This is a genomic window from Acinetobacter sp. 1130196, assembly GCF_000588095.1.
In the GTDB taxonomy this organism is placed as follows: domain Bacteria; phylum Pseudomonadota; class Gammaproteobacteria; order Pseudomonadales; family Moraxellaceae; genus Acinetobacter; species Acinetobacter nosocomialis.
In genome coordinates, this window is record NZ_JFWX01000002.1 from 115344 (window position 1) to 168039 (window position 52696).

Consider the following 52696-nt stretch of genomic DNA (forward strand, 5'->3'; position numbering starts at 1 on the left):
TTTGATGACACTGGTATTTTGCAAGGCTTAAAGGTGCAACTGGCTTCAAACTGTGGTTTTTCGGCTGATCTTTCTGGGCCAGTGAATGAACGAGCCATTTGCCATATTGGTAACGCTTATTATTTAAATGCAGTTGAGCTACGTAACTTGCGTTGTAAAACCAATACTGTTTCCAATACCGCATACCGTGGTTTTGGTGGACCGCAAGGCATGTTTGTCATTGAAAATATTATTGATGACATTGCGCGTTATTTAGGTTGTGATCCAGTTGAAATTCGTCAGCGCAATTTCTTTGCCGAGCAGCCCGGCGCCGGACGTGACCGTATGCACTATGGGGCAGAAGTTCGTGATAATGTTGCGCCAAAATTAGTAGCCGAACTATTGCAAAGTAGCGATTACGCGAAGCGTAGACAGACTATTCATGCCTTTAATCAGAACAATGACATCATTAAGCGTGGTATTGCGTTAACCCCATTAATGTTTGGTATTTCGTTTAACGCCGTGCATTACAATCAGGCAGGTGCACTGGTCTATGTGTACATGGATGGCACTGTCTCTATTACTCATGGCGGTACAGAAATGGGACAGGGGCTATATACCAAAGTACGGCAGGTTGCTGCACATGAGTTGGGTTTACCAATCGATAGCGTTCGTTTAATTGCAACAGATACTTCTCGTGTGCCAAATACTTCGGCAACTGCTGCATCGAGTGGAGCAGATTTAAATGGTAAAGCTGTTCAAAACGCCTGTATTAAAATTCGTGAGCGTCTGGCTAAACTTGCAGCCGAAATAAGTCAAAGTGAAGCTGACCAAGTCCAGTTTGAAGATAGTATGGTTTCAACAGGGAATGGTCATTCATGGACATTTCCTGACTTGGTTCAACGGGCATATATGGCACGTGTACAACTATGGGACAGTGGTTTTTATAAAACTCCAGAAATTCACTATGATCAGGTCAACCATTTAGGGCGTCCATTTTTCTATTATGCCTATGGTGCAGCGGTTAGTGAGGTTGCAATAGATACCTTAACTGGGGAAATGAAAGTATTACGTGCTGACATTTTGCATGACGTTGGGCAGTCAATTAACCCTGCAATTGATATTGGACAAATTGAAGGTGGTTTTGTCCAAGGGATGGGGTGGCTCACGACAGAAGAGTTGTATTGGCAGCCGCAGGGCCCACACGCAGGCCGTTTATTTACCCATGCACCTTCAACTTATAAAATCCCGACCAGTGTGGATATTCCTCATATTTTTAACGTCAAACTGTTTAATAATCAAAATCAGGCAGACACCATCTATCGCTCTAAAGCGGTAGGTGAACCGCCATTTATGTTGGCATTGTCAGTTTTCTCTGCAATTCGTCAGGCAGTACAGGCGGCTATTCCAGAAAATGCACCGCTCGTACTCAATGCTCCGGCAACTGCCGAAGAAATTTTACGTGCAATTGCTATTGGACGGGGACAAGCTTTGGCTGCTCGCCCACAAGCTAGAATGTAGAAGATTATGCAACATTTACAATGGTGGACTGATTTTGTAGCTTGGCAAGCCGATGCGTTTCCTATGGTATTAGTCACAGTGGTCCGTGCTGATGGTTCTACACCACGAGAGGTTGGTGCAACGATGTTGTTGCGGTTTAATTTACAACAGCAATGGCAGCAGTCAGATACGATCGGTGGTGGGCATTTAGAGTTTCAGGCAATTGATATTGCTAAAGCAATGTTAAGTGAAACGGGAACTTGTGTAAGGCGTATTGAACGTTTTAACCTCAGTGCTCGGCTTGGGCAGTGTTGTGGCGGAGTAATGTGGTTATTGTTTGAAAAAATATTACCCGCTGAAATTGCGTCGGATTTGTCTGGAAGTTTCCAAGCATGGCGAGCTGGAAAGCATATATCGCGTAACGTCTCACATCAATATGCATCCACTTGGCAAACTATGGATTTGGAACAACAACCAAGTTTCGAGTTACATTCTGACAGTAGTGAGCAATGGCAATTTAGCCAGCAGATTCAACCTTATGCCATGCAAGTGTTGATTTGTGGTGCAGGTCATGTGGGTGAAGCAATTGTTCGTTGTTTATTGCCTATTGGGGTTCGGGTGAAATGGATTGATCCGCGTGATGATATTTTCCCATCCGATTTACTGAAACAGGTGCACTGTATAACAACTGATACCTTAGACGCCGAGATCGAGCATTTTGACCGTTCAGGTGCAGTTTTAATTTTAACGCACGATCATCAATTAGATTTGCAACTGTGTTTTACAGCTTTAAAACCTACGGCAAAACTATTTCCTTATGTTGGGATGATTGGCTCAAAAAGTAAAAGGGCTATTTTTGAAAAACGTATGCAGGTGCGAGGTTATACTTCGGAAACATTACAACGTTTGGTTTGCCCGATCGGGATAGAAGGGATTTCATCGAAACAACCTGCAACGATTGCCATTGCAGTAGTTGCTCAATTATTACAGGTATTTGATGTAAAAAAATGATCCCAAAGGATCATTTTTTTTGTTCGAACTTAGGATTTTTTTCTGCACGTTTAAGCAGTACGAGAACGGCACCTGTGCCACCTTGGTTTTCAGGGGCACTTACAAAAGCCAAAACATCACGATGCTGACGTAGCCATCCGTTGACATAGGTTTTTAAGACCGCTTCTGGGCCTTTACCATGCACAATTTTGATGACATTTTGATTTTCATCTTTTGCCATCTGGATGATTTGTAAAACTGCGTCACGTGCTTGTTCAATGGTACAGCCGTGTAAATCTACAGCTTCAAACCAACGCATCTTGCCTGCTTTTAAGTCTTCAAAAACCTTATGTTGAAGGGTCGCAATGCGATAGCTTAACGTTGCTTGGCTTGCGACCGGATTTAAAGCAGCTTGTGTATCTGATAGCTCGGCATGTTCGGTATCACGACCACCTTCGGCAGCTGCACGTTTTGCCAAAGTTTGTGCATCGACTTTTTTGGCACGAGGTGTTTTTACATCGGCAATATTACTATTATTGATGCGTTTTACACCTGCAACAGCCTGTTGAAACAGGTATGTATCTTCCAATTCTTCAGTCTCAGCCTGAGATTTTTTAGACTCAGGCTGATTTGCGATTTTGCTTGAATGAGGATTGGAGATTTGCTTTTTAAATTGCTTCAATAACTTTTGTTGCTCTTTAGAAAGCGATGAATCTTTATTACTCATATATCTTCATTAAACCGTTTGAGGTTGTCCAAAAAGAGCAGTAAAAGCTTGATCTGGACGTGGTTGTTTCATAAAACTTTCGCCAACCAAGAAACTGTGGATGTCATGCTCTTGCATCATACGCACATCATCTGGTGTCGCAATGCCACTTTCAGTGATCAGTAAACGTGAGGACGGAAGTAATTTTTTCAAGCGGATAGTAGTATTTAAATCTACATCAAAGGTTTTTAAATTACGGTTATTCACGCCTAGTAAACATTGCTCAGAAAGTTTTAAGGCACGCTCTAACTCTTCTTCGTCATGAACTTCAACCAATACATCAAGTTGATGTTCAAACGCTGTTTTAGACATTTCTTCGAGTTGCTGGTCAGACAAACAAGCAACAATTAATAAAATACAGTCAGCATGCAAAGCACGTGCTTCAACTACATTATATGGGTCGACCAAAAAGTCTTTACGTAAAGCAGGTAGGGCACAATGATTGCGGGCAATCGCAATATTTTCATCTGCACCCTGAAAGAAATCCACATCAGTCAGTACTGATAAACATGCTGCTCCAGCGTGTTCATATTGCTGAGCAATTTCAGCAGGATTAAAGTCTGCGCGAATGATTCCTTTTGATGGAGATGCTTTTTTAATTTCAGCAATCACACCCGGACGTTTATGTTGTAAAGCATTTGCAAAGCCACGCACCGGAGACGCTGCTTTTGCAAGCTCTTCTACATCTTGCAAATTACGTTGTTTTAAACGCGCAGCAAGTTCCTCATGTTTACGGTCAACAATTTTACCTAAAATGGTATTTTGAATATTAATCATGAGAAGTCCTTAATCTGCCTGAGATTGTTTTAATGTTTTAGTAAATTCAGCTAAAACACTCATTTTCTCTAATGCTTGCCCGCCGTAAATAATATCTTGCGCAAATGTAACAGCCTGAGCATAAGTTTTGGTAATGCCTGCTACATAAATACCTGCGCCTGCATTAAGCGCAATCATGTTTGCAGCTTTTTCACCAATATCAGATTTATTTTTGCTTAAAGCATCTTTAATGAGCTTTAGACTCGCCGATGCATCAGCAACCACTAAACCATTTAAAGTTTGAGACTCAATTCCGACATCTTCTGGATTAAGTGTCCACTCAGTAACTTCGCCATCTTTGAGTTCGGCAACAGTGGTAGGCGCTGCAAGACTAATTTCATCAAGACCATCTCTTGAATGAACAACCATAACGTGTTCAGCACCGAGTTGTTTCATCACTTCTGCAATTGGACGGCACAGTTCATCTGAAAATACACCAATCACAAAGCGCTTTACCCCAGCTGGGTTGGTCAATGGGCCAAGTAAATTGAAAATGCTTCGAATACCAAGTTCACGACGTGGGCCAGCAGCATATTTCATGGCTTTGTGGTGGTTTGGTGCAAACAAGAAACCTACACCCATTTCACGGATGCAGCGTTCAGTTTGTTGCATATCTAGATCAAGATGAATACCTGCTTGCTCAAGTAGGTCTGATGAACCTGATTTACTTGAAACGCCACGGTTACCATGTTTTGCAATGGTCGCACCTGCTGCTGCAATCACAAAGCTAGACGCTGTAGACACATTAAATAAATTTTGTCCATCACCGCCAGTTCCCACGATATCTACTAAATGTTTGATATCACTCACATCGATCTTGATCGCAAATTCACGCATGACACGTGCAGCAGCTGTCATTTCGTCAATGCTTTCACCTTTCATGCGTAGGCCCATCATTAAAGCACCAATTTGTGCCTCAGTTGCCTCACCTTGCATGATGCTGCGCATAATTTCTTCCATTTGAGGCTGAGTCAAATGAATGTTCTTGGTAATGTGGTTAAGCGCCTGTTGGATATTCATAGTCATGATTTACAGCATTAATGATTAAAATTTTTAGGTGAAGTTGATCGAGTGTGGGAGGTTCGGCCTATTGCGTTCCATGATTCACTAGCTAGGGGAGCTATGTTAGCAGAAAATAATCAAAGATTTTTGCTGTTCGATAAGAGAATTAAAAATTTTGATTAGAGAAGGTTTTGAATCTATTCATAAACAAAATTTATTTATTGAAAAAGGTTTTAGTTTGTTGTGAGTTTTTATGATAAATAATTAACCATTTGGTATATCTTAAACATCAATATATCTAGAAAAAATGTGTATAAATCAACCAAATAAAAGTGGATATAGTAGGGCGATCTTTATTTTGTCTACTAATAAATATGTATTTAAATAACTTGAAATATGTAGGGGCTTTAAAAAATAAGCGCTCATTTATTTTCGTATTTGTTGCACTGTTTCATCCGTTAGAAAGTTATGCACAAGAAGCTGTAGAGCAACCACAAAACCAAGCTAAAGCAGATAAAGTAGTTCGTGTTGCGGTGACAGGTTCTCGGATTTCAAAAGCACAAAAAGATGGCCCGACCAGTGTGACCGTCATTACCGCAGCCGATATTGAAAAACAAGGTTTTAGTAATGCATTTGACGCACTCAATAACCTGACGCAGAACACAGGTTTCGTACAAGGTGCCGATTATGGAAATACTTTTACACCTGCGGCTAATGCTATTAGCTTACGAGGCTTAGGACCTAATCATACTTTGACTTTAATTAATGGACATCGGGTTGCAGACTATCCTGTGCCTTATGATGGCTCTGTCAATTTCGTAAACTTAGCCAATATTCCAACTGCCATTATTGATCGGATTGAAATATTAAACGGTGGTGCTTCTGCAATTTATGGTTCAGATGCAATTGCAGGTGTGGTGAATATTATTCTGAAAAAGAAAACAGACGGCACACAATTTAATATCAAGGCAGGTGGAACCAAAGAAGGCGGTGAAAATTTACGTTTACAACTGAGTGGTAGTAAAACTTTAGACAAGCTTAGTCTCGTTTATGGAGTTGAACTCAGTGGTCGTGAACCGATATGGGCAGCCGATCGAGATTTTATGTCAAGTCGAACTCGTTTGGGGGAGAAACCTGACACGATTGTGGGTCGGAAAAATGCCGATACTGGTAAATACCTTTCAATTGGCGGGTGTCAGGCGTTTAATGGTTTATTTAACGGATCAGTCAATAATATAGGGCAAGCAGGGGCGGACAATTGTGCCAGTGGTTTGGCACGACCAACCTATTGGACTGTTCAAACTCAAAATCGCAGTCAAAATGGTTATCTCGGTTTAGACTATGAGTTAAATGATAAAACCCAACTATTTGCCGATTTTTTAATTGGGGCAAATCAAATTGAAAACAATACCCGTATTCCGATATGGACCTCTTTAGGTGCATCGAGTGGTTATTTTCTAAATCAAGATTCGGGAAATTATGAAATTTGGAATCGTCGTTTTGCGCCTGAAGAATTAGGCGGGGTAGAACGCATAAATAAAAAGTGGAAAGAGCTTTCTTCGAACTTAAACTTCGGAATTCGAGGCGATATTGGAGAAACGAGCTGGAGTTATGAAGCAGCCTATAATGGTTCCATCTATACTAGTCAGCTAAACCGCCAAGGTTTATTACGTTCGAATGTTGATGAATATTTCTTAGGTCAGCAACTTGGTACAGATGCAGATGGTATTCCTATTTATTCACCTCGCTTAGATCGTTTAAGTCGACCACTCACAGCAAGTGAATTTGAAAGTATTTCGGGCACCACAAAAGAAAAAGATAAGTCGTGGGCACAAAGTTTAACCTTAAGCGCGAATGGTGACGTATTTAAGCTACCTGCAGGAACTGCCAAACTTGCGGCTGTGGCTGAAATTGGGCGTCAAGGCTTTTCGATTAAGCCAGATGATGCGATCGAAAATGGTGAATATTATAATTTAAGCTCTAGTGGCGAATATGGAGGTACACGTACCCGCCAAGCACTTGGCGCAGAATTATTCTTACCTTTAGCAAAACCATTAAATTTAACCTTGTCTGGACGTTATGACCGTTATGCTTTATCAGATAACAGCATTGATAAGCTAACTTTCGGTTCGGGTCTCGAGTTTAGACCACATCCAACTTTATTAGTGCGCGGTAACTATGCGACCAGCTTTCGTGCACCAGATATGAACTATCTGTTTTTAAATAAACAAAAAGGTTATTTCCCAAGTACAACGGATTATTTACGTTGTAGCCAAACGGGACAACCTTTAGATAAATGTAGCTTTAAAGATTACGCACCTGGGGCGAACTACACTTTAACCGGAAACAAAGAGCTGAAACCTGAAGAGGGTAAATCTTATGGTGCAGGTTTTGTTTGGTCACCCACCAATAAATTTGATATCAGCGTCGATTACTGGGATATCAAAATTGATAATCTTGTGACGAATTTAAGTGCGGACAAAATTCTACGTTTGGAAGCAGATTGTCGTTTAGGCAACCAAGATATTAACTCTGCGGCCTGTATCGATGCTTTGGCACGTGTAGAGCGTAACCCTGCAAATGCAGTTGTCGATCCAAATGTCATTAAGAATATTAATATCGTTCCGATTAATGCAGCATCAGACCATACCCGCGGGATTGATTTCACTAGTAGATGGCGCTGGAAAACAGACAGCTTTGGTAACTTTCTCTGGACGGTAAATTATAGCCGTGTACTAGAACATGAATATCAACAATCAAAAGATGGCGAGAAAGATGATTACTTAAAAGATTTAAGTATTCCTGATTGGCGTGACCGTTTTAATACCAGTCTCAGCTGGAGCTATGGTGATTGGGCATCAACAGTATTAGTTAATCGTTATGGCAAAATTCCAAATGGTAACCAAACTGCCTATTTAAGCCCAACGTATTTGGTGAACTGGAGCGGTACTTATCAAATCTCTCCAAAAGCGTCTGCTTCCATCATTATTAATAACTTGTTTGACAAAGTGAAACGAGATGACACAGGCGGTTGGCCGTATTATCCGGTAGGATCATATTCACCATTCGGCCGTCAAGGTTGGTTGGAGTTTAACTATAAATTTTAAGAATGATGTATGGATGCAGCGAAGTGGTACAGCAATTGCTGCATCTTTTTATTTAAAACTACAGAGGATAAAACCCCTTATGCTGGTCAAGCCTTCATTTAAAAAAAGATTGCTACTTACAACATTATTATCTTTATCTGCGACACAGATTTTTGCATTTAATAACAGTGAACAAATCCCGATTGGTAAATTACCCGAGTGGGTTGTACCCGAATCTTATGATTTAGATTTTAAGATTGATCCCGCACAAAAAGGATATACCGGTAAAACTACTATTCATTTAAAGCTGGCTCAAGCCACAGATCACATCTGGATTCATGGTAAATCTTTGACGGTGAAAGATGTGAATATCACATCGGCAGAGGGCGTCAAAACCAAAGCAAAATATGAGCAAGCCTCTGAGGTAGATGGGGTAAGTAAAATTAAATTTGCCAAGACCTTGCCCGCAGGCCAGTATCAACTCGTTTTAGATTTTAATGCGGCGTATGACCAGCAACTTGACGGTATTTATAAAATCGAGTTTGAGGGTAAACCTTATGTGATGACTCAAATGGAAGCAATTAGTGCACGCCAGTCATTCCCATCATTTGATGAACCACGTTTTAAAACGCCGTTTAATATCCGGTTGACGATTCCAAGCAAATATTCAGGTTTTGCCAATACCCAACAAACATCTGAGCAAGCAGAGAAGTCAGGTTGGAAAACGCTCAGTTTTGCACAGACAAAACCACTGCCAACCTATTTACTTGCATTGGCTGTCGGACCGTGGCAATTACAAAAAGGGCCTGATATTGGAGCAACTTCATGGCGTAAGCAGCCGATCCAGTTACGTGGTATTGCACCCGATGCTAAAGCTGAAAAAATGCAGCATGCTTTATCTGAAACACCAGCTATTTTAAAAACTTTAGAAGATTATTTTGCCTTTGGTTATCCATTTGACAAGCTCGACTTGCTTGCAGCCCCAGACTTTGCTGCCGGAGCAATGGAAAACCCAGGGCTAATTACTTTTAGAGATTATCTAATGTTGTTAGATAAGGACTCACCAGTTTCTTTTGTACAGAATTCATTTAACGTCAATGCACATGAGCTGGCACATCAATGGTTCGGTGATGTTGTCACGATGCCATGGTGGGATGATTTGTGGCTAAATGAATCTTTTGCTACATGGATGCAAAGTAAAATTACTCAAAAATTACATCCCGAATTTAATGCTGACCTAGAACGTATTGCGGATACTGCCGATGCGATGAAAAGTGACAGCTTGGTGAGTGTACGTCGTATACGTCAGCCTATTTTAAGCAATGCCGATATTCAAACTGCTTTTGATGGTATTACTTACCAAAAAGGTGCGGCTGTTTTAAATATGTTTGAAAGCTATTTAGGTGAAGAAAAATTCAAACAAGGTGTGCGCAATTATATTAATAAGCACCAATATGGTAATGCGACAGCCAATGATTTAATTAGCGCTTTAGCAGAGCAATCTGGACAAGGTGAGCGCTTTACTAGAGCGATGAAAAGTTTTCTTGATCAACCAGGTGTGCCTTTAATTAACACCGCATTACAGCAAGAAGGCAATAAAGTCTTTTTAAATGTGAAGCAAAGCCGTTACTTACCTGTGGGTTCAAAAGGTGATGCAAGAAGCCTGTGGGGCGTACCATTATGTGTACGTTATGAAGTTCCAAATGCAGGTAGTAAAGTGCAATGTGAATTGGTAGACCAAGCAGAAGCCAAGATTGAACTCAAAGGTGCCAGCCTTGACAGTTGGTATATACCAAATGCAGATGCGGCAGGATACTACCAATTTAGTTTGCCACAAAAAGAGTTTACTCGTCTGACTGCCGCTACAGAAAAGCTTTCTAACACTGAACAGTTGGCCTATGCCTATGCAATTTCAGCGGCATTTAACCATGGTGATATTAATTTATTGGCTGTCGTAGATGCTGCGAAGAAATTTGCCAATTCAAATAGCCGACAAATTAGTACAGCGCTATTTTCCCAGTTAAGTACCATTCATCGTCATGTATTGAAAACAGAAGCTGAACGTGAACATTTTAGAAAAGTTTTGGCAAATTTATATTTACCTAAATTAAATCAGTTGGGTTATGTCAGTAAAACAGGTGAATCAGCTGAAGACAGTTTATGGCGTAGTGAGTTAGTTAGATTTCTTGCTTTAGATATTCAAGTTCCTGAAGTTCGTACACAACTGTTAAAACAGTCAGATGCTCTATTTGCTCAAAAGCAGCTTAATTTTGCGCAAGTAACACCTGAATTATTGCCAACCATTTTAGCTGTACGTGTACAAGAAAAAGGTCAACCAGCTTTTGACCGATTGTCTGGAGAGTTACAACGCGTGACTCAACCAACACAACGTCTAGCAATTCTTACAGCCTTAGGCTCGGCAAATCAAGAAGCAACACGTCAACAAGCCCGTCAGTTGATTTTGAACCCGCGTGTTAAAGTTGGTGAAGTTCGTACCGTAGTTAACTCCATTAATAATTATGGAGATGAGCAAGGTGGCTTATGGTCTTGGTTTAAGGTAAATCATGAGGCAGTGTTTGACCGTTTAGGTAAGTCTTCGGCTGGGCGTTTCCCTGCAATGTTTAGTGGGGCAGCATGTACCCAACAACAGGCAGCACAATTAAATGATTTTTTTGCACCACGAACTAAAGAGTTGGTTGGGGTGGAAAGAGGATTGAAACAGACTAAAGAGCGTATTCAACTCTGCGAATCTTTGGTAGCAAAACAAGATGGATCAATTGTGCAACAGTTACAGTTATAATTGATTCAGCTATAAAAAAGCCAACTGATCGTAGTTGGCTTTTTATTAGGATTGCTTATCCAATCACTCTTAGAACAGTCGATTCGAGACTGAATTATGCATAGATATCTAAAAAGTTTTTAAAGATTTGATGGCCATGCTGACTCAAAATAGATTCTGGATGGAATTGCACGCCTTCAACAGGAAGTGTCTTATGTTTAACGCCCATAATTTCTTCCATTGAGCCATCTGCTTCATTGGTCCAGCATGTTACTTCAAGGCAGTCAGGTAGCGTTTCCTGATCAATGACCAACGAGTGATAACGAGTTGCCGAGAATGGGCTAGGAAGATTACTGAAAATACCCTTATTGCTGTGGTACATATCAGATAAACGTCCGTGCATCACCGTTTTGGCTCTTACAATTTTCCCGCCAAAAGCTTGCCCAATACTTTGATGGCCTAAACACACGCCAAGCAAAGGAATTTTTCCGGCAAAATGATTAATTGCAGGAATTGAAATACCTGCTTCACTTGGAGAGCAAGGGCCAGGGCCAATTACGAGGTATTTAGGTTGCCATCGTTCAATATCCTCTAATGTGACTTGATCATTGCGAACTACTTTTACTTCCTGATTCAACTCGCCAAAATACTGGACGATGTTGTAGGTAAAAGAGTCGTAATTGTCGATCATTAGAAGCATGATGAACTTAACCTCATGATAATTAAAATATATTTAATAAGTGACTAAAATAGTTACCCATATTGATACCCGTTTTCAGAAAAGACTTTTTAAATTTGAAAAATAAGAAGCCGTTTTCTAATGGGCTAATATAGCAAAAAAAGAAGTAACCAGTTTAACTATTTCATTCGTTAGAAATTTGCAGAAAAACGGCTTTAAGAAGTGAGGCTTTTTGAAATTATAGATAAGTACAAATAAGGCAGAATAAGCTTGTATTGTAAATAAAAAACTATTCTGCCTTGGTCATACAAGAAGATTAAATCTTACGTGTGTTATAAATCAACCAATCTAAAACATCGCCAGATAAATGTTCAGCCAGTCTTTCTTGAACAGTTTGATGATAACTATTTAACCAGTCTTTCTCTTCATCCGTTAGCATGTCAACGACAATACAATCTAAATGAATTGGGCAAAGGGTCAGCGTTTCAAACTCTAAGAAATCGCCGTAGGTTTTCTCAAACCCTGAGTGAAGTCTGTTTGCAACCAGATTTTCAATACGAATACCGTATTGTCCCTCATGGTATAAGCCCGGCTCGTTGGAAAGAATCATACCTTCACGCAACTTACTATAGGCATGAATAGGTGCGTAATAAGAAAGCACTTGCGGCCCTTCATGTACGTTAAGCGCAAAGCCTACGCCGTGACCTGTGCCGTGGCGATAATCTAAACCATGTTGCCATAAAGTATGGCGACAAATTGAATCGAGTAGAGGAGCGGCTAAACCTTCCGGATAAATCGTTTTTGCTAAAGCAATATGACATTTTAGAACTAAGGTATAGTCACGTTTTTGTTGCTCTGTTGGTGTCCCTACAGGAACAACACGGGTAATATCCGTTGTTCCATCAACATATTGCCCACCTGAGTCAATCAGCAATAGACCATCGCCTTCGATAAATGAATAGTGCTCTTCAGTTGCACGGTAGTGGGGTAAAGCACCATTAGCATTAAAGCCAGCAATCGTTGAAAAACTTGGGCCTATAAATCCGTTTTGCTCAGCACGGAAAGCTGTAATCTTCTCATCAATAGTGAGTTCTGAAATATTTTCACCATGATGAAGGGCTTTCTCTAACCAGTGGAAAAAGTGGCAAAGCGCGACTCCATCTTTAACCATTGCGTGACGGATATGAGCAATTTCGCTTTCATGTTTACGCGATTTAAAAAGTGTACTTGGGTTGATGTCGTAGACAACCCGAATATCTTTTGCGATGACTTGTTCATGAAAAATTGAGACTTTGGCTGGATCTAAAAGTACTGAAGCATCAGAGATATTCGATAAAAACTTAGCTGAATCTTGATAGTCACGTATCTCAATGCCATCAGCTTTGAAAGCCTGTTGAATGGTTGAATCAACTTTGTGGCTATCAACAAATAAAACAGCCTGTTGAGTACTGATATATAAATGCGAAAGGAATACAGGGTTGTATTCTACATCTTGTCCACGTGCATTTAAGACCCATGCAATATCATCTAAAGATGAAATGAAATGTCCTTCAATCGCTTTAGTTTTTAATTTTTCGCGAATTGCTTGTATTTTCTCTTTACGAGATAAGGCATTTAACCCTTCAGGCATTAAATGAATCTGCTCTAAAGGAAGTTCTGGACGATTAGACCAGATCGAACCAATTAAATCTTGCTGTGTTTCAAGCTTAAAGCCATGTTGTTTTGCCGTATTTTCCAACGCTTTAAATTGCTGGATTGAAAGTGTTTGCCCATTTACCGAAATGACAGAACCAGTTGATAAATTTTTCTCAATCCATGCGAGATGTGTAGAAGATTCATCACTGGTGAGTTTTTGTAATTGAAAGCCAGTTCCAGCGAGTTGTTGTTCGGCTTGTACCCAATAGCGTCCATCGGCCCAGAGTCCTGCAAAGTTTTGAGTCATGACTAAGGTGCCAACAGAGCCACTAAAACCGCTTAACCATTGCCTTGCTTTCCAGTAGTCAGGTAAATACTCTGACATATGGGGATCTGCACTCATCACAACCAAAGCATCAACGTGTTGATTGGTCATGAGTTCACGAAGTTTTGCTAGTTTTTCTGGAACAGTTAAGTCGTTCATATGGTTTCCAAATCAGGTTGAACTTTGTTGGTGCTTTTGCCCATTAATTTATTCATTGGTTTCTTTAATAAAAATAACACGATTGCGCCAATAACCAAGGCCAATACACAGCGCATAAATAGGCTAGGTAAATGATTAATCCCATCTGCCGAGACTTGCCCACCAATTAAACCTGCCATGAGGTTGCCTAGGGCTGTACCAGTGAACCATAAACCCATAATTTGACTGCGTATAACATCAGGTGCAAGTTTGGTCATGGTTGATAAGCCAATCGGGCTTAAGCAAAGTTCACCTATGGTAAGAAGAAATAAAGTACCGACTAACCAAAATGGTGAAACTACTCCGCCATGAATAGCAAAATGACTGGCTAAAGTCATAAGCAAAAAGCCACCTGCTGCGAATAACAATGCAATAATAAATTTACTGATATAGCTTGGATCTTTATTTGCTTTACCTAGTTTAGCCCATAGCCAAGCTGCAACTGGAGCAAAGATAATAATAAAAAGAGCATTGATTGATTCAAACCATACAGTTGGTATCTCAAATCCGAAAACAATACGGTCCGTATAATCTTGTGCAAATAAAGTAAAAGTTGTGGGTTTTTGTTCGAAAGCTGACCAGAATAAAGCGGATGCTGCTAATAAAACGAAGCAAATAATGATTTTAAATTTTTCATGTTGCTCTAAATTCAGGAAAAGTAGTAAGTATGCAAAATAAGCAATAATTCCAATGCTAATTCCTACAGTTAAGTAGGTTGCAACAACGACTGGGTTGATGTGAATAATCCCAAAGAAAGTTAATCCAATAACCACCGCAACAGCGAATAAAAAGCTAAATACAATTTTAGGTGCATTTTTATTTTCTACGACAGGTTTGCTACAGCTATTGGCTTCTTGTCGCAATTCATTAAAAGTTTGGAGTTGCGGGACAGCCAAAAAGCGGAAAATTAATAAAGCAATGAGCATCCCAATGCCACCAATACCAAAGCCTAAGTGCCAGCCATAATCGCGAGCTAATAGACCTGTAATGAGCGGGGCAATAAGCGAGCCCGTATTAATTCCCATATAAAAAATGGAGAATCCAGCATCTCGTCTACTATCTTGAGCTTTGTATAAAGTTCCTACAATGACTGAAATACAAGTTTTAAATAAACCTGAGCCAAGAACAATCAGAACTAGACCGAAATAAAAAAAGAATTGATCAAAAATGGTGGTGAGGGCAATTGATAAGTGACCTAAAGCAATAATAATTGAACCGTACCAGACAGCGCGCGCCTGACCTAACCAGTTATCGGCAATCCATCCACCGAAGACGGTCATTAAATACATGGAGCCTGCAAATAATCCCACAATGGCGGCGGCAGTTGGTCGATCCAACCCTAAACCACCGTTATTGACCATTGCAACCATATAAAGAACAAGTAAGGGGCGAATTCCATAATAAGAAAATCTTTCCCAAAGTTCTGTAAAAAATAAAGTTTTTAGTGGTTTTGGATGACCGAAAAATGCTTTATCGGTCTGTTCAAGTTCCTGTTTCATTATTCAAATCCTTGAATTATTTTATGTTTTTTATAAACATAACTTTTAGTTTGTTTATTTATAACCAAAATTTATGTTTTTATTTTTTAGTTATTTTTAACAATAAAAGCAAATTTACCTTGTATAAAAACAGTGAATGAAAAAGAACATGAATAGTGGAGTTTGTAGATAGCAAATAACAAAAAGAAGCGTTCATTTGAAGAATCAAAGAACTGCCGAGTACTGAAATGCTCTATAAGAATTCATAAAAATGAAAACTATTTGGTAGATTGTAAATAAACAATAAAGAACTTACTTGGATGGCTTAACCAAGGCGCTTAAGTCATTTAAACAACGTAAAAATGAGTGAGAATGGATACTTTAAGAAGTATAAATATTTTTTGTGTAATCTAATAAGAATCTCAACATTATATATAAGAAAGTATTATGATCATGAACGACTGTTAGAAATTGATGCAGCGGATTATATCAGTGCAACAATTTTGCACTAAATTAGGGCAATAATAAGCTATTTAAATATGCCATAATTTGAAAATGTGTGAATATGGTGCATTTGCACAAGCAAACAGTATAATGGGTTCAAGACAAGGGGCCTAAATCATGAATACTTATAAGTAATTCAATGTTTTAGGTAAGTCTTATAAAGTTGGTATGAGAATTGCTTAATAAATACCAGCAACTAACACGCACTTAACAAGTGCAACAAAATTTCATTGGAGCAAAATGAGCATGGCGAACAAGGTCCTTCAACTCATACAAGAAAGTGGCGCAAAATGGGTCGATTTTCGCTTTACTGATACTAAGGGTAAAGAACAGCACGTAACTTACCCAGCTGATTCTATTGATGAAGATACTTTTGAAGACGGTAAAATGTTTGATGGTTCTTCAATCGCTGGTTGGAAAGGTATTGAAGCATCTGACATGATCTTACGTCCAGATGCTGAAACTGGTTTCATCGACCCGTTCTTTGCTGAACCAACTGTAGTTGTGACTTGTGACGTTATTGAACCTTCAACTGGTCAAGGTTATGAGCGTGACCCACGTTCGATTGCTCGCCGTGCAGAAGAATACTTAAAATCTACAGGTATCGGTGATACTGCATTCTTCGGTCCAGAACCAGAATTCTTTGTATTTGACGAAGTGAAATGGGACATCGATATGTCTGGCGCTCGTCATACATTAATCGCTGAAGAAGCTGCTTGGTCTACTGGTAAAGACTATGAGTCTGGTAACTCTGGTCACCGTCCACGTGTTAAAGGGGGTTACTTCCCAGTTCCTCCAGTTGATTCTTCACAAGATATGCGTGCAGAAATGTGTGCAAAAATCGAAGATATCATGGGCCCAGGTCGTGTAGAAGTACATCACCATGAAGTTGCTTCTTGCCAGTTAGAAATTGGTGTGAGCTTCAATACTCTTGTTCGTAAAGCTGACGAAGTTCAACAGTTCAAATATGCTGTTTGGAACGTTGCACATCAATATGCAAAAACAGCTACGTTTATGCCTAAACCAATGGTAGGTGATAACGGTTCTGGTATGCACGTTCACATGTCTATCTCTAAAGATGGCAAGAACTTGTTTGCTGGTGATGAATATGCTGGTCTTTCAGAAATGGCGTTGTACTTCATCGGTGGTATCATCAAGCACGCTCGTGCATTGAATGCAATCACAAACCCATCTACAAACTCATACAAGCGTTTGGTTCCTCACTTCGAAGCACCAATTATGCTTGCTTACTCAGCGCGTAACCGTTCTGCGTCTATCCGTATTCCATACGTTTCTAGCCCTAAAGGTAAGCGTATCGAAGCTCGTTTCCCAGACCCAATGATGAACCCATACTTAGGTTTCGCTGCATTATTAATGGCTGGTATCGACGGTATCCAAAACAAGATCCATCCGGGCGAAGCTGCTGACAAGAACTTGTATGATCTTCCTCCAGAAGAAGAAGCAAAAATCCCAACAGTTGCTCATAGTTTAGATATGGCTCTTGAAGCACTTCAAGCAGATCACGAATTCTTGTTAAAAGGCGGCGTGTTCACTAAAGAAATGCTTGATGCATACATCGAACTTAAAACTGAAGATGTACGTCGTCTTAACACGACTACTCACCCAGTTGAATTCGATATGTACTACAGCCTGTAATACGTATTTCGTAAAAAAGCCTGCTTATGCAGGCTTTTTTATTGCTTAAAATGTTGATTGAATTCTCTACGTTTTTTATCAAAAAATTGGGGTAAACTAGGTGCGAGTTTTCATGTGAGCAGATTATGCGTAAACGACAACCAGTACTTAAACAGGAAGAAGCGTTAAATCCTGCATTGAAAACATGGTTGTATGCGTCTGGTTCTCTGACCCAACAATTGACTGAACTTGGCGGTGGACAGTTCAGCGTAAAACCTTTTAAAGAACACTTTCAGCGTTTAACTTTTGCAGACAGTCAATGGATGAATATGCCTCATACCCATACTTCATGGGTAAGGGAAACATATTTATATGGCTGTGAAGTGGAACCTTGGGTTAAAGCAAAAAGTATTTTTCCAATTCGAAGTTTACAAAAAAAAGCCCGTATATTTCAGCATATTGGTTCTAAACCGATAGGTCGTTTTTTATTTCAAAGAACTACGCCACTGTGTGATCGCCGTGTTATTCGCTTACCCGAAGGTTGGACGCGACAAAGTTGCTATACTTGGCATGGCTGTAAATTTATTGTTCAAGAAACATTCTTACCGGCTTTTGAAGCTTTTTTATATCAGCAGCACGACAAGGAATTACTATGACGACTGCAACAGGTACAACATGGCGTCAGCGTTTAGAAGCTTATTATTATCTATGTCGATTTGATAAGCCAATTGGTACAGAATTGGTGTTTTGGCCAACCATGTGGGCACTTTGGGTTGCATCAAAAGGAATACCGAATTTAGGTATTTTATTCGTCATGATTTTAGGCGTTATTTTTATGCGCGCTGCTGGATGTGCGATTAATGACTTTGCTGATCGTAAAGTAGATGGTCATGTAGAGCGTACAAAAACTCGTCCTTTGGCAACAGGTGTCATTCGTGCGAGGGAAGCAGTATATGTATTCTTAGGTCTTGTTTTAGCAAGTGCATGTCTTTTGTTCTTTTTACCTATAGAAACTTTTTATTGGTCATTTGGCGCATTATTTTTAGCGTTTATTTATCCATTTATGAAACGCTACACCAACTTACCGCAAGTTTTTTTAGGAGCAGCATTTTCATGGTCAATTCCAATGGCCTTTACTGCCGTAGGTAAAACTCCGGATCTGACTTGCTGGCTGCTGTATTTTGGTAATTTGGCTTGGACAGTGGCTTATGACACTCAATATGCAATTACAGACCGCGAATATGATTTAAAGATTGGTGTGAAATCTACAGCTATTCTTTTTGGTCGATATGACATCCAGATTATTGCACTCCTACAAGCAACCAGTCTTGTCTTGATAGGAACGGCGTTATATTTAGAAAATATCTTATTTCCATGGGCAATTGTTGCTTTAATTGTTGTGGCATTCGATTTTATATATCAAACAATTAAAACCAAAGACCGCAACCCTCAGGTTTGTTTCTGGGCATTTCGTCACAATCGCTGGGTAGGATTAATCATTTTTCTAGGAATATTTTTAAATTTCATATAGTAAAAATGACCGTGAGGTTGAAAAGTGTTCTATGCAGAGCACTTTTTTTATGTCTTAATATTTGTGCATAAAAATTATGCGGAATAAATAACACATAACATAAAAAGGATATTTTATGAAACGGTCAAAAATTGCTTTAGCTATAACATTATCGGTTTCAGCATTATTTCTTACAGCATGTAATGACAACAATGACGATTACACTGGGATAGATTCAAATAAAACCTTTTTGTCTGAAAGTAATTACGCTATAGATAAAGTTGATAATGCTTCATCAATTAAAGTCATGACTTATAACATGACAAATGTGCAGGGAAAAACAGCCACTGCTACTGCTATGGTATTGTTCCCAAAAGCCTCGCAACCTAAAGATGGTTATCGAGTGGTTGTATGGGAGCATGGAACTGTAGGAGTAGGAGATAGTTGCGCGCCAAGTAAAAATGCAATTAATCCGCGATTTAAAATTTTAGCTGAAAACTTATTAGCAGCAGGTTATGTGATTATTGCACCAGATTATGAGGGTTTAGGTACGCCAGGTGTACATCCGTATTTAAACTTGTCTAGTGAAGCAAAATCCGCATTAGCAGCAGTCAAGGCAGCAAAAGACCATTATGGAAATCAGTTGAAAGGCGATTGGATGTCAATTGGCCAATCACAAGGTGGACATGCATCATTAGGTACTGCTGAATTCGCCAATACAGATACAAGTTATAAAGGTGCTGTAGCTGGGGCGCCGGCATCAAGCTTGGGCACAATTATTCAAATTTATATTGATCCTGCAATGAATCAAGATAGTAATTTTGCAGTTAGTAAGCTAGATCAGGCAATTATAGCGCGTAGACAAATTGATGCAGCGATTGCTGCAGGGCAAATGTCTCCAAATGATCCACTGGCGCTTGCTGTACCAACAATTGATAAAACTGCAGAAGGATATGCTGAATTGTTAGCATATGCTGCTTTTGCAAGCGCTGGGATTAAAGCACAGCAACCAAATTATGATTTGAAGTCAATCTTTACATCAGGAGCAGCTGATATTGCAGAATTAGCTTATGGTCGTACAGGAGATGATGGTACATGTCTAAGTTATCCTGCACCTGATACTGCAAATGGTTTACAAGAGAAATTTAAAGCAGGAATCCTAGCTTTCTTAGCTGACCCTACACATCAAATTTCACAGTACGGTATTGATCTAAATAAATTCAAGACCGATCAAGTAGTTCAAAGTTTTTTAACATCGACTCAACCTGCAACGAATGCTACAGCTGAAAAAGTTATTAAAGCACCTGTATTTATTATTCAAGGTGAAAAAGATCAAGCAGTATTGCCTGTAGTAACACAAGCCTTATTCGCAAATATGAAAGCGAATGCTTTGAAATTTTTCCCTCAAGCTGGGTACGATAAGGGATATAATTTAACCATTGTACCGAATGCGACTCATACACAAGCAATCGTATGTCAAAATGCAAATGCCGTAGATTTTATTCAAACGAATATGTCAGCAGGTACTGGTATTGTTCTAACTGATGCACAGAAAGATGCTAGCCAAAGCCCGCACTGTACAGGTAAGTTCTAAGTTTTATTTAACTAGCATTTAGCTTAAGAAAAGAGCCTTTATATAGGCTCTTTTTTGTTATATTGTTACATAGCTTAAAATTAATGATGTTCGAGTTTAAATCACTTATGAGTCAGCAATCAGTTGAAAAAAAATCTGTTCCTTGGTTATTAATGGGGTTGGGTTTACTTATTCCTTTTTTAATTATTGGAATACTTTTCTTGGCTGCAAAGAGTGATGCTAAGAATAAAAAACAATATGAGCAGCAACGTATAGAAATGGAAAAAAGAATAGCTGAAAAAGAGGCTGCAAATTCAGATAAGAAATAGCATTAGCTGTTCAATGAATATCTCTTTGTAGTTGGCGTACGCTCGGTATGCTTGTATAACGTTTTACGATATATCCGGCTTCTGTCAGCATTTGATCGCGTAGACGGTCTTCTTCTGCTTTTTCAAGATGAGTAGGGTCATCTAACTCAATAATAGCAATTACTTCCATTTTGTCATTAAGCAAAACAAAGTCGGTAACTTTACGATTGAACTGGCTACGAACCTTATAGTCATTGCTGGTGATTAATGCGCTAAACGCCACTTGAGCTAAAACATGGCAAGCTGGGAAACTCTGTTTTAGACGTATAAACATTTGAGTTTCAAAATTAGTAATGACAGGACGAGCAAAGAATTTTTGTTTTGGGAATAAATAGGGACGTAAACAAACAACAAGAAAAATACAGGTGCTTAAGCAACCTAAAATAATAAAAAATAAGTGACTCGATTCGAACATGTGACAACATCATACAAATAAAAACCCACTCGTAATGAGTGGGTTTTTAAGAATCTTGGCTCTCCCACCTGGGCTCGAACCAGGGACCTGCGGATTAACAGTCCGTCGCTCTACCGACTGAGCTATGGGAGAATCTGGAAAAGGATTTTAGGCAGGAAAGGGGGCTGGGTCAAGCCTTAATAGCAGAATTAGTGAGAATATCTAATCGTTTGGCTTAAAAATACACGAAACATTGATTTTATTCAAAATAATAGAAAGTTATTAGATGATTAGAAAAGAAAAAACCCGCAATAAATGCGGGCTTTTAGAATCTTGGCTCTCCCACCTGGGCTCGAACCAGGGACCTGCGGATTAACAGTCCGTCGCTCTACCGACTGAGCTATGGGAGATTAGTAGATGGCTCTCCAACCTGGGCTCGAACCAGGGACCTGCGGATTAACAGTCCGTCGCTCTACCGACTGAGCTATTGGAGAATCTGATGCGCATTTTATGGATGAAATCTAAAAGCGTCAATAAGAATATTAAAGAAAATGAATCGTTTGCTTGATTAATATGCTTTTGTTGCCTTAAAAATAAAAAAACCACCCTAAAGAGGGTGGTTTTTTATAAAGAAATAAAATTATTTCTCTACACCAGCTGGCTGACCTGCAAGTTTTGCATTTGCATAGTCCCAGTTCACAAGGCTTTCTAAGAAAGTTGCGATGTATTTAGGACGTAAGTTACGGAAATCGATGTAGTAAGCATGTTCCCATACGTCAATTGTTAATACAGCAATTTGACCATGTGCAAGTGGAGTGTCTGCATTTGAAGTTTTAGTAATAGAAAGTTTACCGTTTACTTCATCAGCAACTAACCAAGCCCAACCTGAACCGAATTGAGTTGTTGCAGCAGCAGTAAATTCTTCTGCAAATTTTTCGTAGCTACCAAAAGCTTCGTCGATTTTAGCAGCGATTGCGCCAGTAGGCTTACCACCACCATTTGGCTTCATGCTGTTCCAGTAGAAAGTGTGGTTCCAAACTTGAGCAGCATTGTTGAAAATACCAGCTTTAGATGCGTCACCAGCAGTTGCTTTGATGATTTCTTCTAAAGTTTTACCTTCAAGGTCAGTGCCTTTGATTAAGTTGTTTAAGTTAACAACATAGGTGTTATGGTGTTTGTCGTGATGGTATTCTAAAGTTTCTTTACTGATATGTGGCGCTAAATCATCATAGCCATATGGAAGTGCAGGTAAAGTAATGGTTGTCATGTTCCTATTCCTTGCATTTGCTGGGTTATACAATATTAAGTGGCTCTATTGTAAATGATTCTGTTCACAATAGGGCATCGTTTTAAAGAACTATACACAATAAAGATCTAATTAATACGCATAACACAGATTGAAAAAAAGACTTAATTAAATCGGATTATTCAATTCAAAATATTCAGATTCAACTGAGAACTGTTTTGAAATGGCTTGTGCCAAACGTTGAACACCATAACGTTCGGTTGCATGGTGACCGCAGGCAAAATAATGAACACCTAATTCTTTTGCTTCATAAAAAGTTCGTTCACTGACTTCCCCTGAAATATAAGCATCACAGTTTTGCAAAGCAGCTTTAGCAATAAAATCTTGAGCGCCGCCTGTACAGAAACCTACTTTTTGAATCGTTTTCTTCTCGGCTGGTAAGTGAATCACTTTAAAATCAAAGCTGTTTTGCAGTTTTGCTTTAAAGTCATCTACAGGAAGTGCTTGTTCTAAATAACCAATATTACCAATTGGGTGTTTCTCGGTTAAATCGAGTGGTTCTAAGCTTTGCAAGTTTAGCTTTTCGGCAATGGCAATATTATTGCCTAAAGATGGGTGTGCATCTAAAGGTAGATGATAAGTGACTAATGAAATATTATTTTGAATGAGTTTTTTAATGCGGTTGCCTCGCATACCAGTAATAGGATACGGTTCGCCTTTCCAAAAATAACCGTGGTGTACAAGTAACAGATTGGCATTTTGAGCAATAGCTGCATCAATTGCATCTTCAGAAGCAGTCACTGCACAAAGAATACGTTTTACTTCAGTTGAACCTTCAATTTGCAGGCCATTTGGTGCGTAATCTTTAAACTCTGCTGCTTTTAAGGTTTGGTCGCACCACTGAATAATTTCATGCAAATTTGCCATGATATTTCCTGAATTGAGTAGTAAAAGTTGCTAAAGCTATAGAAACATATTTTGTTGTGTAACTAAAGCTAGACAAATCTTTTTTGACTTTTTTATGTATATCGACATATTTAATTTAAAATGCTTAACTGAAAACTCTTTTTGTTCAATATATTAATTTAATTAAAAACTTCTTTGCGTAGAGGATATGAACGTGCGCCGCACCTTTACATGGTTACCTTGGGTGTTACTTATTATTGTAATTGCCAGTTTTATTGCATGGCAAAAATACCATCAGCCGAAACCAACTGTTGCAGTTGATGGGGTGCAAATGCCTGCTGAGAAAGTTGAGCCTCTGGTGAATACTTCTCGAACGGGTGGGGTGGTATCTTATAGTGCTGCGGTAAAAGTTGCAGCGCCGGCAGTTGTTAATATTTTTACGACCCAGAAAGTTAAACAAAATCATCCTTTATTAAGTGATCCGGTTTTCCGTGAATTTTTTGGAAATCAGGTTCCCGAACAACAACAGCAAAATGAAAATAGCTTAGGTTCAGGGGTTATTGTTCGTGCTGATGGTTATATTCTTACCAACAACCATGTGATTGCTCAAGCTGACCAGATCGTAGTTGCTTTACATGACGGACGTCGTGCAGAAGCTACAATTGTGGGGACTGACCCAGATACAGATTTGGCAGTTATTAAAATCGATTTAGATAAACTGCCAGTATTGCCATTTAAATTGAGTGGTAATGAAGTGGGTGACGTTGTTTTAGCAATTGGTAACCCGTTTGGTGTAGGACAAACGGTAACTCAAGGTATTGTTTCAGCGACAGGTCGATCAGATTTAGGTATTAATACCTATGAAGACTTTATTCAAACTGATGCAGCAATTAACCCTGGAAATTCAGGGGGAGCCTTAATTGATGTTGCTGGTAACTTGATTGGCGTCAATACTGCTATTTTTTCACAATCAGGTGGTTCTTTAGGTATTGGTTTCGCTATTCCTGCGAAGGTTTGTCAACAAGTACTTAACTCAATTTTAAAAGATGGCCGTGTGGTTCGTGGTTGGTTAGGTATTAGTTTACTACCACCTACACAAGACGATGTATTGGCACCAAAACCACCAGTTGGTGTAATCGTTGCTGATGTATTAAAAAATGGTCCAGCGGCTTCTGCTGGTATTAAAGTGGGCGATAAAATTGTTCAGGTGAATAATGAACCGATTACTTCGGCTTCTCATTTGATTAACTACGTGGCTTTACAGGCGCCAAATAGTGAAATTAATGTATTGGTTGAACGAGATGGTAAACAACAAAACTTTGTTGTGACTGTGGGCGAGCGAAAAGCGCAAAATACTCAATCTCAGTATATCCCGCTTCCTAAACGTTAAAACCTCAATAAAAAAAGCCTCATCGTGAGGCTTTTTTTATGACTACTGATTAAGAGTGGCTAAGGCTTTGATGTTGATTTTTAAACTCAGCTAAAGCCTCAATTCGATATTGAATGAGCATTTCACCAATTTCTGCACCCTTAATGTTCTCTGGTAAATCCTGAACTTTAATAGAGCGAACAATCTGCATCGCTTCACGCATATATTGAGCTTGAGGATACGGACGATCTTCTAGCCCTAATCTGCCTTTTGCATCACATTCACAGGCTTGGACAAAAGCTTCTACTCTTTCTGGACGACGTAAAACATCTAAGCGTTGTAATAGACGCCATAAAGTACCTGGCTTTAATGACATAATCTGGTGGCATTTTAAATGCTCTTTACACACTGATAATGCCAACTGCTTGGTTTGCGTTGGGACTCTTAAACGTTCACATAATTGAGTAACTGGTTTAATTCCACGTTCTTCATGCATGATATGACGAGGAAGCTCATCGGCTGGAGTAAGAGCCTTACCTAAATCATGCACTAAAACAGCAAAACGTACATCGAGTGAGTAATTCGATTTACAAGCTTGTTGTAATGACATAAGGGTATGAACGCCACAATCTACTTCAGGATGATATTCAGGACGTTGAGGCACACCAAATAAAGCATCAATTTCAGGGAAAAGATGTTTTAATGCGCCACAATCACGCAAAGTTTGAAAATAAATATCTGCATGAGTTTCCATTAAAGCGCGAGAGGTCTCTTTCCAAACACGCTCTGGTGTTAATGCATCCAGTTCACCTGACTCTGCCATGGTTTGCATAAGTTGCAAAGTCTCTGGCGCAATTTGAAAACCATATGGAAAATATCGTGCAGCAAAACGAGCGACGCGCAAAACCCGTAGGGGATCCTCAGCAAATGCTTCTGAAACATGACGTAGAATTTTATTTTCTAAGTCGCTTTGACCACCATATGGATCATATATTTTGCCATCTTGATCCATGGCAATTGCATTAATTGTTAAGTCACGGCGAATTAAGTCGTCTTCTAAACTTACGGTTGTATCAGTAAAGAATTGAAACCCATGATATCCCTGACCAGACTTTCGTTCGGTTCGTGCAAGTGCGTATTCTTCTTTGGTTTCGGGATGAAGAAACACAGGGAAATCTTTGCCTACAGGCTGGAAACCTTGGGCGAGCATGTGTTCCGGCGTTGCACCGACAACAACATAGTCTTTTTCTTGATAGGGATGCCCAAGTAAAAAATCTCGGACGGCACCGCCTACTAAATACACTTGCATGAAAAAACCTCTATTCTTCAAGCAATCATGCTACAGAATAGAGGTTTTCTCAAGTGATTAGAGATGCTTTTCGTAAAAAGCAGTTTCTAAATTACTTTTCTTGTTGTTGAATTTCAGCAACAGTTAAAGCAGTCATATTGATAAGGCGGCGAGTCGTCGCTGTAGGTGTCAAAATATGAACTGGTTTAGCAGCACCTAGCAAAATTGGACCAATTGTAACGTTGTTACCAGATGTTGCTTTTAACAAGTTAAATGAAATGTTTGCTGCGTCTAGGTTCGGCATAATCAGCAAGTTTGCTGAGCCTTTGAAACGTGAACCTGGGAAAGCATATTGACGAATGCTTTCATCTAATGCTGCATCACCATGCATTTCACCTTCAACTTCAAGCTCTGGAGCTTGCTCAGATAAAATACGATAAACTTCACGCATTTTTTGAGCGCTTGAATCAGTCTGGTCGCTACCGAAACTTGAGTGAGAAAGTAAAGCTACACGTGGTGTAATACCAAAGCGACGTACTTCTTCAGCTGCTAAAATTGTCATTTCAGCAAGTTGTTCAGCAGTCGGGTTAGTATTTACATACGTATCAGCAATAAACAAATTACGATCTTCAAGCATTAATGCATTGAGCGTGAAGAAGTTATTCATACCTTCTTTAAGACCAATGACATTACGTACGAAGTCAAGGTGAATGTTATAGCTACTGTAAGTACCACATAACATACCGTCTGCTTTGCCGAATTTAACCAGAAGAGATGCAATTAAAGTTGAGCGACGGCGAGCTTCACGTTGAGCATATTCAACAGTAATGCCTTTACGTTGCATTGTTTGGTAGTAGTCTTTCCAAAACTCTTCATACATCGGGTTTTGTTCTTGATCTACAATCTCAATATTTACACCGTGTTGTAAACGTAGACCTAATTTTTTGATGTTTGCTTCAATGACTGCAGTACGACCAACTAAAATTGGTTTAGCTAAATCTTCATCAACTGCAATTTGAACTGCACGTAATACGCGCTCATCTTCGCCTTCAGCATATGCAATACGTTTAGGATCTGTTTTTGCTTGAGCAAAGATTGGTTTCATTAAGAATGCTGAGTTATAAACAAACTCAGAAAGTTTTTGACGATATGCAGAGAAATCTTCGATAGGACGAGTTGCAACACCTGAATCCATTGCTGCTTTAGCAACAGCAGGTGCGATTTCTAAAATTAAGCGTTGATCAAGTGGGCGTGGAATTAAGTAGTCACGACCAAATGAAGCAGATTTTTCACCATAAGTAGCTGCGTCAGCTTCTACGTGAGCCATACGTGCAATTGCGTGTACACATGCAATTTTCATATCTTCGTTAATTGTTGTAGCACCTACGTCAAGTGCACCGCGGAAGATATAAGGGAAACATAACGCATTGTTTACTTGGTTCGGGTAGTCCGAACGACCAGTTGCCATAATGACATCAGGACGTACTTCATGTGCATGTTCAGGCAGAATTTCTGGATCTGGGTTTGCTAATGCAAAAATAATTGGATTTTCAGCCATTTGTTTCACCATGTCTTTGGTGAGAATACCTGCAGCTGAAAGACCTAAGAACATATCTGCGCCAGCCATTACTTCATGTAATTGAGTCGCTTTAATGTCTTGTACATAACGCTTTTTAGATTCATCTAAGCCTTCACGTGAAGTCGTAAGTAGACCACGAGAATCGGCAACAATGATATTTTCTTTATTTACGCCTAACGCGCAAAGTAAATCTAAACAAGAAAGGGCAGCAGCACCTGCACCTGAAGCAACGATTTTGATTTCTTCAATTTTCTTGTTAACGATTTGTAGAGCATTTAATAATGCTGAACCTACAATAATACTTGTACCGTGTTGGTCATCATGGAACACAGGAATTTTCATGCGTTCACGAAGTTTCTTCTCAATATAGAAACATTCTGGTGCTTTGATATCTTCAAGGTTAATGCCGCCAAAAGTTGGTTCTAATGAAGCAACAATATCAACGATTTTATCTGGATCGTTTTCAGCAATTTCAATATCAAATACATCAACACCAGCGAACTTTTTAAACAGAACGCCTTTACCTTCCATTACCGGTTTAGAAGCTAATGGACCGATGTTACCTAAACCAAGAACCGCAGTACCGTTACTGACAACAGCAACTAAGTTACCACGCGCTGTGTATTTTGCAGCAGCTGAAGGATCACGTTCAATCTCTAAACATGGAGCAGCAACCCCTGGTGAATAAGCTAGAGCCAAATCTCGTTGGTTGACGAGTTGCTTACTAGGCGTGACGCTGATTTTCCCTGGATTTGGATATTCGTGGTAATTTAAAGCGGCCTGTTTTAAAGATTGATCGTCCATCTGAGTCTCTATTTGATACAAAAAAGCAAACTAGTCAAATCACTCATTTAGGGGGAGGCAACTCATTTCGTTTACTTTGCTTTAATTTTTACCAATTAAGAGAATAGTAGACGAATTGCCAATAGCCCCGTAGTGAGCTAAATGCTAAAGAATATAACACTACTTCTTTATTTCTCACAGTCAAAAACGCTCATTTTTGGAAAAACCAGCGCATGTAAAATAGACTGTTAAAACAATTATGAAATATACGTATTTGATTGTAGATATTGAATAATCTGATTTGGATGGAGTGGGCGACTAAAGAAATAGCCTTGTAAAAAATCACATTGTTGTTTTTGTAGATAAATGACTTGTTCCTCAGTTTCAACACCTTCAGCAACCAGTTTTAATCCCATACTTTTGCCCATCGCAATCATGGCATTGACAATCGCTTCTTGTTTTTGATCACCAATTTTAGAAATAAAGGCTCGATCTATTTTCAAAATATCGATTGGGTACTCTGTTAGATAAGCTAAAGATGAATAACCTGTACCAAAATCATCGAGTGCAATTGAAATATTGCGTTCTTTAATTGAATGCAATAATTTTTTCACATTATCAGTATTGTCTAATAAAGCCGATTCGGTAATTTCTAGCTCTAAATTTGAACCATCTAACTGATAGTGTTCTAAAAACTCATCCAAGTCATTGAGTAAGAGACCTCGATGAATTTGTTGGGCAACAATATTTACCGAGACTTGGATATCTGTATAGCCAGATTTTTTCCATTCTTGTAATTGTTTGCCGACTTTATCTAAAACGACTTTACCGATATCAGAAATAAGGCTACTACGTTCAGCAAAAGGAATAAACATATTCGGCATAACTAGTCCTTTTTCAGGATGTTGCCAGCGAATTAAAGCTTCAAAACCCTTAACTGATTTGTCATTTAAATTAATTTTCGGTTGGTAATAAACAACGAACTCATCATTTTGAATGGCTTTACGGAGCTCTTGTTCTAAATCGGCTGTCTTATATGGATTTGTTGTTTTATTACAATAATAGCTAATAGTATTGCCGCCCAGACGTTTTGCTTCTGACAATGCTTGTTCAGCGTGGTTGTTAAGATGGTCAACTTGTCTGCCATGTTCTGGGAAACAGGCGACTCCAATAGATGCTGTAATAAAATATTCCTGCTGATCAATATAAAAAGGTGCATTCAAAGCTTGTAATATATTTTGGCAATATTGCTCAATATTTGGGTGAATAGGTGATATTTCATAAATAATCGCAAAATCATCCCCATTTAAATAAGCGACTAAAATAGCATTAATATTGGTGAGACGTAGACGCTGTGCAAATTGTTTCAGTAGTTCGTCACCACTATCATTATTTAAGAACTCATTAAATGCTCTAAATCTATCAATATTAATTCGAATTAATGCCAGATTTTTAAAACTATAAGAGGGATTGACTAAATATTGATGTAATTGATTGTAATAATAAAAACGGTTAGGAAGGTGAGTTAAACTATCATAATTTTTTAAATAAGATAAATGTTGCTCTTGGCGTTTTTGCTCAGTTAAATCACGTGCAAAACCAATATAATTAATGACTTGATTGTGTTCATCTTTAACCGCATTAATATGAAGCCATAAATAAACACTCTTACCCGAAGCAAATTTTTCATCAAACTGGCCCATATATTCACCAGTTTTAAGAAGTTGTTGGGTAATCGAGTCATGAAACTGTTGTTGCTGCAATTTCTGATTTATTGCGATGTTAAATAACTGCTGGTTTAATAACTCAGATTTCGAAAAACCAGTTAATTTTTCATAATAAGGATTAACATCAATATAATTAAGTTTTTCATCTAGAATGAAAATTCCTTCAGCAGCTTGTTCAAGCACAATAGCGCAGAGTCTTAAATGCTCTTGATCTTTTTTTTCCTGATGAATATCTCTGGTCATTCCAACCATGCGTAAAGCTTTATTGGTTTTAGGATCACGGCTAATGACACGCCCTACATCATGAATCCAGCGCCAAGAGCCATTACGACGTAAAATACGAAAAGTAATATTGAAATGATCAGATTTTCCTTCCAAATGTTCTTTTAAACGTTCATCAAATAATTTTCGGTCATTCGGATGAATACGCTCTAATATGGTTTTGAGATGTAAAGACGTATTTTGCGTTTGTTTTTGTTGATCAAAAAAAGTGATTTCTAGTTTTTGTTTTTCAATATCCCAGTCCCACGGTCGAATACCTGCAGTTTCATGGGCAAATGCTAAATTATGACGATGACTTTCAAGCCTTTCATTCATTTTGGTTAAGTCGTATGTTCTTTCACGTACTTTTTGTTCGAGTAAATGATTATTAAATTGAAGCTGTGCTTCAATATCTTTGGATTTATTTACTTCTTGTTGGAGCTGTACACATAACTCTTCAGCCCATTGAGTATGCTGTTCCGCGACTTGTACAAGTTGCTTATTTTTAAATAATAGTTGAGAAATTTTTTGATAGTTACGTTGAGTTGCATACGCACAAAGCAAAGTTGCTACAAAGGCTAAGTTATAAGCAAAGTAAAAAGGAAGTTGGGTGACTTGAGAATGGGTAAATTGACTAATAAGGAGTGGAACTGTACTTGGAATAAAGAGTAAATAAAAATATCGGGGCTGCTGAGTTAAAAAAGTAAGACCAATAATATGTGCTGAAGTAATAAATAGGGCGATTAGGATATGAACATCGGATACGGAGATTAAGCTAGCTGGAAGTGAAAAATGAAGAACAATTATATTTATTCCCATTAAAATTCCAGAGAGCAAACAAATAGCTTGCAGGGTCAAATCAGTTTTTTTAATAAAATTAATATCGCGATATTGTGTTAAAAGTTTTGGAATAAATAATAGACAGGTAAAAATTAAAACGGTAAAGCCAATTGACCAAATAAACTTTGTAATGTAAGAAGTAAAGTAACAAGAGAAAATAAGGGCTGAAATTAGGCAAAGTAATATTAGGCTAATCAGATACCAGCGAATATATTGAATTGAGAGCCGGAGCTGTTCAATTATTGTTTGATGCTGTAAATATTCTTCCTGAAGGCCAGACATAAGATTTTTCTATCCTATTTTTTTTACATTTATACAGAAAGAATCTGATTTATCAGTGGAAAAAAATTTAAATTAATATTCATACAGTAAAAGTAAGTTAACTTTAATTGTTGATTTAATCAATGTTCAATTAGTTTATATGGATAAAAACCGATAATTTAAAATAGATAATGCTACAACAGGTGCAGTTTCAGTGCGTAATACACGATCTCCAATACACCAGTTCATAAAACCAGCTTGATTCGCTTGCGTAATTTCATTTTCGCTTAAACCACCCTCTGGTCCAATTAATAGGGCAAGTTCAGGCTGAATCCCTGACAATACATCTTTTTGTTCTTTTTCAGGAGCTAAAACAAATTTAGATACAGGAAGTTCAGAAGAGCTTAGCCATTCATTAAGCGAAATAGGAGCTAAAACTTCTGGGACTAAGTTAAGTCCACATTGCTCACATGCTGCAATCGCAACAGCTTGCCAATGGTCTAATTTTTTTTGGTCTCGGTCATATTTCAAACGCATTTCACAACGGTCACTGGTTAAAAGCTGAATTTTGCTAACACCAAGTTCAGTGGCTTTCTGAATAGCATAATCCATTCGGTCACCTTTACTCATGACCTGACCAAGAATAGCTTTAAAAGGAGCGTTACGGTTTGCAGGATTAAAACTCTCAATTGTGACAAATGCATTTTTTTTATTAATTTCGGTCAATGTTGCGAGATATTCTCCGCCTTGTCCATTAAATAGAGTCGCTTGTTCTTGTAGTTGTGCACGTAAAACACGTACCCAATGATGGAATACCGATTCAGTCAGCTGAATTGTTGAGCCAACTGTAAGTTCAGTTTCGATAAAAAAACGATTCATTGGGTACGCCTTACAAAATTAATTTAAACCAAGATCAACAACAAGTTGACGAGTTGGTTCGACTTGGTTCATTGAGTAGAAGTGCAAGCTTGGTGCACCACCTGCAATCAGGCGTTCGCATAGCTTAACAACAACTTCATGACCAAAAGCTTTAATACTTTCACTGTCATCGCCATAGGCTTGTAACTGCTTACGGATCCAGCGAGGAATTTCAGCACCAGTACCATCTGCAAAGCGAATTAAGTTGCTTGCATTGGTAATCGGCATGATACCAGGAGCTACCGGAATGTTAATTCCAGCTTTTTCCAAACGCTCCATAAAATAAAAGTATGAATCTGGATTAAAGAAGAATTGGGTAATTCCAGCATTGGCACCAGCTTGTACTTTTTCAATAAAACGTTGGATGTCTGAATCAAGACTTTCAGCTTGAGGATGCATTTCTGGGTAAGCTGCAACTTCAATATGAAAATGATCACCTGAGTGCTCACGAATAAAACGTACTAAGTCTTGAGCATAAGGAAGCTCGCCAAGACCAACCTGTCCAGATGGTAAGTCGCCACGTAAAGCGACAATACGGTCAATGCCTTGAGCTTTATATAAATCGAGTAGTTCAGCAATACGCGTCTTATCATCACCAATACAAGAAAGGTGAGGGGCAACAGGAGTGCCTTTACCGTTGAAATCTTCAATAGCGGCAAGTGTACGTTCGCGAGTAGAACCACCAGCGCCATAAGTAATCGAGAAAAACTCTGGATTTAATAGCTGTAATTCTTGGTGAACAATACGAAGTTTTTCAGCACCGGCATCAGTTTTTGGCGGGAAAAACTCAAAAGAAATAGGTGTACGTTTAGTCATGTCAAATCCTTGTAAACAGCGAAACATTTTAGAAAAAAGGGCAGTCGGTTCACCGTCTGCCCTTAAGTTCTTAGTATTTGTAAGCGTCAGATTTGAATGGTCCCTCAACAGCAACACCTAAATAATCGGCTTGCTCTTGAGTTAACTGAGTAAGTACACCACCGAATCCTGCAACCATTGCCGCAGCAACTTCTTCGTCAAGTTTCTTAGGAAGAACTTCTACGCGAATTTTTGCAGCTTTTTCGCTTGCAGGAAGGTCAGCAAATTTCTCTTGGAATAAGTGAATTTGACCTAAAACTTGGTTAGCAAAAGAACCGTCCATCACGCGTGATGGGTGACCAGTTGCATTACCTAAGTTCACAAGGCGGCCTTCAGAAAGAAGGATAAGGTAGTTGTTTTCGTCTTCTGAACGATAAACTTGGTGAACTTGTGGCTTAACTTCAACCCACTTGTAACCACGTAAATAAGCTGTGTCGATTTCTGTATCGAAGTGGCCGATGTTACATACAACTGCACCAGCTTTTAAGCTGTCTAGCATTGCGGCATCACACACGTGGTAGTTACCAGTTGTTGTTACAACAAGGTCAGTGTTGCCAAGAAGATCGTGGTTAATATCTTCTTTTTTACCTGTTTGTACGCCGTTTTTATATGGAGATACAACTTCATAGCCGTCCATACATGCTTGCATTGCACAAATTGGGTCAACTTCTGTGACACGAACGATCATGCCTTCTTGACGTAAAGATTGTGCAGAACCTTTACCTACGTCACCGTAACCGATCACAAGCGCACGGCGGCCAGATAAAAGCATATCTGTTGCACGTTTGATCGCGTCATTTAATGAGTGACGGCAACCATATTTGTTGTCGTTTTTAGACTTAGTAACAGAGTCATTTACGTTAATTGCAGGTACTTTTAAAGTGCCGTCTTTCCACATTTCGATAAGACGTTGAACACCTGTAGTTGTTTCTTCGGTAATACCGTGAATACGTTCTAAAAGGGCAGGGTATTTTTCATGAACAAGAGCAGTTAAGTCACCGCCATCGTCCAAAATCATGTTGGCATCCCAAGGTTGACCATTTACATTGATCTGTTGTTCAAGGCACCATACATATTCTTCTTCAGTTTCACCTTTCCAAGCAAAAACTGGAATACCGCGAGCAGCAATTGCAGCAGCAGCATGGTCTTGAGTAGAGAAAATGTTGCAAGATGTCCAGCGAACTTCAGCACCTAATTCAACAAGCGTTTCAATAAGAACCGCTGTTTGAATGGTCATGTGGATACAGCCAAGAATTTTTGCGCCAGCAAGTGGTTTAGAAGCTGCATAGCGTTTACGTAAGCCGATCAAAGCTGGCATTTCTGCTTCGGCAAGTTTGATTTCTTTACGACCGTAGTCAGCAAGTGAGATGTCAGCAACTTTGTAATCTGTAAATGAAGCATTAACCGCGTTCATCAGGATCTCCTAGGAAAAAATAGTATTGATCATTCTGTTCGCGGATGCCGTTGTTGGTTAAAACGAGTGTTTAACCGATCGTCGAGCCTGGCAAAATGATCTTTAGTGCCGATCATTTGTCGCAGCATCCCTCGACTAGCGAAACATTGTACTTGGAAAAGCTTTTAGTGCCAATCCAGTTTTGTTTATTATCTGCTTAATTACGACTTTAGGTTTAAATTATGGCCTTAAATATTCCCGAATCTTTGGCAAATCTCGAAGCGAACAGTGGAGTTTTCGCAGTTTGGATGGTACTAAAGCATTATGGGATAGAAATTGATGTCGCTGAGTTGATTAAAGTTTGCCGATATGAGCAAGATGGTACCTATACCATTGCTTTAGCTGTTGCTTTAAAAAAGTTTGGTTTTGATGTGTCCTTTCACTCAGATCATGATCCCAATATTAGCCCGAGCGAACGCATGAGCTATAAAGAAGCAAAGGTACTAAAAATTCCAATAGGATCTGCTTTGAGCTATCAAGATATTCAAGCTGCTATTCATAATGGAAAAATGATGATTGTGTACTACGACACTTTAGATGGCGTAGGTAATCAGTCACTGGTTTATTCTATAGATCAAAATGAAATTTGCTTTTTTGATAGTTTTGAGCCGATGTCGGCAACAGTTTTTGAGAACCAGCGTAATGTAGAAGGAATTTGCCGTCAGGCTATTATAATTGGTGAACGTAATTTAAATATTTATTCGACTACATTAAATTAGATCAAAGTGAGCCAGTAGAGTTCCTGGCTCAGATTAAAATTATTGTTGTTGATATTCTTGAATGACTTCTAAAGCAGCGCGAAAAGCTTCCTGAGTAGCAGGAGCGCCGCAATATGGCAAACTATGCAATAAAGTTTCCTGAATTTCTTCCACTGTACAACCATTATTGAGTGCACCACGGACATGGCCTTTAAGCTCGGTAGGAGATTTAAGCGCAGTTAACATTGCTAGAGTGATTAATGAGCGATATTTACGTGGTAGCACACCTTCACGCTGCCAAGTCGAACCCCAAGCATGTTCATTAATCCAGTCTTGTAAGGGCTGGGTAAAGGGTACCGTATTTTCTTGTGCACGTTTTACAAAAGCTTCTCCCATCACTTCTGTGCGTACTTTTAATCCATTTTCGTAATCTTGCTTAGACATTAATTTCTCCTAAAAATAAAAGCGTCGAGTGACGCTTTTATGGTTATTTATTAATTAATGCGAATCAAAAATGATTGCAATAGTGAATTGGTGGAGGCATCAGTCACACTATTTGATGAGGGTTTGATAAAGGCAGATCTTTGTCGAGTTTTTCATCAAAAACATCGGTAAGCATGCTGTCAAATCGAATTGCGTTGTATTGCAACAATTGTTGAGCTTCGCTATCAGAAATAAAGCCTTCTTTTGTAGCCTGCGCAATATTCTCTTCAAAAGTAAGCCCTGTAAATTTTCCTTTAGATTCAGCTTTCTTAAACTTATCCCAAAGCGGCTCGATGGTTCTTAAAATCTGGAATGTATGTTCCAGACGTCCAGTCACGTCATTAGGTTCAGTTGAATAGTACACATGGTGTTTAAGTTGCTCTCTAAAAGGGTGTTCTTCCATCATAAGTTCAGCTACTTGTTGTTTTAACTCATCGTCAGGTTTTGAAATCACGCGGCCTAACGGGAAACATATCCATTTGACAAGTGCTGCTGGAAACTTGGCTGGGAAGTTATCAAATAACCCCCAAAATGCTTCCTGAATATTCAAGAATGCTTTTTGTAGTGCTAGTTTGGCATGCAGTTGTTCAGCTTCAGTTTTTTGCCCAGCTTCATAAAATTTTAAAATTGCAGTAGATATAAATAAATGCGCATGTATATCGGCTAAACGTCCTGATAGCATTTCTTTACGTTTTAAATCTCCGGCAAGTAAGCCAAGCGACATATCAGAAACAAGTGCGAAGTTGGCACTAAAACGGTTAATCGTTTTATAGTAACTCGCAGTGAACTGATCTGATGATTGAGGTGCATCACTTGAACCACCTGTCCAACCATAAGCAAATGATTTTGCACCACGGTTAAAGGTATAGGCTAAATGTTTAAATAACAGGTCATCGAATTTTTGAACTGCATTGGCTTTATCATCAGACTGAAGCAATTGTAGTTCTTCAAAAAGATAAGGGTGACAGCGCATTGAACCCTGACCAAAAATCATGAGTGAACGGGTTAAAATATTTGCACCTTCGACTGTAATTGCAATAGGAATAGCTTGATAGGTAAGTGCAAGGAAGTTGCGGGGCCCAAGCTGAATACCACGTCCACCAGCAATATCCATGCCGTGATTAACCACTTTACGCATGGTTTCAGTTGCATAGTATTTTGCCATGGCAGTCATCACGGCAGGGGTTCCACCTTGATTTAAACCACATGTCACTAAATAACGGAATGCTTCAAGCATATAGGCATCACTGGCAATTTCACTACTTGCTTCTTGTACACCTTCAAATTTGCCGACAGAAATATTGAACTGTTGACGAATTCTTGCAAAAGCACCGACAGTTAAATAGCTCATTTCACCTGCGGCTGTGGCTAATGCTGGAAGGGAAATGCCACGACCGACGCCTAAGCATTCCATCAGCATGCGCCAGCCTTTACCAGCATTTTCTTGTCCGCCAATAATCCAGTCAATTGGAATGAAGACATCTTCACCTTCTACTGTTCCATTCATAAATGGAGAGCCGGGATAATGGCGTGCACCTATTTTCACACCTGCATGGCTTGCAGGAATGAGTGCGCAGGTAATACCGTATTCGGTTTTATTTTTATCACCGAGTAGACCTTCAGGGTCATAAAGCTTAAATGCTAAGCCAACTACGGTGGCAATTGGAGCAAGCGTAATCCAGCGTTTAGAGAAATTCATGCGTAGACCAAGAACTTGAGCGCCTTCATATTCGCCGTAGCAAACCACTCCCGAATCTGGAATTGCGCCTGCATCTGAACCTGCTTCTGGACTCGTTAAACCAAAGCATGGAATTTCTTCACCTTTAGCAAGGCCTGGTAAGTATTGCTGCTTTTGTGCATCAGTACCGTAGTGCATGAGTAGTTCGCCGGGTCCTAAAGAGTTAGGGACCATACAACTCACTGCTGCGGTTAATGAACGTGAGGCAATTTTGCTCATAATACGGCTTTGAGCAAATGAGCTAAATTCTTTACCGCCAAAGGATTTTGGAATAATTAGGCCTAAGAAACCTTTATCTTTAATGAATTGCCAAACTTCAGGAGGAAGGTCTTTTAATTGATGATGAATTTCCCATTCATCAAGCATACTACATAGCACTTCAACTTCATTATCGATAAAACTTTGTTCTTCTGGTGAAAGTGTAGGATAGGGATATTTTTCAAATTGCGACCAGTCTGGAGCCCCCATAAACAATTCTTTTTCCCACCAGCTTGTTCCTGCTTCTAAAGCTTCTTGTTCGGTTGTGCTGATGCTCGGCATTGAATTTGCCAGAGTTTTATATGCAGGTTGAGTAATTAAGTTAAACCGTAAAGGTTTAAACAAAATGATAATGCTCAGCGCAATAAGAGGAATACCTAAGAGTAATGACCATGGCGTTAAAATGAATGCAGTAAGTATGGCGACCGCAATCATAAGAACACTGCCAATGACTCTGTTTAGGTTAAAAAAGAAAATTGCCCATATTGCAATGAGCTGAATGACAATACTTAAAACAAAGAGTAGGAAAATCATACTTGCTCCTTGCTAGATAAGCCCTCAAGTTGGAAGTTACAAAAAAAGCGAGGAGAGATTAAGGCTTAACTAGCTAATTTTTTAATGCTGTTTAAATTTAATTTTTTATGTCGCAATTGATGTATATGCTAGAGCAGGGATATATCGTGCTTTTAGATATAAGATATTTTTAAATGAATGTGTAATGGCTTGTTTTATCGATTTGTCAAGAAATGTTATTGATTTTCTTATACAAATAAAAAGCCCTCAGATTAGAGGGCTTTTTTAAAAGATTTACTAGATTAAGCTTCGACGACCTGAACCGCGATTTTTTTAGCAGGATCTACTTTACGACGAACTTCTGGTACTGGTTCGCCATGATATTGGCGGTCAGCAAAATAACTTGAACGAACCATTGGTGCAGACCAGATATTTCTAAAGCCAAGTTTACGGCCATGCTCTGCATAGCGTTCAAACTCTTCTGGTGTTACAAAACGGTCAATTGGCGCGTGTTGTTTAGAAGGTTGTAAATATTGACCGATAGTCACATAGTCGACATCGTGAGCACGTAAGTCATCAAGTAATGCAATCACTTCTTCTTCAGTTTCACCAATACCTACCATCAAACCACATTTTGTTGGAATGTCAGGGCAGTATTCTTTAAACATTTTCAATAAGTTTAAAGAATGTTGGTAATCTGAACCTGGACGCATGGCTTTATACAGACGAGGTACAGTCTCAATGTTGTGGTTAAATACGTCTGGTGGACATTCAGTCATAATGCGTAAAGCAATATCCATACGTCCACGGAAGTCTGGCACTAAAATTTCGAGTAATGTATTTGGACTAAGCGCACGAGCTTCTTTAATACAGTCCACAAAGTGTTGTGCACCGCCGTCGAGTAAGTCATCACGGTCAACCGAAGTAATTACTGCATATTTGAGCTTAAGATTGGCAATTGTCTCTGCCATGTGACGAGGCTCATCAGGGTCTAATGCATTTGGACGACCATGTGCTACATCACAGAACGGGCAACGACGTGTACAAATATCGCCCATAATCATGAATGTTGCTGTACCACCACCAAAACACTCTGGTAAGTTAGGACAAGCTGCTTCTTCACAAACGGTATGGAGTTTTTGAGCACGTAAAGTCGTTTTAATACGCTGAACTTCTTCTGGTGCCGTCATCTTGACACGAATCCAGTCAGGTTTACGCGGCACTTCAACCGTAGGTACAACTTTTACAGGAATTCTTGCGACTTTTTCAGCGCCACGAAGTTTTACACCCTGTTCAGGTTTACGGTGTTCTGACATATTTAACTTTTCCACTCGTTTATAGAGACATTGACATTGTATTATAGCGGAGTTCTTTGGTTAATAGCGGAAAATAACTATTCATATAATAAATGTGGTTATTCAGAAATATAGGGTTGAGAAATACATAAATTCACCGCATATTAGTCATAATCTATTATAAAATATGGTCATTCAAGAGAGGAAGGAGCTTTCAATGCCACGTAAAAAAGAGGTCGTTAGTGGGAATTTCGTTAAGTACGATACGGTAGTTCTCGGTTCTGGACCTGCAGGTGAAGGCGCGGCAATGAAGCTTGCAAAAGCGGGTAAGCGTGTTGCAATTGTAGATGTGCGTGATCAACTTGGTGGTAACTGTGCTCACGTAGGGACTATTCCAAGTAAAGCATTGCGTCAAACAGTATCTAGTATTATCCGCTATCAACGTGATCCAATGTTTCAAAAAGTAGGTGAATGGAAACAGTTCACCATGAAGCAGGTTTTGCGTAATGCACACAAAGTAATTCAACAACAAGTTGATACACATACACGCTTTTATGATCGCAACAAAATCGGTGTATTCCATGGTCGTGCATATATTCAAGATAAAAATACAGTTTTAGTTTTTAGCCATGAAGGTATTAAAGAAACAATTATCTGTAAGCAAATCGTGATTGCGACAGGTAGTCGTCCTTATCATCCACAAGGTCTCGACTTTGACCATCCTCGCGTATTTGATTCAGATAAAATTCTTGATCTTGATTATTCAATTCAAAAAATCATTATTTACGGTGCAGGCGTTATTGGCTGTGAATATGCTTCAATCTTTATTGGTTTAGACCATAAAGTTGATTTAATTAATACTCAGCAAAAACTATTAAGTTATTTAGATGATGAAATTGCTGATGCTCTGTCTTATCACTTACGTGAGCAAGGGGTGTTAATTCGCCACAACGAGCAAATGGATCATCTTGAAACATTTGATGACCACGTTGTTTTACACTTACAAAGTGGTAAAAAGATTAAAGCTGATGCGATTCTTTGGTGTAATGGCCGTTCAGGAAATACAGAAGGTTTGGGCCTTGAAAATGTAGGATTAGTACCAAATAGTCGTGGTCAACTTTCTGTAAATGATCAGTATCAAACAGAAGTTGAAAACATCTATGCTGCTGGTGATGTGATTGGTTGGCCTTCACTTGCTTCGGCTGCTTATGACCAAGGACGCTGTGCTGGTGCGAACATGAGTGGTGAAGATGCGAAGCCAGTGCGTGATATTCCAACAGGTATCTATACAATTCCTGAAATTTCTTCGATTGGTAAGAATGAACAGGAATTAACGGAAGAGAAAATTCCATATGAAGTGGGACAGGCATCTTTCCGACATTTAGCACGTGCACAAATTACGGGTGATACCGTGGGTGAGTTGAAGATACTTTTCCACCGCGACACTTTAGAAGTTTTAGGTATTCACTGTTTTGGTAATAATGCTGCCGAAATTATCCACATTGGGCAGGCAGTTATGCACAGCCCAAATAATACCTTGAAATATTTTGTTGAAACGACGTTTAACTATCCAACAATGGCTGAAGCATATCGTGTAGCTGCACTTAATGGTATCAATCGTTTATTTTGATTTTAAATAAGTTTTTCATAAAAAAGCCCGCAAACTTGCGGGCTTTTTTATTTTCATTAGACCATACGATTTTTATATTTTTATGACAATGTGCAGAGTGATTTCCGTGTCTCATCTATTTAGTGTGGACAAAATGCTTGATTAAAATATTCAAATAAATCAGGTGTCTGCTTCCATAATACGATAGAAAGAACCAGAAGAGCGGCAATGAAGAAAGTCATAATTGTTTTCAAAAGTAAGGCATTATGCGTCATGAATAACAGCCTCCTCATTTACAAAGAAATGTACGATTACCCCTAATATACTCAATGCAATAGAGCAGAGCCAAATCGCATTGTAATTACCTGCTAAGTCATGGTTAACACCACCAAGCCAACCGCCAAAGAAAGAACCAACTTGATGGGTGAAAAACACGATTCCGCTCAGCATTGAAAGATATTTAACACCAAACATATTTGCCACAATGCCGTTTGTAAGCGGAACTGTAGAGAGCCATAGAAGTCCCATGATGATGCCAAAAGCATAGACCGTATAAGTGCTTAAAGGTAATAATAGAAAGGCAATGATTGCGATGCCACGGCTTCCGTAAAGTGCCATTAATAATTTAGGTTTCGAGAAACGGTCTCCCAACCAACCTGCACCGTAAGTTCCCACAATATTAAACAACCCGACCAAAGCAAGAAATACTGTACCTGTGGCTGCATCAAAGCCGTGATCGATTAAATAGCCTGGTAGGTGGACACCTAAGAAAACAACTTGGAATCCGCACACTAAAAAACCTAAAGCTAACCACCAGAACGGCTTATGTTTTCTAGCAATATTTAGTACTTGTTTAAAGGTGAGCTGAGGTTGAGCGATTGCTTTTGGGGCTTGGTTGCTTGGCCCTTTTAACATCCATGCTAGAGGAATGATAAGAGCGATTAACAGCGCACTTACCATTAAAGCTGACGACCATCCCACTGTTTTAAGTAAGAGAAGGGTGGAAGGCAGCATAATAAATTGGCCAAAAGAACCAGCTGCACTGGCAATGCCCATTGCCATACTTCTTTTTTCTGGTGGAGCAGCTCGGCCTACTGCGCTAAGTAATACTGTGAATGAAGTGGCTGATAAAGCTAAACCAATAATAAGACCTAGGCTCAAATTCAAAATGAGTACACTTGAGCTAAAAGCCATTAAGAGTAAACCAAGCGCATAAAGTAATCCGCCGACAGCAACCACAACTTTACTACCATATTTGTCTGCGATTGCACCGGTAAAAGGCTGCACAGCTCCCCAAATTAGGTTTTGCATAGCAATTGCGAGACTAAAAACATGCTGACCCCAACCAAAATCATGACTCATTGGGACCAGATAGAGTCCAAAACCATGACGAACACCTAATGAAAGAGCCAAAATAATGGCACTACCAATGAGCATATAAATGAGTGATTGAGAAAACTGGTTGCTTGTTTTAGTCATTGTGAGTGTAAAGTTATAAGAATGTGATGAATCATTGTAAAAGATATATCGAATAATATCGATATATCTATAAAGATATTTAAGAAGAATTAAAAAGCTTGAAAGAGGTATGTGACGCTATAAAAAGTAAATAAGCAGAAATCATTTTAATTTCTGCTTATTATGAAAATTAAGCTGCGGAATTACGTTCAAGTAGAGCTTGTTCAAAAAGTACTTTTTCCTTTTCTTTATGCTCGGTTGTGAAGCGAATCAAAATTACGCTACAACCTGCAACCATAACCAGTCCACCTAAAATAAAGAGACAAGTTTGAACATCAAGTACACCTTTTAACAAGAAACCAGCTGCTACTGCGCCTGCATTACCACCTGCACCAATAATTCCAGCAACACCGCCTAATGCATTGCGATCAATAAATGGTACCAATGCATACGTTGCGCCGCAGGCCATGTGAGTAAATAGTGCAAAGATAGTCATTGAAAGAATAGCGAGAGTGACGCCGTTCATTTGAGAGAAAAGAATCAAAAATAAACCTTCGCCTAAAATCATGAGTACCAGTACCTTAGTGCGTCCGTCTAGTCCTTTTTTAAGTGCGACTTTGTCTGAAATAATGCCTCCCAATGCCCGTGCGAATAATGCGAGAAGGCCAAATATTCCGGCCGTTAAGCCCGCAGTTTTTAAATCCATTTTGAACTGATCAACATAGTACATCGCTGCCACGTTATGGATAAAAATTTCGATACCAAAGCATGCGCCATAAGCAAGAAATAAAATCCAGACGCGATAGTTACGAGCAGCTTGCATTAAAATTGCCATACCGCCTTTTTTACCACTGCCAACTTCAATACCTTCTGCGCGAACTTCTTTAAAATTTCCTTGAGGGCAATCTTGAGTTAGTTTCCAGTAAAGCACTCCCACAATCACCATCATTAGACCAGGTACGATGAGAGCAATCCGCCAACCCATAGTTTGTTCGACACCAAACATGACAATTGCACCGAGTAATAAAGGCATTAACGCTTGAGTTGCACCGCCACCAGCATTGCCCCAACCAGCTGCTGCTGCATTTGCTGTACCTACAACGTTAGGTGCAAACATAATACTTGTATGATATTGCGTAATGACAAAGCTTGCGCCAATTGCACCAATCAGTAAGCGGAAGAATAGGAAAGATTCATAACTGTTAGCAGCAGCGACACCAAATACCGGAATACTGCCGAGTAAGAGTAGGGCTGTATAGGTAATTCGTGGACCATATTTATCGCAAAGTGGCCCAACAGCGAGTCGTACTAAAATCGTAATCGCGACGGCGGCAATATTAATATTGGCAATTTGATCTTTTGTTAAGCCAAATTCGCCTTTAATAACAGGCATTAGTGGAGCACATGCAAACCATGCGAAAAAACACACAAAAAATGCGAGCCAAGACATATGGAACGCACGCATGGCTGGAGTTGAGAAACTAAATAATTTAATCTCAGTTGCTTTTTTTGCATCTAGATTGATATTTGAAGACATACGCCGTCCCCCTGAACTGAACGAAATTTTAATTTGCATGACAAAATGAATTGTCTATTTGCATACCGATCAGAGCGGACGTCATTGGCCGTCTTGGTTTATCCATTGAATCGCCATTGATTCATCATGTTGTAATAAAGCAAAGGACGTGCCAAAAAGTAATTTTTACTAAGAGGAAAACTTTAGTTTTTAATTTTATTAAATTAGTTAGAAATTAAGAAAATTAATGACTAAAACAAAATTAAGAAAATAGGAAGAAATAGGAAAATGATGAGAGATTCTTTTAATAAGAAATGCTCATTTTTTTAGCATATTGGTTTAAAAAGAAGCAGCTTTAATTTGTTTAATAAAAAAGCTATAAAAGCCTTTAGTAAAGCTTTTATAGCTTGTACGCTTTTAAAAATTAGAAACGATAACCTACACCAACATATGTAATTAGTGGATCGATATCAATTTTGGTGTTTGCTTTGATAAGCTCTTTACCAGTGTTTTGGTCAGTAACATAAATTTTTGCTTCATTATTCATTTTCGAATAAGAAAAGGAACCTACAGCAAACCAGTTTGGATTGAAATCATAAGTCGCACCAACAGTAACAATAGGTGCGAAAGTATCAGTTGCCTCTAACTTCACAATAGGGTTAGCTGAAGATGTTTTGCCATCTAAAGCTGCTCCAGCTTGACCATCATGAATATTTTGAATCATATGGCCTGCTTTAATTAAATCTGACTCAATCCCTGAATTCATTTTTAATTCATTAAAATAGGCATACATGACCCCGGCACCTACATATGGACGGAATTTATTTACCCCAGATTTACCAAATTGATAGTGTAGTTCTACAGCAGGTAACCAAGCACGTGCGGTAGCAGCTTTACCACCTTGAGTGAGATCGGTGATATGAATATCTTCTTTTAAACCTATCGTGCCAAGAGTGGTATTTGCTGAACCTGATAATGGTGCATAAATATTACCTTTACCTTGAATATCAACTTTAGGAGGGACACCGGCTTTAATTTCTAGAGATAGATTATCTGTAAAATTATAATTCGCCATGATCCCTAATGTGTCCACATCTTTTGCTTCTAAACCCGTACCTTGACTTTGCCAATTTGATAATCCATTTACAGTGGCTGTTCCGGTGAGTATTGAAGGCAGTGTATCTGTGGGTAAAATTTTGATTGCATCGTATAAGAGGGGATTGGAACTTCGGTCAGCCGCATTTAAAACAGATTGTTTTGATACGGAACCTACTTTAGAAGTAGTTCCTTCTGCAACACTAGTATTAATATTAACTGGATTTGCGCTTCCTTGTGGCATGGCATGTAACCAGCCAGCAGAAACCGAAAAACGCTTGAAACCATCACCATCTTTAAAACTAAAATATGGTGAAGCAGCGAAAGTGACTGTAGGCAGAGCAAAAAAGGCAGCTGTCATACAAAATAATGACTTTTTCATCATAAAGGACTCCATGTCCGGACATTTGTTTACTGATTTTTATTGAGCCCACCATAGCGCGTTTTATCAAAATGATTGTGTAATAAAAATTAATAATTGTAATGTTTTTGAAATATTTGTTTATATTTAGAAAGATTTATTAATAAAAAGTACAAAATAAAAAATAAAAGGCTACATAAAGTAGCCTTTTATTAAATCTGATTAAACTATTAATTGAAACGTGAGAGGTCTTCTTCAGGACGAGCTGTTAACACTTCAATCCCTGTTTGAGTCACTAAAATAGTATGTTCATATTGAGCAGAAAGTTTATGGTCTTTAGTTACAACAGTCCATTTATCACCAAGCAATTTAGTCTGCCAAACACCCGCATTGACCATAGGTTCAATGGTAAAAGTCATACCTGCTTCTAAACGCATGCCTGTACCAGGTTGTCCATAGTGCAATACTTGAGGTTCGTCATGGAAGACAGTACCGATACCGTGACCACAATATTCACGTACTACGCTAAAACGTTCTGACTCGACATATTTTTGGATGGCATGGCCAATATCACCTAAATATGAACCATCTCTAACTGTTGCCATTCCACGATACATTGCTTCTTGAGCAACTTTACATAAACGGTTTGCCAAAATAGAAGTCTCACCACCCACGATATACATCATGTTAGTGTCGCCGTGATAACCGTCTTTGATCACTGTTACATCAATATTAAGAATATCGCCGTTTTTCAAGATTTTATTTTCAGAAGGAATACCATGACATACAACATGGTTAACCGAAGTACAGATAGAGTGTTGAAAAGCAGGGCGTCCTGGAGCACCGCCGTAACCTACGCAGGCTGGAATAGCGTGTTGTACATTTTCAATATGATTACGGCAAATCGTATCAAGTTCGAGGGTGCTTACACCGGCCTTAATATACGGCTTGATCATCTCTAGAACTTCAGCCGCCAGTCGTCCTGCAATGCGCATTTTTTCAATTTCATCTGGAGTTTTGATTAATCGACGTGGAGCTGTATAAGTACTGTTCATGATCTCTAAAAACTTTTGGTAATTTACAAGCGTCTATGGTATAAATAGCCGCCCATTTTATCAAATGCTTTTCGTGAATATCTTTTACGAAGAATTTTGATAGGTGGAGTAAAAAATCCGCACATATATCGTCACATTACTCTGGGTGCCCGTAAAAAGGTGGAGAATGCGGATATATGGAGGCCTAACCCAACTTTTAAGGTAAAGAAAATGGCAGATTACAACGTAAGCATGCGCGACCTTCTTCAAGCAGGTGCGCACTTTGGTCACCAAACTCGTTTCTGGAACCCAAAAATGCGTCAATACATTTTTGGCGCGCGCAACAAAATTCACATCATCAACCTTGAGCACACTGTTCCTGCGTTAAATGATGCTTTGAACTTCGCTAACCAATTAGCAAGCAAAAAGAACAAAGTTTTGTTCGTTGGTACAAAACGTGCTGCTTCTAACATCATCCGTGAACAAGCTCAACGCGCTGGTCAACCATATGTAGACCACCGTTGGTTAGGTGGTATGTTGACGAACTGGAAAACACTTCGCCAATCTATCAACCGTTTAAAAGATCTTCAAACTCAATCTCAAGACGGTACTTTTGCTAAGCTTACTAAACGTGAAGCTTTAGAACGTACTCGTGAGATGGAAAAACTTGAGCGCTCTTTAGGCGGCGTTAAAAACATGGGTGGTTTACCTGACGCATTATTTGTAATCGACGTTGATCACGAAGCGATTGCAATTAAAGAAGCTAAGAACTTAGGTATTCCTGTTATCGGTATCGTTGATACAAACTCTAACCCAGATAACGTTGATTACGTTATTCCTGGTAACGACGATGCGATCCGTGCAGTAACTTTATATGCTTCAGCTATGGCTGATGCAATTCTTGCTGGTAAAGAATACGCTCAATCTCAAGCGAACGCTCAAGCAAAAGGCGATGACGCTGCGAAAGACGCTTCTGAGGCTTAATGCGTTTTGACGCAGGCTTGTCATTTTTGCGACATGTAATGGTGGCAAATTAAGCGTCGAGAGTGCAAACGGCCCAGAGTTTCTTTGGGCCGTTTTTGTTGAACAGATTTATTTTCTACCGATTTTAGGAGATCAACATGACTGCAATTACTGCAAGCATGGTAAAAGAATTACGTGACCGTACTGGTCTTGCAATGATGGAATGCAAAAAAGCATTAACAGAAGCGAACGGTGACATCGAACTTGCTATTGATAACCTTCGTAAATCTGGTCAAGCTAAAGCTGCTAAAAAAGCTGGCAACATTGCTGCTGACGGTGCAATCACTATCGTTCAAGACGGTAATAAAGCGATCTTAGTTGAAGTAAACTGTCAAACTGACTTCGTTGCTAAAGACGAAAACTTCTCTAACTTTGCACACGCAGTTGCTGCTGCTGCTTTAGCTGCTGGCGAAACTGATGCTGCTAAAATCGCTGAATTAAAATTGGCTGATGGCCAATCCGTTGAAGAAGCTCGTATTGCGCTTGTTCAAAAAATCGGTGAAAACATCCAAGTTCGTCGCGCGAAAATCGTTGAAGGCGAAAACTTGGCTATCTATAAACACGGTTTAAAAATCGGTGTTGTAGTTTCTTACACTGGTGATGCTGACACTGGTAAAGGTATCGCAATGCACGTTGCTGCATTCAACCCAGTAGCAGTAAGCGCTGAAGCAGTTCCTGCTGACCTTATCGCTAAAGAGAAAGAAATTGCTGAAGCGAAAGCGTTAGAATCTGGTAAGCCAGCGAACATCGTTGAGAAAATGGTAACTGGTTCTGTTGAGAAATACTTAAACGAAGTTGCTCTTGACCGTCAAATGTACGTTATCGACAACGAGAAAAAAGTTGCTGACGTATTAAAAGCAACTGGTACAACTGTTGCTAACTTCGTACGTTTCGAAGTTGGTGAAGGTATCGAGAAAAAAGCTGAACTTAGCTTTGCTGAAGAAGTTGCTGCTGCTCAAGCTGCTGCGAAGTAATTCGTATCTTCAAAAAAAGCCCCTATGGGGCTTTTTTTATCCCTGTTGAAATCGGAATATAAAGATGACAAATAAAAAAAATTTGAGTATTGGCGGCATTATTGTTTTATTGATCGCTGCATATTTCGGTCTGGATTTATCTGGGCATAAGAAAAATCAATCGCCATCATCAAGTCCTGCCACTCAGTATACTGAAACTACGTTTTCAAATGATGGGATAGATACTATAAAAGCTGCCTATGACCGCAGACAAAGTAATGTTCAAGTGCAGGGAAGTGGTCGAGTAAAAGCAATTTTAAGAGAAGATAATGATGGGACAAAACATCAGAAATTTATTCTTGTATTAAAAAATGGTCTTTCAATCTTAGTGGCTCATAATATTGATTTAGCACCAAAAATTGAAGATTTACATAAAGGGGATATTGTCGAATTTAACGGTGAGTATGAATATAACGAAAAAGGTGGTGTATTGCATTGGACGCATCATGACCCACAAAACCGCCATGAAAATGGTTGGTTGAAACATAATGGACATATTTACCAATAGAAATAGAGTATACATTTCTATCTAACAGCAATTTTGTTCTATGCATCTTTTTAAAACATGCTATGTTTTTTTTAGATAAATAGATGAGATGTATATATGCACCGGGAACAGGCTGACTACTTGCATTTGCGAGAGTTGGGCGGTTTAGAATTATTAAAAGCACATTACCATCAAACGCAATTTTCAAAGCATACCCATGAGGGATATTGTATTGGTGTTATTGAAGAAGGTGCACAGTCTTTTTTTAGGACGGGTCAATTACATGTCGCTCCTAAAGGCGACATTATTTTGGTGAATGCAGATGAAATTCACACAGGCTCATCTGCTGTTGAATCGGGCTGGCGTTACCGTGCAATCTATCCTACACCCGAAATGCTTGCTGAAGTAAGCCAAGATTTTTTTGAGCAAGGCCATGGGGCACCTTGGTTTCCACAAGCAGTTATTCAGGACTTGGGTTTGTCTCAACAACTTTGTTTATTATTTGATTTATTAGAACAAAAAGACAATTTTTTGCTTAAAGAAACCATGTATCTATCCACATTAGCATGTTTAATGATGCGCCACGGTAAATCTCGACACACCTTTTGTGAATTACCAGAAGCTTATTCGAAAATATTAAAAGTTAAAGATTTGTTGGCAGATATGCCTGAAAAGAATTTTTCTTTGCAGGAATTGGCTGACATGGCCGGATTAAGTGCTTGGCATTTTTTAAGACAATTTAAAAAACATGTGGGTTTGCCACCTCATGCGTGGTTAGTGCAGGCACGTTTGCAAAAAGCGAGACAGTTGTTAAAGCAAGGTGATCAAATTGTGATGGTTGCACAGCAATGTGGATTTTCTGATCAAAGTCATTTTAACCGTCATTTTAAAAAGGCCATGGGTGTTACACCTACCCAGTATGTAGCAAGTCTTAATCTCTAAAATTTATTTTTATTTCTAAACGCAATTTTGTTCAAGAGAAGTTAACCTGCATAGAAGAAAATCTATAAATATTTAATATTATAGATGTCTAGAGATGAATACTCCTTTAAATCAATCTATTAGATTTTCTAAAAGCCGACCTCCGTATCTTTTTTTACGAGGGGCGGTGGATATACTGCCATTGTCTATTTCGGTTATTCCGTGGGCTATTTTGGCTGGTTCAATGGCAATTCATGCAGGTTTATCATTTTATAAAGCATTGGCAATGTCAGGGATTGTGTTTGCTGGAGCTGCACAATTGGTCAGTTTGAGTATGATGATGGAGGGTGCTTCATTATTAACAATCTATATCACGATTTTCTTTCTTACTGCTCAACATTTTATTTATGCATTAACTTTAAGAAATGATATTTCTATTTTGTCTTTGCCCAAACGATTAAGTTTAGGTTTTTTACTAACAGATGAATTGTTTGCCTTAAGTGCTCCGAACGAAAAAAGGCATCCTCATTATTTATTGGGGGCGGGTATATGTTTTTATTTATTCTGGGTGATTTTTAGTCTAGTTGGAATTTTATTGGCTACGGCGATTCCAGATTTATTGTCCTACCAGTTAGATTTTTCGATTATTGCTATTTTTGTGGCCATGATTATCCCTATGTGTAAGGAAAAGCCTGTCATAGCCGGAGTTTTAACAACTTGTTTTAGTGGTTTTATTCTCAAACTTTTTCATGTTGAAGGCGCCATTCTGATTTCTGGTTTATTGGGAATGCTAATTGCGGTTGTTGCAGAAAATAGAACAGGAGAAAAATAAGATGTCATGGCTCATGATTTTAGGATTAGCGGCTATTGTATTTTTTAATCGTTATTATTTTTTGGAACCCAGTGTAAAAGTAGAATTACCGGTATTGATGAATAAAATGCTGAACTATTCAGCGCCTTGCTTATTAACTGCTATTTGTATACCAGTAATTTTTTTTGAAGGAAATGAACTAAGAGGTCTTTTAGATAATCCATATTTATATGCGACAATATTTTGTATTGTAATTGCTTTTTATTTAAAAAAAGTCTTATCAAGTGTGCTACTCAGTCTAGCATTTTTCTATTTTATAAATTTTCTAATAAATCAGTAAATTTAAGCTGAATCTAAAAGATTCAGCTTTTTAAAAATTATTGAGTAATCAATTTGTTCTGCCGACTTTTCCACTTTGGCAATATTTTTCCAAGATAGGCATCCATACACCAAACTGGGCCAATCAATAGAAATTGTAAATCTTTAAAGAAAGAAGGTTTTTTACCTTCAACTTTATGTCCGTAAAATTGTCCAATCCAAGCAATGACAAAAAGAGCAATAAAAAACCCCCCCCCTACAGGTAAGACATAAATAAGCCAAGCCATTACAACTAGAAGCGCAGCCATTGCTACTGCAAGTACAAGATCGAGTCGAGCATAGAAAATTAGAGTCAGTACAATGAGTAAAGCAGTGAGTAAGGCGCTAAAGTGGGCAATGATTCCGATAATAGAAAATAAAATAGCTGGGACGCATACCCAATGAATTTTCTTATTCGTTGGATTTTGATGGCTTTCACTGTATTCATCAAACCATTCAGCAATAGATTTCATAGACCTTTTTCTCCATGTCTAATTTTGAATCATTCTTTTTATGCCTATATTTTAGCCTGTGGTTATGTGAGTAGACAAGAAAAGTTGCAAATCTTCCTTATCGTATATTCATGTGACCTTAAAAATTAAGGACTGATCATCTGGAAAAAGCAGGGTGGAAAAAATTAAAAAACAATCTTAAAAGGCAGCACAGTTGGATTAAAAAATCAGGCTATTTATTTTTGGATTTTGAAGTGGGAAAATCCTTATAAAAACCACTTTTTTATGAAAAGTTGGAAAATAATAGAAAAAAGCTCAACTCAACTTGCTTTAAAACCCTATAAACAGCTTTTTTTGGACTAAGGTGGTACTAGGGTAGCGGAATTTTTTTAAAATGGCTCTAATCAAAAAATATAAGCAAAAATGGATGAGTAATAAAATGATGTGTTTTTGGGTTAAAAAATAATCAATTTTGTAATTAAAAAATGAGTAAAAAAACAAAATTTTTAGCATGATTTTTATATTTTTGGGTCTAAAAATGGCTTTGTTGCATAAACATTCAAAAGCTGAGTTCTCCCCAATCCATTCAAATTTAAGACACAACTTGGGTGCGAGGTCTACCTAATTCCGTAAATCTATTCAGAACTGCCACACGCGCATGAATTTCATTGACCTGACTTTGAAAATGTCTTGCCGTCAGCCTATCACCTAATAATTTGATGCAATGCATCTTGGTTTCCACCAAACTACGACGGTGATAACCCGACCATTTTTTCCATAGGGTTCTGCCTAAATGTTTAACCGTTTGAAGTAACTCATTTCGTTCTATTGAACTTATTTTAGAATCTTTCCAGGGCTTGGCATTCTTTCT

General features: G+C 38.7%; 41 protein-coding genes, 3 tRNA genes and 1 pseudogene (1 of these 45 running past the window's edge). 18 read left to right on the forward strand and 27 right to left on the reverse strand.

The window, feature by feature from the left end; translation table 11 throughout:
* Both xdhB and xdhC read left to right on the forward strand, forming a co-directional pair.
* Positions 1-1500, forward strand: the 3' portion of a protein-coding gene (xdhB, locus tag J671_RS07170) for a xanthine dehydrogenase molybdopterin binding subunit (RefSeq protein ID WP_031981817.1). Its footprint begins 876 nt before the window's first position; the window shows 1500 of its 2376 coding nt (coding positions 877-2376); its start codon lies off the left edge, out of view; its stop codon occupies positions 1498-1500.
* Between the two features lie 6 nt (positions 1501-1506).
* The gene (gene xdhC / locus J671_RS07175) at positions 1507-2490 is read left to right on the forward strand and encodes a xanthine dehydrogenase accessory protein XdhC (RefSeq protein ID WP_031981819.1); all 984 of its coding nucleotides are present in this window, start codon (positions 1507-1509) and stop codon (positions 2488-2490) included.
* A 10-nt stretch (positions 2491-2500) separates the two neighbouring features.
* Here xdhC and J671_RS07180 read toward each other — a convergent pair whose 3' ends face one another.
* Genes J671_RS07180 through trpD form a run of 3 tightly spaced genes read right to left on the reverse strand, consistent with a single transcriptional unit; the run spans position 2501 to position 5071 of the window.
* A complete protein-coding gene (locus J671_RS07180; RefSeq protein WP_002052415.1) occupies positions 2501-3196 on the reverse strand; it encodes a Smr/MutS family protein in 696 nt (231 codons plus the stop codon).
* A gap of 9 nt (positions 3197-3205) precedes the next feature.
* Positions 3206-4012 carry an indole-3-glycerol phosphate synthase TrpC gene (gene trpC / locus J671_RS07185; RefSeq protein ID WP_031981820.1) on the reverse strand — a complete coding sequence of 269 codons (807 nt, stop codon included), beginning with the start codon at positions 4010-4012 and terminating at the stop codon, positions 3206-3208.
* Positions 4013-4021: 9 nt separating this feature from the next.
* The gene (gene trpD, locus J671_RS07190) at positions 4022-5071 is read right to left on the reverse strand and encodes an anthranilate phosphoribosyltransferase (RefSeq protein WP_009498528.1); all 1050 of its coding nucleotides are present in this window, start codon (positions 5069-5071) and stop codon (positions 4022-4024) included.
* 356 nt (positions 5072-5427) lie between these two features.
* Here trpD and J671_RS07195 point away from each other — a divergent pair, with 356 nt between their 5' ends.
* On the forward strand, positions 5428-8160 hold the full coding sequence (locus J671_RS07195; protein ID WP_031981822.1) for a TonB-dependent receptor plug domain-containing protein: 2733 nt from the start codon (positions 5428-5430) through the stop codon (positions 8158-8160).
* 13 nt (positions 8161-8173) lie between these two features.
* The gene (locus J671_RS07200) at positions 8174-10939 is read left to right on the forward strand and encodes a M1 family metallopeptidase (RefSeq protein WP_081404835.1); all 2766 of its coding nucleotides are present in this window, start codon (positions 8174-8176) and stop codon (positions 10937-10939) included.
* Between the two features lie 94 nt (positions 10940-11033).
* On the opposite strand, the gene J671_RS07205 is transcribed toward J671_RS07200, so the two are convergent.
* The 3 genes and pseudogenes from J671_RS07205 to J671_RS07215 form a co-directional block, all read right to left on the reverse strand.
* Positions 11034-11618 carry an anthranilate synthase component II gene (locus J671_RS07205; RefSeq protein WP_000925673.1) on the reverse strand — a complete coding sequence of 195 codons (585 nt, stop codon included), beginning with the start codon at positions 11616-11618 and terminating at the stop codon, positions 11034-11036.
* Between the two features lie 295 nt (positions 11619-11913).
* Positions 11914-13716: an aminopeptidase P family protein gene (locus J671_RS07210; protein ID WP_031981824.1), complete on the reverse strand. Its 1803-nt coding sequence runs from the start codon at positions 13714-13716 to the stop codon at positions 11914-11916.
* A pseudogene (locus tag J671_RS07215) lies at positions 13713-15274 on the reverse strand (peptide MFS transporter). The gene J671_RS07210 and the pseudogene J671_RS07215 overlap by 4 nt, the downstream one beginning before the upstream one ends.
* 703 nt (positions 15275-15977) lie before the next feature.
* On the opposite strand from J671_RS07215, the gene glnA reads away from it, so the two are divergent.
* From glnA to J671_RS07240, 5 genes are all read left to right on the forward strand, one after another.
* The gene (glnA, locus tag J671_RS07220; protein WP_002052696.1) at positions 15978-17393 is read left to right on the forward strand and encodes a type I glutamate--ammonia ligase; all 1416 of its coding nucleotides are present in this window, start codon (positions 15978-15980) and stop codon (positions 17391-17393) included.
* Positions 17394-17518: 125 nt separating this feature from the next.
* Positions 17519-18028, forward strand: a complete 510-nt coding sequence (locus J671_RS07225) for a chorismate--pyruvate lyase family protein (protein WP_004886125.1) — start codon at positions 17519-17521, stop codon at positions 18026-18028.
* Positions 18025-18903: a 4-hydroxybenzoate octaprenyltransferase gene (ubiA, locus tag J671_RS07230; protein ID WP_002052447.1), complete on the forward strand. Its 879-nt coding sequence runs from the start codon at positions 18025-18027 to the stop codon at positions 18901-18903. Before J671_RS07225 ends, ubiA begins: the two co-directional genes overlap by 4 nt.
* Positions 18904-19018: 115 nt before the next feature.
* The gene (locus J671_RS07235) at positions 19019-20476 is read left to right on the forward strand and encodes an alpha/beta hydrolase family protein (protein WP_031952962.1); all 1458 of its coding nucleotides are present in this window, start codon (positions 19019-19021) and stop codon (positions 20474-20476) included.
* Positions 20477-20583: 107 nt separating this feature from the next.
* The gene (locus J671_RS07240; protein WP_004886133.1) at positions 20584-20784 is read left to right on the forward strand and encodes a hypothetical protein; all 201 of its coding nucleotides are present in this window, start codon (positions 20584-20586) and stop codon (positions 20782-20784) included.
* 10 nt (positions 20785-20794) lie between these two features.
* On the opposite strand, the gene J671_RS07245 is transcribed toward J671_RS07240, so the two are convergent.
* The 6 genes from J671_RS07245 to J671_RS07270 all read right to left on the reverse strand — a co-directional run bounded on the left by J671_RS07245 (position 20795) and on the right by J671_RS07270 (position 23390).
* Positions 20795-21238 (reverse strand): DUF2726 domain-containing protein, encoded by a 444-nt coding sequence (locus tag J671_RS07245; protein WP_022575352.1) that lies wholly within the window; start codon positions 21236-21238, stop codon positions 20795-20797.
* Between the two features lie 56 nt (positions 21239-21294).
* Positions 21295-21370 (reverse strand) — tRNA-Asn (locus J671_RS07250).
* A 181-nt stretch (positions 21371-21551) separates the two neighbouring features.
* Positions 21552-21627, reverse strand: a tRNA-Asn gene (locus tag J671_RS07255).
* 8 nt (positions 21628-21635) lie between these two features.
* Positions 21636-21711: transfer RNA gene (locus J671_RS07260), tRNA-Asn, on the reverse strand.
* Between the two features lie 146 nt (positions 21712-21857).
* Positions 21858-22484, reverse strand: a complete 627-nt coding sequence (locus J671_RS07265) for a superoxide dismutase (RefSeq protein ID WP_000208083.1) — start codon at positions 22482-22484, stop codon at positions 21858-21860.
* 147 nt (positions 22485-22631) lie between these two features.
* A complete protein-coding gene (locus tag J671_RS07270) occupies positions 22632-23390 on the reverse strand; it encodes a Nif3-like dinuclear metal center hexameric protein (protein ID WP_031981828.1) in 759 nt (252 codons plus the stop codon).
* Positions 23391-23583: 193 nt separating this feature from the next.
* Here J671_RS07270 and J671_RS07275 point away from each other — a divergent pair, with 193 nt between their 5' ends.
* Positions 23584-24759, forward strand: a complete 1176-nt coding sequence (locus J671_RS07275; protein WP_002052780.1) for a S1C family serine protease — start codon at positions 23584-23586, stop codon at positions 24757-24759.
* Between the two features lie 49 nt (positions 24760-24808).
* Here J671_RS07275 and J671_RS07280 read toward each other — a convergent pair whose 3' ends face one another.
* From J671_RS07280 to ahcY, 6 genes are all read right to left on the reverse strand, one after another.
* Positions 24809-26047, reverse strand: coding sequence for a multifunctional CCA addition/repair protein (locus J671_RS07280; RefSeq protein ID WP_031981829.1), 1239 nt, complete (start codon positions 26045-26047; stop codon positions 24809-24811).
* 91 nt (positions 26048-26138) lie between these two features.
* Positions 26139-28409 (reverse strand): NADP-dependent malic enzyme, encoded by a 2271-nt coding sequence (locus J671_RS07285; RefSeq protein WP_002052468.1) that lies wholly within the window; start codon positions 28407-28409, stop codon positions 26139-26141.
* Positions 28410-28645: 236 nt separating this feature from the next.
* Positions 28646-31498 carry a putative bifunctional diguanylate cyclase/phosphodiesterase gene (locus J671_RS07290; protein ID WP_031981831.1) on the reverse strand — a complete coding sequence of 951 codons (2853 nt, stop codon included), beginning with the start codon at positions 31496-31498 and terminating at the stop codon, positions 28646-28648.
* A gap of 135 nt (positions 31499-31633) precedes the next feature.
* On the reverse strand, positions 31634-32356 hold the full coding sequence (locus tag J671_RS07295; protein ID WP_022575356.1) for a 16S rRNA (uracil(1498)-N(3))-methyltransferase: 723 nt from the start codon (positions 32354-32356) through the stop codon (positions 31634-31636).
* 18 nt (positions 32357-32374) lie between these two features.
* A complete protein-coding gene (gene metF / locus J671_RS07300) occupies positions 32375-33211 on the reverse strand; it encodes a methylenetetrahydrofolate reductase [NAD(P)H] (protein ID WP_004707740.1) in 837 nt (278 codons plus the stop codon).
* A 70-nt stretch (positions 33212-33281) separates the two neighbouring features.
* Positions 33282-34664, reverse strand: coding sequence for an adenosylhomocysteinase (gene ahcY / locus J671_RS07305; RefSeq protein WP_000994845.1), 1383 nt, complete (start codon positions 34662-34664; stop codon positions 33282-33284).
* Between the two features lie 221 nt (positions 34665-34885).
* Between ahcY and J671_RS07310 the strand changes: the two genes are divergently transcribed.
* Entirely contained in the window at positions 34886-35422 is a 537-nt protein-coding gene (locus J671_RS07310; protein WP_031981833.1) for a cysteine peptidase family C39 domain-containing protein, read from the forward strand.
* Positions 35423-35461: 39 nt separating this feature from the next.
* Here J671_RS07310 and J671_RS07315 read toward each other — a convergent pair whose 3' ends face one another.
* The 3 genes from J671_RS07315 to lipA all read right to left on the reverse strand — a co-directional run bounded on the left by J671_RS07315 (position 35462) and on the right by lipA (position 39709).
* Positions 35462-35845, reverse strand: coding sequence for a carboxymuconolactone decarboxylase family protein (locus J671_RS07315; RefSeq protein ID WP_000043121.1), 384 nt, complete (start codon positions 35843-35845; stop codon positions 35462-35464).
* Positions 35846-35948: 103 nt separating this feature from the next.
* Positions 35949-38414, reverse strand: a complete 2466-nt coding sequence (locus J671_RS07320; RefSeq protein WP_031981835.1) for an acyl-CoA dehydrogenase — start codon at positions 38412-38414, stop codon at positions 35949-35951.
* Positions 38415-38695: 281 nt separating this feature from the next.
* Positions 38696-39709 (reverse strand): lipoyl synthase, encoded by a 1014-nt coding sequence (gene lipA, locus J671_RS07325; protein ID WP_001289255.1) that lies wholly within the window; start codon positions 39707-39709, stop codon positions 38696-38698.
* Positions 39710-39905: 196 nt separating this feature from the next.
* Between lipA and sthA the strand changes: the two genes are divergently transcribed.
* Positions 39906-41318 carry a Si-specific NAD(P)(+) transhydrogenase gene (sthA, locus tag J671_RS07330; protein ID WP_031981836.1) on the forward strand — a complete coding sequence of 471 codons (1413 nt, stop codon included), beginning with the start codon at positions 39906-39908 and terminating at the stop codon, positions 41316-41318.
* 243 nt (positions 41319-41561) lie between these two features.
* Here sthA and J671_RS07340 read toward each other — a convergent pair whose 3' ends face one another.
* The 4 genes from J671_RS07340 to map all read right to left on the reverse strand — a co-directional run bounded on the left by J671_RS07340 (position 41562) and on the right by map (position 46782).
* Positions 41562-42776 carry an MFS transporter gene (locus J671_RS07340; protein ID WP_031981837.1) on the reverse strand — a complete coding sequence of 405 codons (1215 nt, stop codon included), beginning with the start codon at positions 42774-42776 and terminating at the stop codon, positions 41562-41564.
* A 169-nt stretch (positions 42777-42945) separates the two neighbouring features.
* Positions 42946-44292: an MFS transporter gene (locus tag J671_RS07345; RefSeq protein WP_022575360.1), complete on the reverse strand. Its 1347-nt coding sequence runs from the start codon at positions 44290-44292 to the stop codon at positions 42946-42948.
* Between the two features lie 403 nt (positions 44293-44695).
* Positions 44696-45751, reverse strand: coding sequence for an OmpW/AlkL family protein (locus tag J671_RS07350; RefSeq protein WP_031981838.1), 1056 nt, complete (start codon positions 45749-45751; stop codon positions 44696-44698).
* Positions 45752-45957: 206 nt separating this feature from the next.
* Positions 45958-46782, reverse strand: a complete 825-nt coding sequence (map, locus tag J671_RS07355; protein ID WP_004707758.1) for a type I methionyl aminopeptidase — start codon at positions 46780-46782, stop codon at positions 45958-45960.
* A 210-nt stretch (positions 46783-46992) separates the two neighbouring features.
* On the opposite strand from map, the gene rpsB reads away from it, so the two are divergent.
* The 6 genes from rpsB to J671_RS0104235 all read left to right on the forward strand — a co-directional run bounded on the left by rpsB (position 46993) and on the right by J671_RS0104235 (position 51356).
* The gene (gene rpsB, locus J671_RS07360) at positions 46993-47745 is read left to right on the forward strand and encodes a 30S ribosomal protein S2 (protein ID WP_001982118.1); all 753 of its coding nucleotides are present in this window, start codon (positions 46993-46995) and stop codon (positions 47743-47745) included.
* A 137-nt stretch (positions 47746-47882) separates the two neighbouring features.
* Positions 47883-48758 (forward strand): translation elongation factor Ts, encoded by an 876-nt coding sequence (tsf, locus tag J671_RS07365; protein WP_002052897.1) that lies wholly within the window; start codon positions 47883-47885, stop codon positions 48756-48758.
* 64 nt (positions 48759-48822) lie between these two features.
* A complete protein-coding gene (locus J671_RS07370) occupies positions 48823-49305 on the forward strand; it encodes a DUF3465 domain-containing protein (RefSeq protein WP_031981840.1) in 483 nt (160 codons plus the stop codon).
* Positions 49306-49401: 96 nt separating this feature from the next.
* Positions 49402-50226, forward strand: coding sequence for an AraC family transcriptional regulator (locus tag J671_RS07375; protein ID WP_004707762.1), 825 nt, complete (start codon positions 49402-49404; stop codon positions 50224-50226).
* A 94-nt stretch (positions 50227-50320) separates the two neighbouring features.
* Positions 50321-51037, forward strand: a complete 717-nt coding sequence (locus J671_RS07380) for an AzlC family ABC transporter permease (RefSeq protein ID WP_031981841.1) — start codon at positions 50321-50323, stop codon at positions 51035-51037.
* A 1-nt stretch (position 51038) separates the two neighbouring features.
* Positions 51039-51356, forward strand: coding sequence for an AzlD domain-containing protein (locus tag J671_RS0104235; protein WP_031981843.1), 318 nt, complete (start codon positions 51039-51041; stop codon positions 51354-51356).
* A gap of 37 nt (positions 51357-51393) precedes the next feature.
* Here the strand turns inward: J671_RS0104235 and J671_RS07385 are convergent, their stop codons facing one another.
* A complete protein-coding gene (locus J671_RS07385; RefSeq protein WP_031981845.1) occupies positions 51394-51846 on the reverse strand; it encodes a DUF962 domain-containing protein in 453 nt (150 codons plus the stop codon).
* Positions 51847-52417: 571 nt separating this feature from the next.
* Positions 52418-52696, reverse strand: a 279-nt coding sequence (locus tag J671_RS24950) for a transposase (RefSeq protein WP_031983380.1), incomplete at its 5' end; no start/stop codon positions are given.

Bases quoted from the DNA above. Each gene is read 5' to 3' on its own strand.
- map (WP_004707758.1), bottom strand. From the start codon at position 46,782: ATGAACAGTACTTATACAGCTCCACGTCGATTAATCAAAACTCCAGAT.
- J671_RS0104235 (WP_031981843.1), top strand. From the start codon at position 51,039: ATGTCATGGCTCATGATTTTAGGATTAGCGGCTATTGTATTTTTTAAT.
- J671_RS07290 (WP_031981831.1), bottom strand. From the start codon at position 31,498: ATGTCTGGCCTTCAGGAAGAATATTTACAGCATCAAACAATAATTGAA.
- J671_RS07245 (WP_022575352.1), bottom strand. From the start codon at position 21,238: ATGTTCGAATCGAGTCACTTATTTTTTATTATTTTAGGTTGCTTAAGC.
- tsf (WP_002052897.1), top strand. From the start codon at position 47,883: ATGACTGCAATTACTGCAAGCATGGTAAAAGAATTACGTGACCGTACT.
- J671_RS07320 (WP_031981835.1), bottom strand. From the start codon at position 38,414: ATGATTTTCCTACTCTTTGTTTTAAGTATTGTCATTCAGCTCATTGCA.
- J671_RS07210 (WP_031981824.1), bottom strand. From the start codon at position 13,716: ATGAACGACTTAACTGTTCCAGAAAAACTAGCAAAACTTCGTGAACTC.
- J671_RS07195 (WP_031981822.1), top strand. From the start codon at position 5,428: ATGTATTTAAATAACTTGAAATATGTAGGGGCTTTAAAAAATAAGCGC.
- J671_RS07380 (WP_031981841.1), top strand. From the start codon at position 50,321: ATGAATACTCCTTTAAATCAATCTATTAGATTTTCTAAAAGCCGACCT.
- J671_RS07340 (WP_031981837.1), bottom strand. From the start codon at position 42,776: ATGACTAAAACAAGCAACCAGTTTTCTCAATCACTCATTTATATGCTC.
- ahcY (WP_000994845.1), bottom strand. From the start codon at position 34,664: ATGAACGCGGTTAATGCTTCATTTACAGATTACAAAGTTGCTGACATC.
- J671_RS07205 (WP_000925673.1), bottom strand. From the start codon at position 11,618: ATGCTTCTAATGATCGACAATTACGACTCTTTTACCTACAACATCGTC.
- xdhC (WP_031981819.1), top strand. From the start codon at position 1,507: ATGCAACATTTACAATGGTGGACTGATTTTGTAGCTTGGCAAGCCGAT.
- J671_RS07345 (WP_022575360.1), bottom strand. From the start codon at position 44,292: ATGTCTTCAAATATCAATCTAGATGCAAAAAAAGCAACTGAGATTAAA.
- J671_RS07240 (WP_004886133.1), top strand. From the start codon at position 20,584: ATGAGTCAGCAATCAGTTGAAAAAAAATCTGTTCCTTGGTTATTAATG.
- ubiA (WP_002052447.1), top strand. From the start codon at position 18,025: ATGACGACTGCAACAGGTACAACATGGCGTCAGCGTTTAGAAGCTTAT.
- metF (WP_004707740.1), bottom strand. From the start codon at position 33,211: ATGACTAAACGTACACCTATTTCTTTTGAGTTTTTCCCGCCAAAAACT.
- J671_RS07200 (WP_081404835.1), top strand. From the start codon at position 8,174: ATGCAGCGAAGTGGTACAGCAATTGCTGCATCTTTTTATTTAAAACTA.
- J671_RS07235 (WP_031952962.1), top strand. From the start codon at position 19,019: ATGAAACGGTCAAAAATTGCTTTAGCTATAACATTATCGGTTTCAGCA.
- J671_RS07350 (WP_031981838.1), bottom strand. From the start codon at position 45,751: ATGATGAAAAAGTCATTATTTTGTATGACAGCTGCCTTTTTTGCTCTG.
- rpsB (WP_001982118.1), top strand. From the start codon at position 46,993: ATGGCAGATTACAACGTAAGCATGCGCGACCTTCTTCAAGCAGGTGCG.
- J671_RS07180 (WP_002052415.1), bottom strand. From the start codon at position 3,196: ATGAGTAATAAAGATTCATCGCTTTCTAAAGAGCAACAAAAGTTATTG.
- J671_RS07315 (WP_000043121.1), bottom strand. From the start codon at position 35,845: ATGTCTAAGCAAGATTACGAAAATGGATTAAAAGTACGCACAGAAGTG.
- J671_RS07265 (WP_000208083.1), bottom strand. From the start codon at position 22,484: ATGACAACCATTACTTTACCTGCACTTCCATATGGCTATGATGATTTA.
- J671_RS07370 (WP_031981840.1), top strand. From the start codon at position 48,823: ATGACAAATAAAAAAAATTTGAGTATTGGCGGCATTATTGTTTTATTG.
- lipA (WP_001289255.1), bottom strand. From the start codon at position 39,709: ATGTCAGAACACCGTAAACCTGAACAGGGTGTAAAACTTCGTGGCGCT.
- J671_RS07385 (WP_031981845.1), bottom strand. From the start codon at position 51,846: ATGAAATCTATTGCTGAATGGTTTGATGAATACAGTGAAAGCCATCAA.
- J671_RS07295 (WP_022575356.1), bottom strand. From the start codon at position 32,356: ATGAATCGTTTTTTTATCGAAACTGAACTTACAGTTGGCTCAACAATT.
- J671_RS07270 (WP_031981828.1), bottom strand. From the start codon at position 23,390: ATGGCAAATTTGCATGAAATTATTCAGTGGTGCGACCAAACCTTAAAA.
- trpD (WP_009498528.1), bottom strand. From the start codon at position 5,071: ATGAATATCCAACAGGCGCTTAACCACATTACCAAGAACATTCATTTG.
- sthA (WP_031981836.1), top strand. From the start codon at position 39,906: ATGCCACGTAAAAAAGAGGTCGTTAGTGGGAATTTCGTTAAGTACGAT.
- glnA (WP_002052696.1), top strand. From the start codon at position 15,978: ATGAGCATGGCGAACAAGGTCCTTCAACTCATACAAGAAAGTGGCGCA.
- J671_RS07310 (WP_031981833.1), top strand. From the start codon at position 34,886: ATGGCCTTAAATATTCCCGAATCTTTGGCAAATCTCGAAGCGAACAGT.
- trpC (WP_031981820.1), bottom strand. From the start codon at position 4,012: ATGATTAATATTCAAAATACCATTTTAGGTAAAATTGTTGACCGTAAA.
- J671_RS07375 (WP_004707762.1), top strand. From the start codon at position 49,402: ATGCACCGGGAACAGGCTGACTACTTGCATTTGCGAGAGTTGGGCGGT.
- J671_RS07280 (WP_031981829.1), bottom strand. From the start codon at position 26,047: ATGCAAGTGTATTTAGTAGGCGGTGCCGTCCGAGATTTTTTACTTGGG.
- J671_RS07225 (WP_004886125.1), top strand. From the start codon at position 17,519: ATGCGTAAACGACAACCAGTACTTAAACAGGAAGAAGCGTTAAATCCT.
- J671_RS07285 (WP_002052468.1), bottom strand. From the start codon at position 28,409: ATGGACGATCAATCTTTAAAACAGGCCGCTTTAAATTACCACGAATAT.